This window comes from Acidimicrobiales bacterium (assembly GCA_025455885.1).
Taxonomy (GTDB): Bacteria; Actinomycetota; Acidimicrobiia; order Acidimicrobiales; family Acidimicrobilacustridaceae; genus Rhabdothermincola_A.
This window is the reverse complement of sequence record JALOLR010000011.1, coordinates 1-57671: the sequence shown is the minus strand read 5'-3', so window position 1 is coordinate 57671 and position 57671 is coordinate 1. Positions and strand designations below refer to the sequence as shown.

The following is a 57671-nucleotide window of genomic DNA, read 5'->3' as shown; positions in this document are numbered from 1 at the left end:
CCGAAGAGCCGGACGTGCCATCCCGGTCGGTCGTTCGATGCCGCCGGGAAGACGGATCCGGTGTCGGCGTGGTCCGAGGTCACCACCGCGCCGTCGGGACCGCCGCGCTCGGCGGTGGCGTCGTCCCCGTGCTCGGGGTCGTCGGGGAGGCCCGGCTCGGGGCGCGGCACGGCCACCGGCAAACCCTAGAACCCGCGGGTCGTCCGGCCCTGGTACCTCGACGGGCCCGTCGCCGCCGGTCAGCCCCGGGGCGGCGGCTTCGCGGAGGCCCGCTTGCGACCCGTGGCCTTCACCGTGCGCCCGACGGTGGAGGAGATCCCGTCGCCGGTCGTCGCCCCGGCCCGCGCCCGACCCGACGTCGTGGTCGCCTTCTTCGCCGGCTTCTTCGCGGTCTTCTTCGCGGTCTTCTTCGCCGGCTTCTTGCCCACCTCGCCGTTGGCGACCGCGTCCCGTCGCATCTGCAACAGCTCGGCCCCCCGCTCGGGGCTGAGGCTGGCCGGCTCGTCGCCGACTCGCAGCGAGGCGTTGGTCTCGCCGTCGGTGACGTAGGGGCCGAAGCGCCCGTCCTTCACCACCATCTGGGCACCGGTCACCGGGTCGGGACCGAGCTCGGCCAGCGGGGGCTTCGGGGCCGCCCGGCCCCGGCGCTTGGGCTCGGCGAAGAGCCGGAGCGCCTCGTCGAGTGTGACCGAGAAGATGTCCTCCTCGGTAGCGAGGCTCCGGCTGTCCTTGCCGTCGTCGCCCTTGGTGAGGTACGGACCGAACTTGCCGTTCTGGGCCCGGATCTCGTCGCCGTCGGGGGCGACGCCCACGACCCGGGGCATCGACAGGAGCCGCAGCGCGTCGTCGAGGGCGACCTCGTGGGGGTCCATGGCGGCGAAGAGCGACGCCCGCTTCGGCTTGCCGTCGGGTGCCTCGTCGACCTCGCCGAGCTGGACGTAGGGGCCGAACTTCCCGTTCAGCACCAACACGGCCAGGCCGGTGTCGGGGTCGGTGCCGATGACCTTGCCGCCCTTCGGCATGGACAGCAGCTCCAGCGCGCGGGCGGCGTCGAGGTCGGCGGGAGGGAGGTCGTCGGGGATGCTCGCCGTGTCCGTGCCCCGCTGGACGTACGGTCCGAACCTGCCGGGCTTGGCGATGATCGTGACACCGTTCGGGTCCTCGCCGATGGGGAACGAGTTGATGGCGGCGGCATCGATCTCCGGGAGGCGGTCGGTGACCAGGTCGCGCAGGCCGCCGTGGCGCTCGCCGTCGACGCCGACGGGGCCGAAGTAGAAGTCCTCGAGCGTGGGGACCATCTCCGCACTGCCCGCGGAGATGGCGTCGAGGACCTCCTCGAGGTCGCGGGTGAAGCCGTAGTCGACGAGCTCGGCGAAGTGCTGCTCGAGCATCGTGGTGACGGCGAAGGCCGTCCAGCTCGGCACCAGCGCCGAGCCCTTCTTCCAGACGTAGCCGCGGTTCTGGATGGTCTCCATGATCGAGGCGTACGTCGACGGCCGACCGACACCGAGCTCCTCGAGGCGGGCCACGAGGCTGGCCTCGGTGAAGCGGGCCGGTGGCTTGGTCGAGTGGCCCTCGGCGGAGAGGTCGGTGGCGTCGAGGGCGTCGCCCGGGGTGAGGGCGGGGAGCCGGCGCTCCTCGTCGTCGTCGCTGCGCCACTCCTCCACCTGCATCCAGCCCCGGTCGGTGATCACCGTGCCGGCCGCCGAGAACTCGGCGTCGCGACCGGAGGCGGTGACGGCCCCGAGGCGCACCGTGACGGTCTCGCCGACGGCGTCGTTCATCTGGCTGGCCACGGTGCGGCGCCAGATGAGCTCGTAGAGGCGGGCCAGGCCGGGCTGGCCCAGCTCACGGGCCACCTCCTCGGGGGCGCGGAAGGTGTCCCCCGCCGGACGGATGGCCTCGTGGGCCTCCTGGGCGTTGGCCACCTTCTTGGCGTGCGAGCGGGGTGACGGGGGGACCGACCCGACACCGAAGCGCTCGGTGGCCGCCGCCCGGGCCGCGGCCACCGCGGCGTCCGACAACGCCGTGGAGTCGGTCCGCATGTAGGTGATGTAGCCGTCCTGGTACAGGCTCTGGGCCATCGACATGACCTGCTTCGCCGAGATCCGCAGCGCCCGGCCGGCGGACTGCTGCAGCGTGGAGGTGATGAAGGGAGCGAAGGGACGCTTGCGGTAGGGCTTGGACTCCACGGAGCGGGTGACGAAGGCCGCCGGCTCGAGCTCGGCGGCGAGGGCACGTGCGTCGTCCTCGCCGAGCACGACGCGATCGTCCCGGGTGAGCTGCCCCTGTAACGAGAAGTCGCCGCCCGATGCCAGGCGGGTGCCGTCGAGGGCGACGAGCTTGGCTCCGAACGAGGTCGACTCGGCGGTGCCGGCGGCCGCGAAGGTGCCCTCGAGGTCCCAGTAGCCGGCGGCGACGAACGCCATGATCTCCCGTTCGCGCTCGACGACGAGACGCGTGGCCACGCTCTGCACACGCCCTGCGGAGAGGCCGGGGTTGACCTTCTTCCAGGCCACCTCCGACACGTCGTAGCCGTAGAGCCGGTCGAGGAGGCGGCGGGTCTCCTGCGCGTCGACCATGCGGTTGTCGAGCTCGCGGGGGTGCTCGAAGGCCTCCCGGATCGCGGGGGCGGTGATCTCGTGGAACACCATGCGGTGCACCGGCATGGTCTGCGGCGGCTTGAGCACCTCGAGGAGGTGCCAGGCGATGGCCTCGCCCTCGCGATCCTCATCGGTGGCGAGGTACAGCGAGTCGGCCCCCTTGAGCGCCCGGCGGAGATCGGCGATCACGCTCTTCTTGTTCTCCGGCACCACGTAGTAGGCCTTGAAGCCGTTGTCGGTGTCGATGGCGAGGCGGGCCCAGCGCTCCTTCTGGACGGCCGGCGGCAGTTCCTTGGCCCGCCGGGCGAGGTCGCGGACGTGGCCGATCGACGCCATCACCGTGGGCGCGGCGGCCACCTGGGCGTCGTCGCCCAGGAAGGCTTGGATCTTCTTCGCCTTTGCCGGCGACTCGACGATGACCAGGGGTCCTGCCATGGCGCAAAGGTTGGGAGCACGGCGCCGCTGCTGTCAATGCGCCCCCCGCAACGTCGGCCCACGGGATCCCCCTTCGGGGGATCCCGGCGATCTCGACCGAGCAGCTCCGCAGCGACGCCGAGGGACCGGAGGGCCGTCGGCGTCGGGCCTAGGCTCGTGCGATGGCCCCACGTGCGACAGAACCCGGATCGGTCGACGCCGACGACCCGGTGGTCGACGACGAGGGCCGTCGACCGTGGGGCTCCTACGTCGTGCTCGACGACGGGTCCGACGCCAAGGTCAAGCGCATCACCGTCGATCCCGGCCGTCGCCTGTCACTCCAACGCCACCACCGCAGGGCCGAGCACTGGGTCGTCGTCAGGGGCGAGGCGACCGTCACCCTCGGCGATCGAGAGCTCACCGTGGCCCCGGGGGGCAGCGTCGACATCCCCGTGGGCACGGCCCACCGGGTGGCCAACGACGGCGACGGACCGCTGGTCTTCGTCGAGGTCCAGCTCGGCGACTACTTCGGCGAGGACGACATCGTCCGTCTGGCCGACGACTACGGTCGGGCCGACTGAGACGCCGCCGGGCGTCATCGCCGTCCCACTGCAAGGGCCCTCTCGTGGACTTCGCTCTCAGCCCCCGCGCCGCCGACCTGCAGGAGCGCCTGCTGGCCTTCATGGACGAACGGGTCTACCCGGCCGAGCCCGTGTTCGCCGAGGCCATGCACGCCTCGGGCGACCCCCACTTCCACCCGCCGGTGATGGAGGAACTCAAGGCCGAGGCACGCGAGCGGGGCCTGTGGAACCTCTTCCTGCCCCGGGTGACGCCCTGGACCCCCGACCCGGTGTCGAACACCGACTACGCGCCGCTCGCCGAGATCACCGGGCGGAGCCCCCTCGGACCGGAGGCGGTCAACTCGGCGGCGCCGGACACCGGCAACATGGAGATCCTCTCGATGTTCGGCACCCCCGAGCAACAGGAGCAGTGGTTGGTCCCCCTCCTGGCGGGCGAGATCCGGTCGTGCTTCGCCATGACCGAGCCCGACGTGGCATCGAGCGACGCCCGCAACATCGAGCTGTCCATCCGACGCGAGGGCGACGAGTACGTCCTGAACGGCCGGAAGTGGTGGATCTCGGGCGCGGCCAACCCCCGTTGCCGGGTGGCGATCGTGATGGGCAAGACCGATCCGGACGCCCCGACCTACACCCAGCAGTCCATGGTGCTCGTCCCGATGGACACGCCCGGGCTGACCGTGGTCCGGGACCTGCTGGTGTTCGGCTACAACGACCGTGAGGGCCACTGCGAGCTGCACTTCGACGACGTGCGGGTGCCGATCGCCAACCTGCTCGGCGAGGAGGGCGGGGGGTTCGCACTGGCCCAGGCCCGTCTCGGCCCGGGGCGCATCCACCACTGCATGCGCTGCATCGGGATCGCGGAACGGGCCCTCGAGCTGATGTGCCGGCGGGTCGCCGACCGGGTGGCGTTCGGGAAGCGCCTCGCCGAGCAGGGCGTGATCCAGGAGTGGATCGCCGACAGCCGCATCGAGATCGAGCAGGCGAGGCTCCTCACGATGAAGGCGGCATGGCTCATGGACACGGTCGGCAACAAGGGGGCCCGCGTGGAGATCTCCGCCATCAAGGTGGTTGCCCCCAACACCGCGCTGCGGGTCGTCGACCGGGCCATCCAGGCCCACGGCGGCGGCGGCGTGTCCCAGGACTTCCCGCTCGCCGCCATGTGGGCGGGCCTGCGCACGCTGCGGTTCGCGGACGGGCCGGACGAGGTCCACCGCATGCAGCTCGCCCGGCGCGAGCTGCGCCCTCACCTCGAGGCGCCTGGGGAGCCCACCTCCGCCGACCTGGGCGTGGCCCGGTGAGCATCGCTTTCCGCCCCGGCCCGGGCCACCGACGCCGCCCGCGCTGACGGGACCACAGTGGGCGTCCTGGTCGGCAACCGGTCCCGCGAGCGCACGCGCGAGGCCGCCGGGTACGCCATCGCCGTCCTCGGCGCCTTCGGCGTCACGGCTGTGCTCTCGGTGTTCAGCTCACCCCGGGAGTTCTTCGCGGGGGCCTGGTACCTGCTCGTCGTGATCGTGGCCGCCCTGATCGGCGGCTGGAAGGCGGGAGCCCTGGCCCTCGGCGCCGCCTGCGCCGGGTTGATCTGGGGGGTCCTCCCCCCGAGGCGCGACCTGGCGCTCGAATCGAGCGCAGACGCCGCGGCCCTGGCCGCCTTCGTCGCGATGGCCGTCATCGTGATCCTGCTCGTGCGCTCCCGCGACGGCGCGCGGCGGCTCGCCGAGGAGCGCAGCTTCCGGAGCGAGCACCTCTCGCAGCTCGCGGGTGACCTGGCCCTCGCCACCGGACCGGACGAGGTGATCCAGACCTCGCTGCACTGGTGCCGAGACTCCCTCGGCGCGTCGAGGACGCTGTTGACCCTCACCAGCGGTGTCGACGGGCGAGGACCGAGAGAGGAGTGGTGGTCGGGCGGGAGCCCGGTCGACGACGTCCTGCGCCGCCGGGTCGATCTGCTGTTCGACCGAGGCGGCACGCTGCTCGACGAGGCCGGGATCATCGCCGCCCGGCTCGCGGCCCCGGCCGGGCCGGTGGGGGTCCTCGTCGCGGACCTCGGTGCCGATCGACCGCTCGACGCCGAGGACGAGGAGTCGCTCTCGATCGCCACGGCCACGATCGCCCAGGCCTACGCCCGCGCCCAGCTCCGCGACCGCGAGCGGGCCGTGGCCGAGCAGCTCCAGCAGTCGCTGCTCCCGACCCGACTCCCGACGGTCCCCGGTCTCTCGATGCGCAGCTGGTTCCACCCCGCGCTCGGCAACACCGTCGCCGGTGACTTCCTCGACGTCATCGTCGAGGGCGACCGGTGGATGGCGATCGTGGGCGACGCCTGCGGCAAGGGGGTCCGCGCCGCGTCCGCAGCCTCGGCCGCCCGCCACACGTTCCGGGCGGCGGCGCTCGACGGGAAGGACGTGGCGACCACCGCCCACCTGATCGACCGGGCGGTGGCCGCGCTGCAGGACCAGGACATGTTCTGCACCGCGGTGCTCGTCGAGGGCCGTGAGGGGGACCCGGGCCTGCGGCTGGTGGTGGCGGGCCACCCCCGGCCGGTCGTCGTCCGCAGCTCCGGCGACCTCGAGGAGGTGGGGGCGGACGGCTCGCTCCTCGGGGTCTTCGCCGACGCCAGGGTCGAGACCGTGTCGATCGACCTCGCAACAGGCGAGACGCTGGTGCTCTACACGGACGGGCTGAGCGACGTCCCCACCGGGGGCCTCGACGTCGCCTCGATGCTGCACGGCGTCGGCCCGGACGACCTCGACACTCGTCTCGCCGAGTTGCGTTCGCCCGGCGGCGCCGACGACGTCGCCGTGCTGGCCATCACCCGCCTGGCCCGGTGAGTGTTCACTCCGCGGCGCTGGTGTCGGTCCGCCCGTCGAGCTCGTCGAGCACCGTGTCGTCGGACAGCAGCCCTCCGGCCCGGTAGGCCGCCCGCCCGACCATGTGGGCGGCGACCGGCGAGGTCAGGAACTGCACCGCCACGATGAGGACGAGCGCCACGATCTCACCGGCGTCGCGCACCTGGAACAGCGCGGCGATGCTGATGAGCATCAGCCCGAGCGTCGCCGGCTTGGTGGCGGCGTGCATCCGGGCGAACACGTCGGGGAGGCGCAGCAGCCCGATGCCGGCGACCAGGCAGAGGAAGGCCCCGGCCAGCAGCAGCGCGCCCGAGACGACGTCGAGGACCATCACGCCCCTCGCTTCTCGATGAACCGGGCGACCGTCACGGTCCCCAGGAAGCCGAGGACGCCGACGATGACCATGACGATGAGGTAGATGCCGTCACCGGTGTCGTACGCGTACACCCCGGTGCCGCAGGTGAGCAGCACGAGGAGGAGGTCGGTGGCGACGATGCGGTCGGCCAGCGACGGGCCCTGGACGAGACGCAGCACGGTGAGGACCGCCCCGGCGGAGATGAGGAGGTAGGCGACGGCGGCCACGACGGTCACGAAGCGCTCTCCTCGATCCGGGCCCGGTCGGTGGCGCTCCCGAACGCGGCGACGGCCAGCTCCTCGAAGCGCCGCCCGTCGGCCCGCACCGCGTCGGCGTCGGCCAGGTCGAGGGCGTGCACGTACAGCACGACCGGCGGCTCGGCCCCCGAGGGGACGCCGGGGGTGGCCCGCCCGGCGGCGCCTCCGGGGCGGTTCGCGCCGCCGCCGCCGATCTCGACGGTGAGGGTGCCGGGGGTGAGGCTGATCGCGTTGGCGACCATGGTGGCGATGATGGGCGACCGGCTCACCAGGGGGACCGCCACGATGCCCTCCGCGATGCGCAGACGCGGCCGCAGGACGGCCACCACCACCTGCACGTTGGCGACCAGGAGCGCCCACCCGAAGATGCCGAGGAACTTCACCGCCGCCACGAGGCGCGGGGTGCCCTCGTCCTCGGCGGCGACCACGTCGGGGCCGGTGGGGAAGACCAGGTTGACGACGACGATGGCGGCGATGCCGCTGAGGAGGTTGCCGACGCTCGGCTCGCCCCAGAGGGCCACCCAGACGGCCAACAGGACGACCGAGTTGAGCACCCGCCGGAGCAACGACGTAGCGCTCATCGGCCGAGCACCGCCGAGACGTAGGCCGACGGGTCGAGGAGGTCCTCGGCGGCCCGCTGGCACAGGTCGTAGAGGGGTCCGGCGAACACCGCGATGGCCAGGGTGAGGCCCACGAGGGCGATCGTGGCCCCGTTCATGATCGCGGGGGTGCGCAGCCGGGTGGTGCCGTCGCCCATCCGCAGGGTGGGGTCCTCGGGCTGGCCCCAGAACACCCCGTTCCAGATCTTGACCATCGAGAAGAGCGTGAAGAGGCTCACCGCCAGCGCCACCCCGGCGATCGCGTACTCCTCGACACCGAACCCGGCCTCGATCAGCGAGAGCTTCCCGACGAATCCGGAGAACGGGGGGATGCCGGCGAGGCTGAGGGCGGCGAGCCCGAAGAGGGCGGCGGTCAGGGGGGCACGGCGGAGGAGTCCTCCCACCCGGCTGAGCGCGGTGGAACCGGCGCCCTCCTCCACCAGCCCGCTGGTGAGGAAGAGGCTGGTCTTCACCGGGATCTGGTGGAGGAGGAACAGGACCGCCCCGGCGAGCCCGGCCACCGTGAACAAGCCGAGCCCGAGCAGCATGTAGCCGATCTGGCTGACGATGTGGAAGGACAGGATCCGCTTCATGTCGTCCTGGGCGATGGCACCGAGCACGCCGACGACCATGGTCAGCCCGGCGAACACGAGGATCAGCAGCGACGGGCCCGACTCGGGGAAGAGCAGGGTCTGGGTGCGGATGAGGCAGTAGACGCCGACCTTGGTCAACAGCCCGGCGAAGACCGCGGTGACCGGCGACCAGGCCGTCGGGTAGGAGTCGGGCAGCCAGTTGAAGAGCGGGAACATCGCCGCCTTCACGCCGAAGACGACGAGGAGGAGCAACCCCAACGCCGTGCGGATCCCATCGGGGAGCTCGGGGATCCGGAGCGAGAGATCGGCCATGTTGACGGTGCCGGTGGCCGCGTAGACGAGCCCGATGGCCGTGAGGAAGAGCAGCGAGGCCACGAGGTTCACGACCACGTAGGTCATGCCGTGGCGGACCTGGGCCCGACGGCCACCGAGGGTGATGAGCACGTAGCTGGACGTCAACATGATCTCGAAGGCCACGTACAGGTTGAACAGGTCGCCGGTCAGGAAGCTGAGGGCCACGCCCGCGGTGAGGACGAGGTAGGTGGGATGGAACGCCGACTGGTCGTCGGCGCCGCGCTGGCCGACGGCGAACACCAGCACGGCCAGCATCGTGGCGAGTCCGACCACGAGGACGAGACACGACAGCAGATCGGCCACGAGGCTGATCCCGAACGGAGCCGACCAGCCCCCCAACGTCACCGACTGGATCCCGTCTCGCTCGACGATGACGAGCAAGGCGATCGAGATGGCGAGCGCGAGGCCGACCCCGGCGACGCTGCACGCCCGCTGGAGGGGCCGCGAGCGGGTGAACACCACGGCAAGGGCCGCGAAGAGCAGCGGCACGGCGATCGCCGCGGGGAGCAGGAACCTCATGGCTCGACCCGCTCCTGCAGCCGGTCCTCGGACAGCTTGGCGATGCGGCGGTCCTCGAGGTCGTCCTCGACCTCGTCGTCCCTGGTCAGCTGGAAGCTGCGGTAGGCCAGCGCCAGGAGGAAGACGGTGAGGCCGAAGGTGATGACGATGGCGGTCAGGATGAGCGCCTGAGGGAGAGGGTCGACCACGACCTCGTCGCCCGACACCCGGCCGATGAACGCCGCCGCCCCCGAACCCCCGCCGGCGGCGAGCAGCAACAGGTTGCAGCCATGGCTGATCAGCGCCAGCCCGAGGATCACGCGTGTCAGCGTGCGTTGCAGCACGAGGTAGACGCCGGTGCCGTACAGGACGGCCACGAGCGCGGCGACGAGGACGGTCACTGCTCGTCCTCCGACGGGGCGCCGAGCTCGGCGAGGATCACGAGCACGGTGCCGAGCACGACGAGGTAGACCCCGAAGTCGAAGAAGAACGCACTGCTCGTCTTCACCGGCCCGATGAAGGGCACGTCGACCTTCAGGAGGCGGTGCTGGAGGAAGCCCCCGTCGTTGACGAGCGAGAGGAAGGCAGTCGCTCCGGCGACCACGAGCCCGGCACCGAGGAGGGTAGTGGGGCGCACCCGGATGGAACGGCGCAGCTCGGCCGGTCCGCCCGCCACGTAGCGGACGGCGCAGGCCGCCCCGGCCACGAGGCCGCCCACGAAGCCGCCGCCGGGACCGTTGTGCCCCGCGAAGAGCAGGTACACCGACACGACGAGCAGCACGTGGAACTCGGCCCGCACGACGATGTCGAGGATGGGCGACGACGGGCGCATCGGCACCCGCCCGGCCTCGGGGTCGACGAACGCCTCGGCGGGAGGCTCGACGGGCTCGGGGTTCACCGGGCCTCCTCCGTCGCTGTCGCCGTGGGCACGCGGGCGACCTCGTCGGCGGCGTGATCACCGTCGTCCTGCGCGAACCGTCGCCGCCCGGCCCTCACGAGGCCGATCACGCCCAAGCTCGCCACCACGAGCACCGTGATCTCCCCCATGGTGTCGAAGCCGCGGAAGTCGACGATGATGACGTTGACGACGTTGAGCCCGTGCGCCTCGGGTTCGGAGCGCACCAGGAACTCCTCGCTCACCGACGCCGTGCCGGCGGCGACGTCCTCGGCGGCCCGGTCAGGGGTGAGGGTCGTGTCGCGCAGGGCTCCGGTCGTGATGAGGAACACGAACACGAACGCGGCGACGATGACGCCGATGACGGCCGGGACGAGCCTGCGACCGGGGGTCATGGTCCTGGGGAAGCCCTCCGGGAGGTGGCGCAGCACCAGGACGAAGGCGGCGATCCCCAGCGTCTCGATGAGGACCTGGGTGAGGGCGAGGTCGGGAGCGCCCTGGACGAGGAACATCCCCACCATGGCGTAGCCCACCGCCCCGAGGAGGAGGACCGCCACGAAGCGCCGACGGGTGACCGTCGCGGCCAGGGCGGCGACGACCATCACGAACCCCAGCACCAGCTGCAGGGGCGAGTCGACGAGCGCCGGCCACTCGTCGGGCCCACCGGCCGAGAGCATCGGCAGGACGGGGAGGGCCACGGCCGTGAGCAGGATCACGCCGAGGTAGACGGGCAGCGACCCGCTCTGGGTGACCCCCGTCAGGCGCTCCGCACCCCGCAGCACCCCCCGGATCACGTGCTCGTAGGCGCCGAAGGCGCTGGGGAGCGGCGGGACGGAGGCCTGCCCGCGCTCCACGGTGCGGCGGGCGATGAACAGCACCGCCCCGAGACCGATGATGAGGACCGACAGCCCGAGCGCGGCGTTGACCCCCGCCCAGAGGTGGATGGAGACGTCCGCCTCCGGGAAGCCGAGGGCCCGGACCGCCGCGCCGACCAGACCGTTCAACAGGGCAGGCACGAGCCCCAGCACCAGGCCGAGCACGCCGAGCACCACCGGCGCCGCGGCGAACGCCTTGGACGGGTGCGGGGCGTCGGCACCCGTCACCTCCCGCGGGGCGTCGTCGGCGTGGACGCCGTCGCCCTCGGCGGGGCCGAACGCCCCCCAGACGAAGCGGGCGCTGTAGGCCACGGTGAACGTCGAGCCGACGACCAGGACGACGAGCAGCACGGCGCCGGCCGGCGCGGCGTCCTCGAGGAGTCCCTTGAGGGCCAACTCCTTCGAGATGAAGCCGAGGAGGGGGGGGAGGCCCGCCATCGACGCCGCGGCGAGGGCGGCCGCGCCCGCCACCACCGGCCAGCGCCGACCGAGGCCGTCGAGGACCCGGAGGTCCCGGGTGTGGGTCTGGTGGTCGACGACCCCGACGGTCAGGAACAGCGACGCCTTGAAGGCGGCGTGGGCGACGAGCAGGACGCACCCGGCGAGGGTGGTCTCCTCGGTCCCGGCGCCGAACAGGATCATGAGCAGGCCCAGCTGACTGATCGTGCCGTAAGCGAGGACGAGCTTCAGGTCGTGCTGGCGCAGGGCGCGGTACCCGCCGAGCAGGAGCGAGCCCGCCCCGGCGCCGAGCACCATCCAGCGCCACACCCCGAGGTCGGCGAACGCGGGAGCGAGCCGGGCGACGAGGAAGACCCCTGCCTTGACCATGGTCGCGGAGTGGAGGAACGCGCTGATGGGGGTGGGGGCGGCCATGGCCCCCGGGAGCCAGCTGTGGAACGGCACCTGGGCCGACTTCGTCAGCGCTCCCACCAGGATGAGTCCCACGCCGACCGTCACCGTGGTGCCGCTCGGGGGTGAGGCCACCCAGGCGCTCAGGTCGTAGCTGCCGGCGGACTGCGCGACGAGCACGAGCCCGCCGAGCATGGCCAGCCCGCCGCCCCCGGTGACCAGCAGGGCGTGCTGCGCGGCCGAGCGCGACCCGAGCTCTTCGTCCTTCGTCCCGATCAACAGGAACGAGGTGACCGAGGTGAGCTCCCAGAAGAGGAACAGGAGCAACACGTTGTCGGACACCACCAAGCCGACCATGGCCCCGGCGAAGGCCAGGAGGCTGGTCGCCGTGCGCGTCGTGCGGGTGGTGCCGTGGAAGTAGCCGGCCGAGTAGGCGAAGACCGCCACCCCGACCACCCCGATGACCATCAGCATCAACACGCCGAAGCCGTCCAGGCGGAAGTCCATCTCGAGCCCCAGCGCCGGCACCCAGCTGAACGACTCGGTCCACGCGCCGTCGTCGCCGATCCACACCCCGGCGGCGACGGCGTAGGCCACGGTGGCCAAAGGGGCCACGGCGGCCAACCAGAAGACCCTCGACCCGAGGCTCCGACCCGCGAGGGCGACCACGACGGCCAGGAGGCCGTAGAGCAGGACGAGGGCGAGCAGGGGGGTGCCTCCTTCGGAGCGACTCGTCGATCAGCGACGCCGACCGGACCTCCCGGCACATCTGCTGACGGTCCACCCGGTTCAAAGCGGTCTACCGCGCGTGGGTCTCGCCGCTGTTTCCCGAATGTGACCAGTTGATGACGTCGGTCGGCAGACTCTAGCCAGATGCTCCGGGGCCCTCGACGGCGGGGGCGCTCGACGCAGCGTCGGCGTCGCCCGCTCCGCGCTCGGCAGCGGCCGCGGAGCGGTAGACGACCAGGCGCACCGACGTCCCCTCGGGCGAGGCGACGATCTCGGACTCGTCGGCGAGCTCTCGCATGATGGGCAGGCCGAGACCGTGCTCGAACCCCAGACGGGCGGGGTCCTCGGCGTCGGGGACCACCGGGACGCCCTCGGGGTCGAAGCCCCCACCCCGGTCGACCACCTCGACCCGGATCCGCTCCTCGTCGAGATCGCAGGTGATCACGATCCTCTCGTCGCTCTCGAGATCGGCGTGCGCCTCGACGGCGTTGGTGGTCGCCTCGGAGACGGCCACCCGGAGGTCGTCGATGCGCTCGGTGCGGAAGCGGGGCTCGACGGCGGCCGCCGCGGCCACGACCTGGCGGGCCAACGAGAGGTAGTCGGCGCGGGCCGGGATCTCGAGTCGGACCTCGCGCACGGGGCCTCAGCCCCCCGCCAGCGCCTGCGTCGCCTCGTCGACGGAGGCGTGCAGGGGAAGAATGTCCACCAGACGCGTCACCTCGAAGACCCGCGCCACCTGGGGCTCGGCGTTGGCCAGGGCGATCCGCCCGTCGCCGTCACGGGCCCGCCGCACCGCACCGAGCAGGACGCCGACGCCCGTCGAGTCGAGGAAGTCCACCCCGGCCAGGTCGATGACCAGGCGACGGCTGCCGTGCGACGCCAGGCCGATCAGCTCCTGGCGGAGCCGGGGAGCCGTGGCCACGTCGAGCTCGCCGACGACGGCGACGACGGTCACGCTCGGGTCGGTGGCGGCGGGCGTCACGGTGACGTCGAACAACACGGGCTGCTCCCAGCTGCGCTCGTGACGACCCGACGTGACCCCACGGGATGATGCTACCGACGGGGATCATCCCCTTCGCGTCCTGCTGTCCCGGGCCGAGGGCTCGTCACCCGACGGGTCGCCGCGACGTTCGCCGGACAAGTAGCCTCTGCCCGGATCGAGATCACCCGGGAGGGACTCCATGACGCTCCAGCGAACCCGCCGCCGCGTCGCGGCCGCCGTCGCCGCCGTCGTGGTGGCCGGCACCGTCGTCGTCGGGGCGGGGGGGCCCGCAGGCGCCGCGACGGCGTCCAGCGATGCCGAGCTCCGCGCCGCGTTCGGCGACCCCACCGAGACCACCATCACCCTCACCGCGGACGTGGACCTCACCAACTGCGTGGCGGGCCAGCTCTTCCGCCCCGCGGGCGCGGTACCGCTCGTGGTGGACGGCGCGGGCTTCACCATCCGCCAGACCTGCGAGTTCGAGCGGGTGATGCGCAGCGAGGGCGGCGGCCTCACGCTGCGCTCCGTGAGCGTCACCGGCGGCAATCTCCTTCCCGGTCCGTCCGACAGCGCCGGGGGCGGCATCTGGAACGGCGGCCCTCTGGTCATCGAGGACAGCACCATCACCGGGAACCGCGCCGACGGGCCGGTCGTGGCCCCCGGCACGCAGATCGGCGGCCTCGCCGGAGGGCTCTTCTCGACCGGTGACCTGACCATCTCCGCCTCCACCATCAGCCAGAACACGGCCGGCGGGGGGACGAGCATCTTCGCCGGGCTCGGCGGCGCGTTCGCCGCCAACGGCATCACGCTCGTGACCGACTCGACGATCACCGGCAACGTGGCCGAGGGAGCCGAGGAAAGCGGAGGGGGTGCGGGCGCGATCTTCGGCAACAGTCCGGTGACCCTCGTGCGCACCACCCTCTCGGAGAACCGCTCCGAGCCGGGCACCAACTCCGGCTCGGGCTACGGCGCGGCCGTGGCCATGAACGGCTCCCTCACCCTCATCGACTCCACGGTGACCGGCAACGTCGCCGAGGGACCGGCGTCGAACACCGGCGGCGTCGCGGCGGGCGACCGGCTCACCATCGTGTACTCCACGATCACGGGGAACTCCGCCGCCACGCAGGGGGCCAACGTGCGGCTGAGTGAGGGTGACGAGGTCTTCGCCTCGGTCATCAGCGATCCGCTCGGGGGCGCCCCGAACTGCGCGGCCCCGCCGGGGACCTCGCTCGGGTACAACGTCGCCAGCGACGACTCCTGCGCCCTGGACGCGTCCACGGATCAGGAGGGGGTCGACCCGCTCCTCGGGCCCCTCGCCGACAACGGCGGCCCGACCCGCACCCTGCTCCCCGGGCCCGGTAGCCCGCTGCTCGACGCCATCCCCGTCGCCGACTGCCAGGACGGACCGGTCGCCGTACCCACCGACCAGCGCGGGGTCACCCGCCCCCAGGGCCCCGGGTGCGACATCGGCGCCGTCGAGATCGCCGTGGAACCACCGGACACACCGGGTACCGGCGGCACGGGCGGCACCGGCGGCACGGGCGGCGCGGGCGGAGCGGGGCCGGCCGGGGCGGTGCTGGTGACACCCCGCTTCACGGGCTGACGCCACTCGCGCCGGCTCTCCACGAGCCCGGCCGCGGGCCCGCGGTCGTACGGATGTTCACCTAGCATGGGCGCCATGGCGCTCCCCGCCGACCCCGGCCCGGACGGGTTCCTCGCGTCGTTCGTCGACGACCCCCGCCTCGTGCACGTCGAACGCCTGCCGGCCCGACCCGCCCGCACCGCCGAGCTGTCCCGCCCCCTCCCCGCCGAGGTGCGCGACGCGCTCGGGATCGACCACTTCTGGAGCCACCAGGCCGAGGCGATCGACCTCGCCCGGGACGGCCGCTCGGTCGCCGTCGCCACGTCGACGGCGTCGGGCAAGTCGCTGTGCTTCCAGGCTCCCATCGCCGAAGCGGTGAGCCAGGGGCTGCGGTCGGGCACCGCCCTCCTGCTCTTCCCCACCAAGGCGCTGGCCCACGACCAACTGCGTTCGGTCACCGACATGGCGGTGCCCCGCCTCACCGCCGCCGCCTACGACGGGGACTGCAGCCCCGAGGAGCGAGCGTGGGCTCGCGCCCACGCCAACGTGGTGCTCACCAACCCCGAGATGCTCCACGTCGGGCTCCTGCCCCACCACGCCCGCTGGGCCACCTTCTTCATGCGGCTGCGCTACGTCGTGGTCGACGAGCTCCACACCCTCCGGGGGATCTTCGGGTCCCACGTCGCCCACCTCCTGCGGCGGCTGCGGCGCATCTGCGCCCACTACGGGTCGACGCCGACCTTCGTCTTCACGTCGGCCACCATCGGCGACCCCGGCCGGTTGGCGTCGGAACTGTGCGGTCTCCCGGTGACCGAGGTGACCGACGACGGCTCCCCCACCGGAGAACGGCTCTTCGTCCTCTGGAACCCTGCAGCCGACCAGGAACACCACGGTCGCTCCGTCTCGGCGACCCGAGACACCGCCGAGCTCATGAGCGGCCTCGTCGCCGACGGGCGTCGCACCATCGCGTTCTGCCGCAGCCGCAAGGCCACCGAGCTGGTGGCAGCCGACGTCCGGCGGCGGGTGCGCGCCGACCTGGCCGACGGCATCCGTCCGTACCGGGGCGGCTACCTCGCCAGCGAGCGTCGCGACATCGAGAAGCGGCTCTTCAGCGGCCGGCTGCGCGGCGTGGTGGCCACCACCGCCCTCGAGCTCGGGATCGACGTCGGGGGGCTCGACGCCTGCGTGCTCAACGGGTTCCCGGGCACCGTGGCATCGATGTGGCAGCAGGCCGGACGGGCCGGACGCGACACGCGCTCCTCGATCGCCGCCCTCGTGGCCGGCGACGACCAGCTCGACCAGTGGTTCGTGCACCACCCCACCGAGCTCTTCACCCGGCCACCCGAGCCGGCGGTGGTCAACCCCGCCAACCCCCACGTCCTCTTGCCCCACCTGGCCTGCGCCGCCTACGAGCTCCCGCTCACACCGGCCGACGAGGTCTGGTGGCCGGGCCTGCTCGACGACGGGGTGCGCGACCTGGTCCTCGACGACACGCTGCGGCTCCGACCACCGCACCACCGACGTGGTCCCGCCGCCGTCTGGGCCCGGCGGGGCTGGCCCTCGAGGGGCGTGGGCCTACGCAGCGCCGGCGGCGACGAGTTCCGCATCGCCACCGCCGACGGCACGCTCGTGGGCACCGTCGACGGCGGACGGGCGCTGCGGGTCGCCCATCCGGGGGCCGTCTACCTGCACCAGGGCCGGGCGTGGCGGGTGACCGACCTCGACCTCGACGACCGGGTGGCGCTCGTCGAGCCGTCCGACGGGAGCGAGTACACCCAGCCCCGCACGACCACCGACATCGCCGTGCTCGGACGCGAGCGCAGCCGGTCCATCGGCGACGTCGAGCTGACCCTCGGCCCTGTCAGGGTGAGCTCGCAGGTCGTCGGCTACCGCCGCATCGACGCCTTCACGGGCGAGCAGCTCGGCGTGCACGACCTCGACCTCCCCCCCGGCGAGCTGGTCACCCGGGCGTTCGCCTACGTCGTCCCCGACCGGGTGACGGCCGAAGCGGGGCTCACGGCCGCCACCCTTCCCGGCGCCCTCCACGCCCTCGAGCACGCCGCCATCGGCATCCTCCCCCTGTTCGCCATCTGCGACCGGTGGGACGTGGGTGGGGTGTCCACCCCGCACCTCCCCGAGACGGGGGCGGCCACGATCGTCGTCTACGACGGCTACCCCGGCGGCGCCGGCGTCGCCGAACTCGGCTACGACGCCGGTGACCGACACCTCCACGCCACCCTCGAGGTCATCGAGCGGTGCGACTGCCTCGACGGGTGCCCGTCGTGCGTCCAGTCGCCGAAGTGCGGCAACGGCAACGAGCCACTGGACAAGGCGGGGGCAGCCGCGCTGCTGCGCCGGATCCTCGGGACGGAAGGGTCGTAGCGCCGGGTCAGCGCTCCGGATGCTCGACGCGCATCACCGCCGAGGCCTCGAGGTCGACATCGGGGAGCAACGCCCCGACGAGCGGGAGGTCGGTGCGCACGGTGTGGCGCACCGTGGCCCGCACCCTCCGCCCTCCGTCGAGGAGCTCGGTGGTGACGGCCGTCCCGGGGAGGCCGCCCGCGGCGTGCGCCGCCCGCACGGCCGCGCCGGCGCGGTCGCCCGCCGACTCGGCCACCGCCGCCCCGCGTACGGCCTCCCGCGCGGCATGGACGACGAGGAGCTGGTCGCGAGCCACGAGGCCGACCTGGAGGACCAGCACGAGCACCAGGACGACGAGGGGGAGGGCCATCGCCAGCTCGACGGTCGACTGCCCGGCCGCACCCCGGAGCCGCCGACGACGGCCCTCCCGCCTCGCGGCCCTCACCGCACCTTGCCGATGATGTCGTTGACGACGGTGTCGAAGAGCTTGCCCACCGCACCGGACTTGGTGGCCCACGCCACGAGGAGCAGTGCGATGCCCGCCGCGCCGAGGAGCACGAGGGCGTACTCGGCCGTGGCCTGACCCCGGTCGCCCTCTCGGGCGGTGGGGCGATCGGCCAGGGCGAGGAACAGGGCCACGTGGGCCCGGACGACCAGTGTGGTCATGGGAAACGCCTTCCATTGTCGGAACAGCACGGGACGCCGAGCGCCGAGAGGTCACCGGAGGTGACGAGCGGAAACGGGGCACCCTCAGGGCGCCGGGACGACCGACGGGAAGGAGCCGGCGAGGAGCGGGACGACCGCGAGGAGGACGAATGCCGGGAGCACGCACATCACCAGCGGGAAGAGCAACTGCACCGGGAGCCGGCGGGCCCGCTCCTCGGCCCGACGGCGGCGCAGGAGGCGAGCGTCGACCGCCACCCGATCGAGGGCCACTGCGAGGGGCGCGCCGTAGCGTGCCGCACCGGTCAGAGCCGACGCGAGGGGTCGTGCCGCGTCACCGAGGACGTCCAACGCGGACAGAGCGTCGCCGAGTCGGACGCCGAGCCCGACCTGCCGACCCACCTCGCGGAGCGCCTCGCCCACCGGATCGGGGACGGCGGGGGTGACCACGGCGACGCTCTGGTGCACCGACAAGCCGGCGCCGGCGGCGAGGCGGAACAGGTCGACCACATCGGGCAGCACGTCGCGCACGTCCTCGTCGCGACGGGCCGGGGCACGGCGCTCGACCACCAGGAGGACCGTGGCCACGCCCACGGCCACCACGCACCCGAACCAGGGTCCGAGCACCACCGCGGTGCTCGCTCCGCCGACGAGGGCGGCACCCACCCGCAGATCGGCGGCGGGGTCGCCTCGGCGTCGTGCGAGACGACGGGCGGCCCGACCCAGACGCCGCACGGCGGCGGTGGCCGACACCACGGGCGCGCTGAGGGTCCGCTCGGAGCAGCGCCCCGCGCCCGGGGCGGCGGGTTCGACCAGTCGTCGCGACGGTGGGCGCCGAAGCCGGGCGTCGCCGCCCACCACGAGAGCGAGGACGGCGCCGGCGGTCGCCACCGCCACCGCCCACGCCGACACGCTCACGTCGCCCGCCTCACGGCGAAGTACATCCACGCCCCGCCGACGAGGTCGAGGACGAGACCCCCGACGATGCAGGCCCAGCCGAGCGGAGACCCGACCAGGAAGCCGGCGATGCGCTCGTCCGCCGACGCCGCGCCGAACGCCACGACCACCGGCGCCACCACGAGCACCGCCGCCGACGCCCGGGCCTGCGTCGAGAGCGCCGCGACCTCGCGTTCGACGGCGATCCGGTCCCGCAGGGTGTCGGCCACCCCGTCGACGACCGGGCCGCTCACGCCTCCGGTGTCCGCGGCGACGGTGAGGGCCGTCCCGGCCAACTGACGCGACGCGGTCGGGAGCGCGTCGACCCAGGCAGCCACGGCCGTCGCGAACGGCGCGCCGCGCTCCAACGCGACGACCACCGCCGTGGCCCCCGGATCTACGCCCGGCCTTCGGCGGTCGAGGTCGGCGGCGGCCGAACCGACGGCGGCTCGCAGCGAGGAGCCGGCACGCAGCTCGCGCGACACCGCCTCGAGGAGCGCGGGGACGGCCTGGTCGGCGCGGCGGGCGACGCGGGGGTCGTGGCGCCGCACCACCTGACCGAGGCGCTCCACCACGCCGACCCCCGGAGGCCGGTGGACGACGGCGGGTCCCCGCACGCCCGACGACGCCGGCAGGGTGGCGGCTCGCCGTCGAGCCCGCCAGGCCGTGGCGGCCGCCGGGGTGGACGACGCCGTCGCGAACAGCGCGGCGACGGCCACCGCGACCACGATCCCCGCGCTCACCGGTCCGACCCCACCCAGGCCGGATCGGGCGGCGACGCGGCGGCAGACCGCGGTCGACGGTCGGGCACGCGACGCAGCACACCGTCGGGGTCGGTGAGGGAGACGACCGAGAGCGCGTCGTCGAGGTCCCCGGCACCGGCCACCTCGGCCACCGCCACGACCCGGCGGGACCCGTCGGGCCGCCGGGCGACCTGCACGACGAGGTCGATCGCCGAGCGCAGCTGCTCGCGGACGGCGGCGCTGGGCAGCGCGACGTCACCCATCAGCACGAGCGTCTCGAGCCGCCGGAGGGCGTCCCCGGGGGCGTTGGCATGACAGGTGGAGAGCGACCCCTCGTGACCCGTGTTCATCGCCTGGAGCATGTCCAGCGCCTCCCCGGCGCGGACCTCCCCCACCACGATGCGGTCGGGTCGCATGCGCAACGCGTTGCGGAGCAGGTCGCGGATTCGGACCTCACCGAGCCCCTCGGCACTCGGCGGACGGGCCTCCAACCGGATGACGTGGCGGCCGGGCAGGCGCAGCTCGGCGGCGTCCTCGATGGTCACGACCCGCTCGCCGTCGGGGATCTCGGCGGCCATGGCGTTGAGGAGGGTGGTCTTGCCGGCTCCCGCCCCGCCCGACACGACCACGTTCAGGCGGCTGCGCACCGCCCAGCGCAGCACCGACACGACCCCCGGCTCGGCGACGTCGGCCAGGTCGATCCGTCGGGCTCCGAAGCGTCGGATGGTGAGGCACGGCCCGTCGACGGCGAGTGGTCGCACGACGGCGTTGACCCGCGAGCCGTCGGGAAGGCGGGCGTCGACCATCGGCGTCGCCCGATCGACGTGCAGGCCGAGGGGGGCGACGATCCGCTCGATGAGCGAACCCGTCAGAGCTTCGTCGAGGACCACCGCGCTGAGGTGCAGGCGGCCGTGGCGCTCGACCCACACCTGGCCGCCCCCGTTGACCATCACCTCGTCGACCGCCGGGTCGGCGAGGAGCGGCTCGAGAGGCCCGAGGCCGTCGACCCGGGCCCGGACCTCGTCCACCACGGCGTCGACCTGCGCACCGCCGAGGAGCGGGTCGTGTCGCCGGGCGAGGGCTCGGAGAGCGGTGCGCGGGTCGGTCGGGCCGTCCGCACGCTCCGGGGCCTCGAGCAAGACGCGGTGGAGCCGGCCGCGCAGTCCGTCGGGCCCGTCGACCCCCACCCCGGGGGCGACCCGGTCGCCGGTGTCGGTCATGCCGCGTGGCGCAGCGCCCGCTCCAGCTTGCGGGGGACACGGACCCCGAGCATGCCGGCGTCCACGGCGCGGGCCACCGCCGCCTCGACCTCCACCTCGGCGACGACAGGGACGCCCAGGAGGTCCTCGATCTCCCGGACCCCGAGGGACCGCCCCTCCTCCACGAGCACCACCACCCCCGAGGGGCGCAACGGCAGGGCGAGTGCTCGGCGCACGGAGAGGAAGCACGCCCGGGTGACGAGCAGCGACACGGTGGCGACCCCGGCCAGCAACCGGGCCACCTCCGCCGGCTCCCCGCCGGTGCCGTCGGCCCGCACGGTGCCCACGTCCACCACGACCGGACGCACGTCGCCGGCCAGGACCTCGGCGAGGACCTCGGCGCGATCAGGGCGGCCGAGGGGCCCCCGACCCCGTGGCAGGATCCGCACGTCGGACGACACGCGCTCCTCGAGGCGACCGAGGGCGTCGGCGGGTACCGCGGCGCCGGCGGCCAGCCACTCCGCCAGCCCCGGCCCCGGCGGCTCCGGTGCCCCGAGGGCAGCCGGGAGGTCGCCCCCGAGATCGACGAGCAGGGCACCGTCGTCGTTGCGGGCGGCGAGGATCCGCCCGAGCGCGGCGACGACGGTGGTGGTACCGGATCCGCCTTTGGCGGACCAGCAGGACACGAGCATGGGAACCCTCCCGGCGGGCGGGGCGCACGGCGGCGCCTCTCGACGACGACCGGGGAAGGTGCCGGCACCGTAGGAGAGGCCCCGCCCCCGGTCAAGGGGTCGACCGGGCACGATCCCGCCGAGCCTCCCCGCGGGGCGGAGACGCCAGCCGTACCCTGAGGCCCGATGCCCGCCGCGTTCTTCGACCTCGACAAGACGGTGATCGCGACGCCGTCGATGGTCGCCTTCGGGGGACCGCTGCGCCGGGCCGGGATGATCAACCGACGCCTCATGCTCCGGGCCCTGTGGAGCGGCATCGTGTTCCACTACCTCGGCGCCGACGAGGAGCGGATGCGGCGGTTCCGCGAGTCGGCGCTGCGGGTGACGAAGGGATGGGACCAGGCGCTCGTGCGGGGCCTCGTCGCCGACACGCTCATCGACGTGGTGGAGCCCATCGTCTACGACGAGGCCCTCACGCTGATGCGGCGCCACCAGTCCGCGGGCCACCGCGTCGTGCTGATCTCGGCCTCACCCGAAGAGATCGTCGTCCCACTGGGCGACTACCTCGGCGTGGACGAGACGATCGGGAGCCGGGCCCGCATCGACGCCGGCGGCCGGTACACGGGCGAGGTCGAGTACTACGCATACGGCCCGTACAAGGCCGACGCCGTCGAAGAGATCGCCCGCCGCGACGGGCTCGACCTCGCCGAGTGCTGGGCGTACTCGGACTCCGCCACGGACCTGCCGCTGCTGCGCACCGTCGGACACCCGGTCGCGGTGAACCCCGACCGGGCGCTGGCGCGTGTGGCGCGGGCCGAGGGCTGGGAGGTCCGCCAGTTCCGCAACGGCGTGCCGTTGGGCGAGCGCATCCCCCGTCCTGCGCCGGGACGCATCGCCCTGGGGGCGTCGGTCCTCGTGGGAACGATCCTCGGCGCCGCGACGGGCCGGTGGCTGCTCGGCCGTCGACGGGCGGCTCACGCGCCTGCGGCGCGCACCACGCTGGGCGTCGTACCGGGATGGGTGCGGACCGCCGTCTCGGCGGGCCCGGGAGGGGTCAGGCGTCCTGCAGCTTCTTGACCGCGAAGGCGGCGAGAGCGAGCACGACCAGGACCACGAGGAGCTTCTTCATGCGGTGAGCATACGACGCACCCCGGCACGGGGCGAGCGGGCACGGGTAGCGTCACCCGTGGAGGTGTCTGCTGGCCTGGTGGCAGCCCCCGCCTTCAAAGCGGGTGGTGCAGGCGATCCCTGCACGGCGGGTTCGATTCCCGTCCACCTCCGCCACCGCCCCCGGCGGCGTCCGGCCGAGGGGTCCGCGTCCCGAGGTCACCGTCGGCCTCTGCGGGCCCTCGACGAGGTCTCGGGCAGGGAGGAGACTTCCCTAGAGTTGCCGGGCGGCCCCACCGATCGGCCGCGCCCCACCCGCCGCCGACCCGTCCGGTCGCGCTCACCACACCGAGGTCCGCCATGCCGCACGAAGTCCGGGGCGTCGTCGCCCGCGAGAAGGGCGCACCGGTCACGATCGAGACGATCGTGGTCCCCGACCCGGGCCCCGGCGAGGCGCTCGTGCGAGTGCAGGCCTGCGGGGTGTGCCACACCGATCTGCACTACAAGCTCGGTGCCATCGGCGAGGAGTTCCCCTACCTCCTCGGCCACGAGGCGGCCGGCATCGTCGAGGCGGTCGGCCCCGACGTCACCGGGGTCTCGCCCGGCGATTTCGTGATCCTCAACTGGCGGGCCGTCTGCGGCACCTGCCGCTCGTGTCGACGAGGACGCCCGCAGTACTGCTTCGCCACGCACAACGCCACCCGGAAGATGACCCTCGCCGACGGCACCGAGCTGAGCCCGGCGCTCGGCATCGGCGCCTTCGCCGAGAAGACGCTGGTGGCTGCCGGCCAATGCACACCCGTCGATCCGGCCGCCCGACCGGAAGCGGCGGGACTGCTGGGGTGCGGGGTGATGGCAGGGCTGGGCGCCGCGATGTTCACCGGCGAGATCGGACCCGGCGACTCGGTGGCCGTCTTCGGCTGCGGCGGGGTCGGCGACGCCGCCGTCGCCGGGGCCCGCCTCGCCGGGGCCACCACCGTGATCGCCGTCGACCTCGACGCCCGGAAGCTCGAGCTGGCCACGGAGTTCGGCGCCACCCACACCGTCGACGCGTCGACCACCGACCCCGTCGAGGCCATCCAGGCGCTCACCGGGGGCAACGGCGCCGACGTGTGCATCGAGGCGGTCGGCAACCCGAAGGTCTTCGAGCAGGCCTTCTACGCCCGCGACCTCGCCGGCACCGTCGTCCAGGTCGGTGTCCCCGACCCGGAGATGCGCCTCGAGCTGCCGATGATCGACTTCTTCGGGCGGGGCGGGCGCCTGAAGCCGAGCTGGTACGGCGACTGCCTGCCGTCGCGCGACTTCCCGATGCTCATCGACCTCTACCTCCAGGGCCGCCTCGACCTCGACCGCTTCGTCAGCGAGACGATCCCGCTCGACGCCGTCGAGGCGGCGTTCCACCGGATGGAGGCGGGCGAGGTCCTGCGCTCGGTCGTCGTCGTGGCGGACCCGTCATGATCGACCGCGTCGTCACCTCCGGCACCTTCACCCTCGACGGTCAGAGCTTCGACGTCGACAACAACATCTGGGTGGTCGGCGACGACGCCGAGGTCATCGTGATCGACGCCGCCCACGAAGCGGCCCCGGTCGTCGCCGCGGTGGGCGGTCGACGCGTCGTCGGCATCCTCGCCACGCACGGTCACAACGACCACATCAACGTCGCCGCGGAGCTGGCCGACGAGCTCGGGGCGCCGATCTCGATCCACGCCGACGACCTGATGCTCTGGGAGGTCGTCAACCCGGATCGACCGCCCGACGCGCTGCTGCACGACGGGGACCGGGTCCGCGCCGGCGACGTCGAGCTCGAGGTCCTCCACACCCCCGGCCACTCCCCCGGGGGCTGTTGCTTCCTCGATCGGGAGGGCGGCGTGGTGTTCAGCGGCGACACCCTCTTCCAGGGCGGCCCCGGGGCCACCGGCCGCTCCTACAGCGACCGGGACACGATCGTGGCGTCCATCCGCAGCCGACTGTTCACGCTGCCGCCGTCGACGGTGGTGCACACCGGGCACGGCGACTCGACCACCATCGGGGCCGAGCAGGCCGGCTTCTCGGACTGACCGAGTCCCTGGGACCAGGTCAGGGTGTGCGCTCGATGCGCACGACCCGGCAGGTGAAGTCACCGGGGGCCACGACCCCGGACTCCGCCGTCCAGTCGACGGTGCGCTCCGCGGCGACGTCGTCGACCCGCACGGTGGTGGCGGCGAGCTCCTCCCCGACATCGGTCCCGGAGCCGGCGAGGAACGTCGCCGAGATCACGTAGTTCACCGGCTCACTGGTGTAGTTCGTGACGCTGCCCATCGAGACGATCCGACCGGCGGCGTCGCGCTCGCACCGGCCGAGGCGCAGGTCGCGCTGGGGCGGATGATCGAGGTCCTGGCTGGAGGTGGCGATGCCGTACTCGGCCTCGATCTCGGCGAGCCGTTCGGCCTGCTCGGAAGCCGACCCCTCCCCGCCGATGACGCCGGCGAGGGTCAGGCTCACGACGACGAGCACCGTGAAGACCGCCAGGGCCCCCACGACGAGGATCGAGGCCAGGCAGCCCCCGATGCGGCGGGGCCCGACGTCGTCGTGCACGACCTCGGCCGACGGATCGGTCATCGTCGCAGCGTGGTTCGGGCGTCCCTCAGACGGCGAGGAGGTCGCGGGCGCCCGTGTCGGACGACGGGTGCCGCAGCTTCGACATCGCCCGCGCCTCGATCTGCCGGATCCGCTCGCGGGTGAGGTTGAAGTGCTCCCCGACCTCCTCGAGCGTGCGAGGCTCGCCGCGGTCGAGGCCGAAGCGCAGCTTCAGGATCTCGCGCTCGCGCTCGTCGAGCGGCGACAGCAACCGGGAGATCTCCTCGGGCAGCAGTGCCGTGGCCGCCACCTCGAAGGGGGACTCGGCCGACCGGTCCTCGACGACGTCACCGAGCTCGGCGTCGCCGTCCTCGCGCAGCGGCTCGGACAGCGACAGCGGCTCGGCGGCGAAGCGCAGCGCCTCGGTGACCTTGTCCTCGGGCATCTCCACCTCGGCGGAGAGCTCGGCGAGCGTGGCCGGACGCCCGAGCTTGAGCTCGAGGCGGGCCCGGGCCTTCTGCAGGCGGGCCAGCGTGTCACCGGCGTGGACCGGGAGGCGGATGGTGCGCCCGGTGTTGGCGATGCCGCGGGTGATCGCCTGGCGGATCCACCAGGTGGCGTAGGTGGAGAACTTGAAGCCCTTGCGCCAGTCGAACTTCTCGACGGCGTGCATCAGGCCGAGGTTGCCTTCCTGGATGAGGTCGAGCAGTGGCAGGCCCGACGCCTGGTACTTCTTGGCGATCGAGACGACCAGGCGGAGGTTGGACTGCACGAACGTGCGCTCGGCCTCCTCGCCCTGGCGGATCGTGCGGCGCAGCTCGCGTTTGCGGGCGGCGGTGAGGTCGCCCCCGCCCTCGAACTCGACGCGTCCGGCCGCTCCGGCCTCGATGGCCTGGGCCAGGCGGACCTCGTCGTCCTTGGTGAGCAGCGGGTACTGGCCGATGTCGGTGAGGTAGAGACGGACGAGGTCCTCCTCGTCGCGTTCGACTCGCTCCTTGGGCACTGCACACCTCGGTGATTCGCAAAAGTCGAAGCGGTGCCGACGACCACCGTGGGCACGGCCACAGGGTCCGACAACTGCGTGGGCGCCCCCACAATACCGGCCCGGTCAAGACCCCCCACCCTGGGGGTTCGCGACCGCCGACTGCGCTGCATCGCCGCCGGACCACCCTCAGCGGTCAGCTCGGCCGGACCCCGAGGCTCCCGTCACCGACGATCCCGCCCGCGACGACCACGGCGCGCTCGAGCGGGCCCACCGCCGCGGCCACTCGCGACACCGCGTCGGGCCCGGTGGCCAGCGCCTGGAGCAACCGCTCACCCTCGACGAGGTCACCGGTGAGATCGGCGACGGCGATGCCGAGCAGCCGGCGCGCGGCCGCCTCCCGGTGGGGAGTCGCCCAGCCCAGGTGGGCGACGTACGCGGCCACCAGGCGGGGGGCGAGCAGGCGGTACGCCACCGCCAGCTTCTCGACGGTGCGCGTCGGCCCGTCGGCCGCCTGCCGGGCCCGGTCACCCAGATCGTCCAGCCCCTCGGGGGCGACGACGAGCCCGGTGCCCGGTGCACCGGGCAGGAGCTCGAACCAGCGCTCGGCCCGCCAGGCGGCGTGCTCGGCCTGCTCGGCCACCAGCGCCGCGACGTCGTGCTCGGGGATCTCGGGCGCCCACCCGCCGAGCAACGCGAAGAGCTCCTGCTCCGCCCAGCAGTAACGCCCGAGTCGTTCGACGGTCGCCGTCGCACTCGTCGCCCCCTCGGGCGCCGCAGCCGCCCAGGACGGGCCGGGGACGGGGGACGGCGGGGGCTCCATGACGCCGACGCTAGCGGCGTCGGCTGCTCAGCCTTCGTAACGGTTGGTGATGGGGAGCCGGCGGTCCTTGCCGAAGCCCTTGGTGGTGACCCGGGGCCCGGGCGGCGACTGGCGCCGCTTGAACTCCGCCCGGTCGACGAGGCGGACGACCTGATCGACGAGGGCCGGGTCGCCACCCGCGGCGATGATCTCGTCGGGGCTCCGGTCCTGTTCGACGTAGGCCGCGAGGATCGGGTCGAGCACCTCGTAGGCAGGGAGGCTCTGGTCGTCGCGCTGGTCGGGCCGGAGCTCGGCCGACGGGGGCTTCTCGATGGTGCTCGCCGGGATCAGGTCCCGACCGGCGGCGGCATTCCGGTACCGGCAGAGCCGATACACCGCGAGCTTGCCGACGTCCTTGATGACCGCGAAGCCACCGGCGGAGTCGCCGTAGAGGGTGGAGTAGCCGACCGCGGCCTCGCTCTTGTTGCCGGTGTTCAACAACAACCAGCCGAAAGCGTTGGAGAAGCCCATGAGGACGACGGCCCGCACCCTGCTCTGGAGGTTCTCCTCGGTGAGACCGAGGGGATGATCGACGAACGAGGGCTCGAGCATGCCCATCAACGCCACGTGCGCCGGCTCGATGGGCACCACCCGGTGCTCGATGCCGAGGTGCTCCGCGAGCGCGACTGCATCGGCGACGGAGTGCTCGCTCGAGTACCGGCTCGGCATGAGGACGCCGTGCACCCGATCCGCCCCGAGCGCGTCGACGGCGATCGTGGCGACCAGGGCGGAGTCGATCCCGCCGGACAGCCCGATGACCACGTCGGAGAAGCCGTTCTTGACCACGAAGTCGCGGGTGCCGAGCACCAGGGCCTCCCAGAGCTCGGCGTCGGGGGAGAGCGGCGGGGCCACCACCCCAGGCCGGGGTGCGTGGACGGGATCGGAAGGGGCGCGACGGGCGGGTCGGGCGTCGACGACCGGGAGTCGTCGATCTCGGGCCGCGGTCCCGAGATCGACGTCGACGACGAGCAGGGCCTCGCGGAACTGCGGGGCCCGGGCGACCACCGACCCATCGGGGCCCACCACCATCGAGTCACCGTCGAAGACGAGCTCGTCCTGCCCGCCCACCTGGTTGACGTAGACGATGGGGACCCCCGCCTCCACCGCTCGGGCTGCGAGGGTCTGCTCGCGCGCCACCCGCTTGCCGAGGTGGAACGGCGAGGCGTTGATGTTGACCACCAGGTCGGCGCCGCCGCGTCCGAGCTCGGCCACCGGCCCGTCGGCAACCCACGCGTCCTCGCAGATCGACACACCCACCGTGCGACCACCGATGTCGTGGAGGACGAGGGGGTCCGAACCCGGCACGAAGTACCGCTGCTCGTCGAAGACCGAGTAGTTGGGGAGGCGACGCTTCCGGTAGACGCCGGCGAGCCGGCCCTCGGTGCAGACGGCGGCGGCGTTGTACCTCGCCGGCAGCTCCTCGGTCCCCTCGGGCACCGGGCCGGTACGACCCCCCCGGTCGACGTCGACGAACCCGACCACGGTGACGCAGGACCCCGACGCAGCCACCACCGCGTCGAGGATCTCGAGGTTGTGGGCCACGAAGCTCCTGCGGAGCAGGAGGTCCTCCGGTGGGTAGCCGGTCACGGCGAGCTCCGCGAGGGCGAGAACCTCGCACCCCGATCGCTCGGCCTCCGCCATGGCCGCGAGGATCCGCTCGAGGTTCCCCCCGAGGTCGCCGACGACCGGGTTGATCTGGGCGAGCCCGACGCGAACGGAGGCCATGGATCGACACTACGGGCGGATCCGGTCCCTGAACACCCGACCGGGCGCACCACTAGCCTCCTGCGACGTGAGTCGGCCGCTGCCCTCCCAGCTCGAGGACCTCGTGGAACGGAGCGCCGCCCCGGCGCCGGTGGACATCGCCCTCACCAACCTCCGAGACGACACCTCGATCGCCGATTCCCTCGACGCCCTCGACGACCACGCCGCCGAGGCTCTCGTGGCCGTGCTGGCGGCCAGTCGGTCGCTCACCCGGGTGATCGAGGCCGATCCCCACACGGCGCTGGCCACCCTGGCCAAGCTCGACGACCGCCACCCGGTCGACGATCGCGACGTGGCCTCCCTGGTGCGATGGCGCAACACCGAGTTCCTCCGCATCGCGGCCCGCGACCTCGTCGGCACGGATCCACTGGAGACGGTCGGCCTGCGCCTGGCCGAGCTCGGCGCCCAGTGCCTGGCGTCGGCCTGCGCCCTCGCCGAGGCGAACGACAAGGAAGGCCCGGAGGGCGTCCGCCTCGCCGTCGTGGGCATGGGCAAGCTGGGAGGTGCCGAGCTCAACTATTCGAGCGACATCGACGTGGTGTTCGCCGGCGAGGGCCCGCGCGACCGCCTCGAGCGGCGGGCCCGGGCGGTCATGGAGATCGCGGGGCGCTGCTTCCGGGTCGACGCCAACCTCCGCCCCGAGGGCCGCGACGGCCCGCTGGTGCGCAGCATCGACTCCTACGAGGCCTACTGGGACCGCTGGGCCGAGCCCTGGGAGTTCCAGGCCCTCCTGAAGGCCCGTCCCGTCGCCGGCGACGACGGCCTGGGGCGACGATGGCTCGACGCCGCGCAGCGCTGGCTGTGGTCGCGCCCCGTCGACGCCGACACGCTCCGGTCCGTCCGGGCCATGAAGCAGCGCACCGAGTCCGAGGTGGTGCGCAAGGGCATCGCCGGCCGTGAGCTCAAGCGGGGCCCCGGCGGCATCCGCGACATCGAGTTCACGGTGCAGCTCCTCCAGCTCGTGCACGGCCACCTCGATCCCGAGCTGCGGGGCGCCTCCACCCTCCCGATGCTCGCCGAGCTCAAGGGCGCGGGCTACGTCGATGCCGACGACGCCGACGAGATGGCCGAGGCCTACCGCCTGCTGCGCACCGTCGAGCACCGTGTGCAGTTGGTCGACGAACAACAGGTGCACTCGGTTCCCGATGATCCGGTGGCACTCGACCGCCTGGCCCGGGTGATGGGTCTGCGCGACCGACCCGACGCCGGCGCCGGTGAGCAGCTCGCCCGCTCGCTGCGGCGCACGAAACTCGGCGTCAGGGCCATCCACGAGCGGGTCTACTTCCGCCCGCTCCTCGAGGTCTTCGCCGAGGCGGCGCCCGGCGACGCCGCGTTGTCGCCCGAGGCGGCCGTGGCGCGGCTCACGGCGTTCGGGTTCATCGATGCCAAGCGCACGCAGGCCGCGGTCCGCGAGCTCACCCGGGGGCTCAACCGGTCGAGCCGCCTCATGCAGCAGCTGCTGCCGCTCCTCCTCGACTGGCTGTCACAGGCGCCCGACCCCGACCTCGGCCTGTTGTTGGTCCGCAACCTCCTCGACAACGACCGCCGCAGCCGAACCCTCGCCGAGTCGTTCCGCGACTCCCCGGCCACCGCTCGCAACCTCTGCACGCTCGCGGGCACGAGTCGGCTGCTCGGCGACATCCTCCAACGCAACCCGGACCTCGTCTCGCGCCTCGACCAGCCCGACCGTCTCCTCACGCGACCCCGTGAGGCGCTCCTGACGTCCGCCGACAAGGCCGTGCAGTGGCGGGAGCAGCGCGACGACCGCCAGGAGACCCTCCAACGCTGGAACCAGCGGCACATGTTCGGCGTGGCCGCCCGCGACCTGCTCGGCTACGCCGACGTCCGCCGCGTCGGCGCCGATCTGACCCTGCTCGCGGAGGCGACGCTCGAGAGCGCGCTCACCGCGCTCGAGCCGACGATCGGGTTCGCCGTCCTGGGCCTCGGTCGCTTCGGCGGGGCGGAGCTGGCCTACGCCAGCGACCTCGATGTGATCTTCGTGCACGACGGCGAGGGTGCGGCGGGCGCCGACGAGGCGCGTCGCCTCGCCTCGGGTCTCGTGCGCTTCATCGGCGGGTCCACGCCCGCGGCGCGGATCTACGCCATCGACGCCGACCTCCGGCCGGAGGGTCGCAGCGGGCCCCTCTCACGGAGCCTGGCGGCGTTCGACGCGTACTGGCGGGAGAGCGCGCTCACCTGGGAGCGCCAGGCCATGAGCAGGGCGCGGGTCGTGGCCGGCGACGTCCCGCTCGGCGACGAGCTGCTGACCCGCATCGCCCCGTACGTCTGGCGCGACGGCCTCTCGCCGGAGGAGACCCGGGAGATCCGCCGCATGAAGGCGAGGATCGAGGCGGAACGGATCCCCCCGGGGGAGGACCCCGAGTTCCACCTGAAGCTCGGGCGGGGCTCGCTCTCCGACATCGAGTTCACCGCGCAGCTCCTCCAGCTCCGCCACGGCGTGGCCGCCCCCGGGACCCTGGCCGCGCTGCGAGCCCTCGAGGCGGCCGCCGTCCTCTCCGAGGACGATGCCTCGACCCTCGCGGAGGCCTACGAGTTCTGCGAGCAGGTCCGCAACCGCTGGTTCCTCGTCAACTCCGGTCCCGGCGACTCCCTCCCGTCGGGATCAGAGGAGCTGCTGTGGCTGGCCCGCTCCCTCGACACCACTCCCGGGCGGCTACGGGACCGGTACCGACGGGTCACCCGCCGGGCCCGCAAGGTCGTGGAACGGGTCTTCTACGAGCTCCCCGACCAACGGTCCTGACCGGCGTCAGGCGGCGGGAGCCTGGGCGGCGGCCGCCAGCCGGGCCTGTACCCGTCGGTACTCGTCGATCTCGTCGCGCTGGTTGAACCCGACGTCGGAGGCGAACTGGCGCACGTAGGCGTTGGAGCCGTCGGCCGCCGCGAACTCGGCCATCTCCACCCCGGCCTCGTGGTGGGCGATCATCAACTCGAGGAACAGGTCGTTCACCTGCTCGGGGGAAGCGCCGCGCAGCTCCTCGAGCTGCTCCTCGGTGGCCAGGCCGGGCATCTCCGCGGCCGGCATCGGCGCCATCCCCATCCATCCCATCGCCAGCTGCTCGGGATCCGTGCGCCTGGTCAGGCCTCCCCGGCCCAGCACCGACTCCATGACCCCGAGCTCCCAGCGCTGCGAGATGATCACCTCCTGGGCCAGACGGCGGACCTGCGGGTCCGACGCACGGTCGGTGGCGATGATCGACATCTCCACCGCCTGGTCGTGGTGGTCGACCATGTCGATCAGGAAGCCCTCGTCGACGGTGGAGAGCTCGTTGGGACTGGGTTCGGCGAAGGCCCGGATCGCATAGCCGACCGCTCCGGCCAGGAACACGAGGGCGACGACGGCGAGGATCCACTGGCCCGTGCTCCGCGGCGTGAGCGATTCGGCGAGTCCGGGGCCTTCCATGCCCGGGACGTTACCGGTCGCTCCGCCCCCGCCCGGGCGCACCCGCCCGGGAACCGCGAAGGTGGCGGGCGGTAGCGTCGGAGGCGACCAGGCGACGGGAGGCACATGGACGCCGAACGGATCAGGGCCGAACTCGACCACCCGGTGGTCGACGCCGACGGCCACACCATCGAGTACCTGCCGCTCCTGCGGGACCTGGTGGCCGACGAAGGCGGAGGTTCGGTCGCCGACCGCTTCGACGCCCTGGTCGGTTCGGCCGCCGTCCGACGGTCGCTCGACGTCGACACCCGACGGGCCCACGCGGTCGCCCGGACCGGCTGGTGGGCACTGCCGTCCCGGAACACCCTCGACCGGGCGACGGCCATGCTGCCCGGTCTGCTCTACGAGCGCCTCGACACCTTGGGGATCGACGTCGCCGTCCTCTACCCGACCGTCGGTCTGACGGTGATGGCGATCGACGACGACGAGCTGCGTCGGGCCGTGGCGCGAGCGTGCAACCGCTTCTACGCCCAGGCCTACGGGCCCTACGGCGACCGGTTGCGACCGGTGGGCGTCATCCCGACCTACGACCCCGACGAGGCGGTCGCCGAGCTCGAGTACGCGACCGGGGCACTCGGCCTGCGGGGTTTCCTCTTCGGGGGGCTGGTGCTGCGGCCCACACCGGGCCGGGAGCCCTCGGATCGCTCCGCCCGGTGGGCCGACGGCCTCGGGCTCGACAGCGCCCACGACTACGACCCGCTGTGGCGGCGCTGCTCGGAGCTGGCCGTCTCGCCCACCTTCCACTCGACCGGGATCGGCTTCGGCAGCCGCACGTCGCCGACCAACTACGTCGCCAACCACATCGGCAACTTCGCCGCCGGCGGCGAGGCCGTCTGTCGATCGTTGTTCTTCGGGGGCGCGATGCACCGCTTCCCGGAGCTGAGATGGGCCTTCCTCGAAGGTGGGGTGGCCTGGGCCTGCAACCTGCTCGCCGACACCGTCGGGCACTTCGAGAAGCGCAACCGTGACGCGCTGGCCCACTACGACCCTGCGGCGCTCGACCGCGAGGAGCTGGCCGCCCTGGTGCGGCGCTACGGCGACGCGTCGTTCACCGAGCGCGTCGACCGGCTGGGCGAGACCCTGACGTTCCTCTCCGACCCGGACGAGGACGACGCCACCCTCGACGAGTGGGCGACCAGCGGGGTGACGTCCGTCGCCGACATCGTGGCGACGTTCACCGAGCGGTGCTTCTTCGGCTGCGAGGCCGACGACCCGATGAACGCGCTGGCCTTCGACGAACGGGTGAACCCCGGCGGCAGCCGGTTGCGGGCCATGTTCGCCTCCGACATCGGGCACTGGGACGTGCCGGACTTCCGGGGCGTCCTGCCCGAGGCGTGGGAGCTCGTCGAGGGCGGCCTCGTCGACCGCGAGCAGTTCGCCGACTTCATGTTCGGGAACGTCGTCCGGCTGTTCACCGCCACGAACCCCGACTTCTTCGCCGGCACCGCCGTGGAGGCCGAGGCGAAGGCGATGGCCGCCGGCTGACGCTCAGCCACCGGAAGATGGGTCAGAGCGCCCCCTCGAGCTCGAGCAGCGCGACCTTCACCTCGGGTCCCCCGAGGTAGCCGCCGAGGTAGTTGCCGAGCGCCCCGCCGGAGCGCACGACGCGGTGGCACGGGACCACGATGGGCACGGGATTCGTGGCACAGGCCGTCCCGACGGCCCGCGCCGCCCGGGGGCTCGACGTGGTGCGGGCCAGCTCGCCGTAGGAGACGACCGTGCCGTACGGGACGTCGAGGAGGTGCGTGAGCACCTCGGCCCGGAAGCCGCTCGCCAGGCGCAGGTCGACGGCGACGTCGAAGCGGCGACGCGCTCCCTCGAAGTACTCGTCGAGCTCCCGGGCCACCTCGTCGGTGCGGGTGGCCGACCGGAGGATCCTGGGGCTGACGGCCTCGGCCAGGTGGGTGAGCACGAGGTCGTGGTCCTCGAGGTCGAACGCCACGCGCACGAGGCCGGACGGGGACGTGACGACGAGCAGGTCGCCGACCGGGCTCTCGACGACCCGGTACGCGAGGTCGAGCACGCCCGCCCGGTCCGCCTCGTCGGAGAGCCGGCGGCGCAGGACATCCAGGTCGTCCCCGCCGAGCGCCGCGGCGAGGTGATCGGCGACGTCGGGATCGTGGGGAACCGGGTTCACGGTGGTCCTCCCGGGTAGGCGGCGCGGAGCGCGGCGATGCCATCGGCGGCGCAGCGGCGCGCAGCCGCCTGGGTACCACCGAGCAGTTCGGCGACGTCGGCGTAGGACAGGTCGGCCAGGTACCGGTAGGCGATGGCGGCCCGTTGCTTCGGGGGGAGGGCGGCCAGCGCGTCGAGCAACCCGTCGTCAGCGGCCGGCACACCGTCGACGGACACTTCGGGGAGGGTGGCCATCGGCACCGCGCCACGCGCCCGTCGGCGCACCTGGTCGATCGCCTTGCGGTGGGCGATGGTGACCAACCACGCCCGCACGTCGCTCCCTGGGCGCAGCTCGGGGTAGGCCCGCAGCGCGGCGACGAAGGTCTCGGCCCACGCGTCCTCGGCGGCGGCCCGGTCGGCACCGAGCACGGCGCGGCACACCCGGAGCACGACGGCGCCGTGATCGGTCACGACCTGCTCGAACGGTTGCACGCCCACACTCTGCCAACGCCCGTGGGCACGGTGCTGTGAGGTGACGGCCCCGAACCGGGCCCCGTCTCGTCCTCGCCCGGACGCGGGCGGCCTCGCGACCGTTCGGCGGGACGCGCCCACCGTTCGGCGGGTGCTCCGCAGGTCGGCCGCCGGGGACGGCAACCGACCTACGGAGACGACCGACCCGATCTAGATGTCGTAGATCTGATTCAGAACCCATCTGACCTGCGGTTTCACTGCCCAATTTGAGAACGAGTCCGCGAGGAGTCCGCGGAATCCGCTGATCCCGACCGCAGCACCTTGTCGACGGCCACGCGGGCGCGGTCCTCCGACGACGGCATGAGGTGTGTGTAGACGCGGAGCGTGAAGCCCGGATCGGAGTGGCCGAGGTAGTCCGCAAGCGCGCGGATCGACTCACCAGCATCGAGGAGCACCGATGCGTAGAAGTGCCGCAGCGCTTGCATCCCGTTCTCGCGGGTCGGCTCAACGCCGGCAGCTCGGAGTGCCGGCTTCCAGATGTGATGATTGAAGTACGTGCGCACCAGTGGCTTGCGCTCACGGGTCACGAACACGAGCCCCGAGGCCCCGGCGGGGAACCGCCGCACCTGCTCGGAGATGGCCTCAGCCACAGCATCGGGGAGAGGAACCTCACGGGTTTTGCCGCCCTTCGGCGGTGCGATCACCGGCCGCGACTTCACGAGCTTCACCTGCTGACGCACAAGCACCCTGCGACGGAGGAAGTCGACGTCCTCGACCCGAAGGCCGAACACCTCGCCCTGGCGTAGCCCACAGCCCGCGGCAACGAGTGGGACGGACCGGTAGCGGTCGGGGTGCGTCTCGACCACGGCCGCGACCTGCTCGGCAGTCCATGGCACGATGCGCCGCTGCTCGACCTTCGGCGCTCGAACGGACCGAGAGTCGCATGGGTTGCGGGCCAGCAGGCCGTCGTCCACCGCTGCGGACAGGATGGTCGAGAAGTTGGCCAGAAGCACCCGCACGTGCGTCGGCGCGCACTTCGCCTGACGGCACCCGTAGCCTGAGCCCGACGGCCTCGTGAGTGGATACATCGAACGTCTGCGCTGCCAGCCACTGCTCGGCGAAAGCAGAGAATCGGAGCTGACCGGCTTTCGGGTCGACGTAGGTACCCCGCACGAGGTCCGAGGTGACTTGGTCGAGCCACTGCTGGGCGTCAGCCTTTCGGTCGAAGTGCCGAGCGTGCTCTTTTCCCTCGGGATCCCGATAGCGAGCCCGCCACTGGCCTCCGGGTCGCTTCTGAATGCTCGCCACCGGGCACCTCCCATGCTCCTCCCCGCGTCAGGAGGGATCGGATCGTATCGACGGCCAGTGACAGGCACAACGAATCTTCTTTGCGCCGGATGCTTCCTCTCCAGCAGCCTGACCAGTCTCAACCACCGTCAGACGAAGCTGCAGCAGACACGAGCGGCAAACTGCGTGGGAGGTCCGATTTCACCGCGTGGATCGCATCCTTGCCTTCGGGATCAACCGCCGACCTACTTCCGTGCCAACAACACTGTCGCCTCTCGCCCGAGCACGTCGTGGCTGCGAGGCGTCTCGACCAGTCGACGGCCCCGCTCCGACTACGACTACGACTGCGACTGCGACTGCGACTGCGACTGCGACTGCGACTGCGACTGCGACTGCGAGGACAGCTAACGCGCGACGCGTCATCGCAGCACGTGGTCCCTCAACCCTGCGAGTAGGTGTTGCCAGTCCTCGGAGGCTCGGTAGTCATCTTCTAGGGCCAACCGCACGGACTCGCCGGCAGCCACGGCATAGACCTGGTTGGCGGTGTCCGGATGCAGCAGGTACTCGAAGTCGAACGAGCCTTCGAAGCCGAACCAACCGATATCGGCGCCCTGAGACAGTGCGAAGACGAGGCAATCGGTGACGACCGTGCCGAGGTCGGGGGGGAAGTCCGTCCACACCAAGTCGTATTCATAAAGATGGCGGCCTCGGAGGATGCCGGCGTCGTCGTCAAGCTCGTACGACCTGACACGGACGGGTGGGCAGTCGAGGCTGAGGTCGAGCGGCGGAGTAGCCGAATGAGGAGTGACGACGAACATCGACAGAGTGACATCGGTTCCCGACCACGCCAGTGCCGCTCGGAGTCGTTCCATCACAGACCCCACTGAGCGACCTGGCTCGCATCTGGGACGACAGCGGAGATGACACGCCCTTGGTAGGGGCCTTCTTTCGCCACGAACACGACGACTTGACGCCCCCCTGCTTGGCCGGCGAACGCTCTCGTAGCGGTATCACCCAGTCGCCAGTTGAACGTCGCTGATGGATTCCTCAGGATCGGAGATGTGAGGTCCTGGAAGGTCGCTGCCCGGGAGGCGAGGCTCCCTGCGTTGGGGATGAGCCCCTCGTCCATGAGATGGCGCATCGCGTGGCCCCCGCCCGATCGCATGCCCTGGTAGGCACTGCCGACTGCGTCATCGGCGAACCCGATTGCTGATTGTGGGGCAACTCCGGTGGCGGCGCGGGCGGCATAGGCGCCGAGTCCGCCGGCGGCGCCGCCGACTGCGGTGTTGGCGATGGCCCATCCCCAGCTCCACCGGTTTGTGCCGGCGTTGGCGGCGGCGTAGCTGCCGAACCCGACCGCGGCGCCGACGGCGACGCCACAGATGACGCTGGCGCCGCACATCGCGGCGCCGGCGAAACCGGCCGCGAACACTGCGAACTGCCCGGCGACGCGCAGGGCGTTCTCCCACAGGTCGGCGGGGGCGAGGCCGGTTGGGTCGATTGCGTTGAGCGGGGTCCCCCCGGCGTACCCGTAGGGGTCACCGGTGAAGCCGACCAGCGGGTCACGTGACAGGAACTGGGCGGTATCGGGGTCGTAGTAGCGGGCCCGTAGGTACTGCAGCCCTGTTTCGGGGTCGGTGTAGGACCCAGCGAACCCGAATCGGGTCAAGGTGCCCGAAGACGCTTCCAGTTCCCCGTAGGGCAGGTAGGTCGCAGCGCCGGTCTGGTTCCCGGCGCTGTCGGTGACGAGACGCACCGATCCGAGTTGGTCGTGGTGCAGGTACGACACCGTGGACCCGGCGATCTGTTGCACCGGCGCGAGCCCCGGCCCGTACACGTAGCGGGTTGTGACACCGGCGGTCGTCTCCGCGATCAGCTGGGGTACCGAGGTCGACTTGTCCCAGTCGAACGAGGTCACCACCCCCGCCGGTGACGTCTTCGACACCCGCAGGTTGTCGGCGTCATAGGCGTAGGTCCAGGTGGCGGTATCCGCGTAGAACCCTTGGACGTCGAGAGTCACGTCGGTTGACCCGTTGAAGTTCGACACTGTCAGCTTGCCGTCGGCGCTGAGCGGCACGACCGCGAGGTTGGCGACAGTGGCGGTGGTGTAGGCGAGCGTGGAACCTGACGGGGCGGCGGTGCCGGCCCGGTGGACCGTCAACCACGCGGCGAACCCGCTCGGAGCGACCGCCGTGACGTTCACGAGCACCGCGCTGACCCCGCTGGTGGGGATACCGCCTTGCCCGGTGATCTGAACGGTGCGGGCCTGACCGGCACTGAGTCGGGTGCATCCCGGCGCGTCGCACACCCCGACCCGCGACGGCGGCGGGCGGGTGTCGAGCACCCGGGTCGGGGTGACGACGTTGAACGCCTGGTTCGACGCGCTGGGCGCGGACACCCACCCGACTACGTCGAAGACCACGTCGGTACCTGCGAACAGGCTTGCCACCGACACCTGCCCGTTCGCAGCGACCGGCACGAACGACAACGCGGAGACCACCTGCCCGGCGCTGTAGGAGACATTGATCGTCCCTGGCTGGGGCGCGCCGGCCGCCCACGCCGTCAACAACCCGGCCCCGGTGCCGTTCACGGCGGTGATGTTCACCACAACCTGCTGCACCCCTGTGACTGGGACACCACCACGCCCGCTGACCTGGACCGTCCTGGACCCGAACGCCGGGACGGTCGTGCACTGCGGTGTCGTCGTTGGGCACAACCCGGTTCGGGTGCTTGTGCGGGTGTCGAGGATCCGGGTCGGGTTGATCGCGGTGAGCTCCCCGCCGGCTTGCCCGGTCGGGGTGGCGTACCAGCCGACCACATCAACGATCACGTCAGTCTGGGTTTGTGCCCAGATGTTGATCGTGCCTGTCGACGACAGCGCCGTAATCGTCAGGTTCGTGATCGTCGCCCCGGTGAGGTAGTTCACGTTCGAGGTGTTCGGCCGCGACCCCGGACCCCACACCGTCAAGAACCCACCACCGGTCGACCCGATCGATGTGACATTCACCGCCACCGCCGCCACGCCTGACGTCGGGATCCCACCCTGCCCGCTCACCCGCACCGCCCGGGTCCCACCTGAGGGGACCGTCGTGCACTGAGCGGTCGTGGTCGGACACAGCCCTGCGCGTTGGGGTGCCGGGCGGGTGTCGAGGACCCGGGCCGGCGTTGCGAGCGCGGTGTACTGCCCGCCCGACCCACCCTGAGCCGGCACCGACGCCGAAGTCAACCGATTGGCTTGGTCGTAGCCGAATGACGTTCCGACGCCAGCCGTCGGGGTTTCGGTGATCCGGTTCCCGCGCTGGTCGTAGGTGAATCCCGTTGCGCTTGACGGTGGAGTCGAGCACCCCGAACCGGCCGTCGCTGCCACCCAGCAGAGCTGGCCGCCCACGTTGGCTGCCTGGAATCGACCTTGGAGGCCGGTCACGTTGTTGGCGGCGTCATAGGTGAACGGCGTCGCGTTACGGGATCCGAGCTGATTCAGCCCGGTGTAGGTGAAGCTCGAGTTCGTGCCCGGCAATGAGGTGAGGTTCTCGCCGGTGACCCGCCCGAGGCTGTCTCCTCGGGTGAACGTGGCGCCGGCAAGGATCGTGGTGCCCTTGCGGTATGTCGCCGACGTCATCCGACCGGCGTTGTCGTAGCCGAACGTGTCAGCGTTGACCGACGACGGGAACGTGGTGGTGGTGTGGTTGGCGTCGGCGTCGTAGCCAAAGGTCGTGGAGCGCCCGGTGCCGTCTTTGACCTCGACGAAACGCCCCGCGTCGTCATAGACCCGTTCGACCAGCGGCCCGGTCGGACCTTGCAGCTTTTCGAGGTTGCCGGCGAGGTCGTAGCGGTAGGTCGTCGTTCGGCCCGCAGCTGTCGACGACTCCAGACGGCCGAGGGAGTCCCACGACCACGACGTGACGACCCCGCCGGTCTCGGTTACTGCCGAACGGCGCCCGGCCGGGTCGTAGTCGACCGAGGTGACGTCACGGGTGCCCGGGTCGGAGTAGTCGATCGCCTTCAGCTGGTTGACGTCGTCCAACTGGTTCGCGTCGTTGTAGGTGTAGGTCACGCAACCGACCTTTGTTACGGCCGCGCAGTTCCCACCCGGGTCCTCCCTCGACTCGAGGTTCCCCGACTTGTCGTAGACATACCTCGTCACCTGGCCCAGAGGGTTCGTCTGGGTGATCAGCCGATCGAGCGCGTTGTACGCGAAGACGGTCTCCTGGCTGGCAGCATCGATCTGCTTGCGGAGCATCCCGTCGTCGAAGTACTCGTTGCGAACCAGCGACCCACCTGGGCGTGTGATGGTGATCAACTGGTCGTTGGCGTCGAACGCGTAGCCGGTTGTGGCACCCAAGGCGTCGGTGACCGAAATCAGGTTGCGGTTCTTGTCGTAGACGTTTGTCACCGACCCGCCCTCTGGGCCCGCGACGGTCGCGACATCGCCGTGAGCCGTGTAGGTGTAGGTGGTCGTGAAGTTCGCGGCGTTCGCGCCGGCGACGTTCCCCCGAGGACTGACCGACGTCAACAACCACCCCTGGTTGTTGAACGTCGATGTCGTCTTGAACAAAAGCGGGTCGGTGACCTGATCGCGGTAACCCAAGGCGTCATACCGGTAGGTCCACACCTTGCCGCGCGGGTCCACCATCGAGGTGACATCACCCCGGTGGGCGGGATCATCGCGACGGAACTGAACCGTCTCCGCGACTGCCGGGGAGGAGCCCACCAGCGGCGTCGACCGCGACAGGAGATTCGCGTTGGCGTCATAGGTGAACGTCGTCACCACCCCAGCGCTATCAGTGACCGTCAACGGCTGATTGAAACCGTTGAACGTCGCTGACGTGGTCCGGTTCAGCGGATCCTTCGTAGTAGTCCGATTGCCTCTGGTGTCATAGGTCGCCGTCCAGATCTTCCCCCTCGGGTCGGTGACCTTCGTGATCCCCAGGGTCCTCAGGTCGTACTCGAACAGCCACGACGCCGCATCGGGCGTGCCGAAGCCCTTCGTCGCCTTCGTCCGCAACCCGTTGGTGTAGTAGTCCACCGAGACGTCACCGGTGGGGTCGGTGACCTTCGTCTCCCCCGCCACGGAGTAATCGAACACCGTGGCCTTGCCGAGACGATCCGTCTGCAACGTCACCCGACCCGACGTGTCATAGAGGTTCGACAGAACCGGCGGGTTCGCGACCCCCTCACGGTTGGGATCACGAACCGTCGACAACCGACCGCTCGTGTCGTAGGAGTACACCCACTTCCCGCCAGCCACGTCGGTCACACCGGTCAGTCGCAATAAGGCGTCGTAGGAGTAGAGGACCTCCCGGCCTGGTGAGCCAGGCCCCACCACCTTCGTGATCCGATCACCTGACCACGTGAACGTCATCACCCGGCCGGCGGCATCTGTGACCGTCGCCAACTTCCCCGACGTCGGGTTGTATCCCAGCGTCGTCGTTTCGCCATTGAGATCCCTGATCGAAATCAACCGCCCCGACGAATCGAACTGGAAGACCTCCCGCTCGTTGCGGGTGAAGGTCCAGGTGCCGTTCGTCTCCTGTACCAACCTCGCCGTGAACCTGTCGGGGGAGCGCCACACGCCGTTCGTCAGCCCGAAGGGAACCCGTGAGCCTCCTTCTTGAATGACGGTCGCGTTGCCGGCAGGTAGGTCCAACACCAAGGCCATTCCGTAGCTGAACGACCAGCCGGGGCCGAACGAACTGACTCGGGTTGCGTCCAGGGAGTTGTAGGCCCGGGCGAGCGCCAGACCAGGACCACGCCCAGGTACCGCCAGATCCGACTGAGCGAGATGGAAGTTCCCAGTCGCCGTGTTGACCGGGTCGGCTTCCGCGCCCTGCGCGCTGTTCCCGTTCGGCATCGCCGGATTGGATCCGAGCGTCTCCAACGGGTCCGGCGAACACTGCTTCCCACCGGGTACCGACAAACCGAAGTTCCAGTCGTACCGAAAAGCGAATAGCGCCTGGTCGCCTGAGAAGACGACGTTCACCAGCTGGCTTGGACCGCTGTTCACCCATTGCGCGGAGACCGGAGTCGAACCCCCAGCCGGGGTATCGCCAGACACTCCGAAGGGACTGAGTGACCACGGCATCGGGGCACCGAACAAGGACTCGAGGTTTCGGACGGTTCCGCTGACGGTGACAGTCCCCCCCGCCGGAACCCAGAACGTCCCCGACAACTCCCCCGTGACCACTGAGTTGTCGAAAGATCCGCGCAGACCCCCGCCGGAACAAATCGTCCCGAGCGGTTCCGCGACGGCTGGGCGATCTTGCCCACTCGGCGCCACGACCAACAGCGACGCCACCAGAACAACGACAAGGACCTTCGCCACCGACCGAAGCACCATCTCGGGTCCCCCTCCGAACTGGACGTGTGCAGCGCCGGCTCGACCCCTCAAGCGAGGCGCCTTTCCAGAAACGTAAACCCGGCTGAGTCGACGGGCAAGGGCCAACTTGGGCCTGCCACACAGACATGCGTCGGGCAGCGCGTCTTCGATTGATCCCCCAGACCCGAGCGCTCACCGCGAGTCTCCGCGCGACGGTCCGGTGGGTTGGCAGTGGGGTTAGGGGGTGGGCGTTCTCACCCCTGAGTCCTGTTCGGTCTCCCGATTCTGGATGTTGGGCGACCGGTCCGGGTTTCGGGGTGGGTCTGTCTAGAGACGGATCACTTCCGTCACCGTCCTCCCCGACGGCCGGACCCGAGCTCCAGGAGACCTCCTTGATGGACATCGACACTCTGCCTGACATGTTGCGGGTCGACGAGGCCGCGGCGGTGCTGCGGATCAGTCGCAGCCGGGCCTACGACGAAGTCGCCGCCTTCCAGCGCACCGGCGGTGTCGAGGGCTTGCCCTCGATCCGCATCGGCCGGACTTTGCGGGTCCCGAAGCGGGCGTTGTTGGCGTGGATCGACGCGCAGCTCGGCGGACCGAATGCCGCGTGAGCGCCGCCGGCTCGTGATCGACCTCGACACGGCAGCGGCGATCCGCGCTCAGGTCGGGCCGACCGGCTGGCTGGTACTCGAAGCGATCGCCGCACACGCACCTCCCGGTCAGGGCGTGGTCGAGGTGCGATGCAGCTCGCGGTCGGTCGCCGGGATGCTCGGTGTGTCGAAGGACTCGGTGGCTCGCGCGTTCCGATGCTTGACCGGCGCAGGGTTCGTCGAGCGCGTCGATCATCGCAACGAACGCTCGGGTCGGTTCTCGTCGACGACGTACCGGGTCGATCTGGCCGCGGCGGGCATCACGGTCGTGACCGTGTCGCACGACGACGACCCGGGACCGGTCCCAACGGGGCCACCGCGCACCAACCAGCGCCCTCCCGGCGACCAGCTCAGCCTCCTGACCTAGCGCGACCCCCTCCCTCGACACCGCCGTGGCGCCCCGCCCTCGAGCGACCTCGCTCCTCGGTGCCAGCGACACGACGGGACCCCAGGAACAAGCCACGAACTTGCACCCCGATGCCGGGACCATCGCGGTCCCGCGTCGCCGCATCCGGGCATGGCGTTGTGCGCCACGGCCGGGACCGACTTGAAAGGAGCACACCTCGTGCTCTCCCTCGGCAAGATCCAGCTCTCCGGTGAGAGCTACTACCTCGACGCCGTCGCCGACGGCATCGACGAGTACTACCGAGGTGTCGGCGAAGCACCAGGTCGATGGGTCGGCACCGCCAGCCAAAACCTGGACCTCGACGGCGAAGTCGACGCGACCGACCTGCACGCCGTCTGGGCCGGCGAGAACCCGGCCACCGCAGAGCGGTTGGGGCGGTTCACGAACCGCAAGATCGCCGGGTTCGACCTCACCTTCCGCGCCCCGAAGTCCGTGTCGCTGCTCGCCGGGCTCGGCGATCCCGACACCGCCCAAGTCGTCCGCGAGTCACACGAAGCAGCGGTCGACGCCGCGTTCGGATACATCGAACGCGAAGCCGCCCGGTCCCGTACCGGCAAGAACGGTGTCCACCAGATCGAGGTGAACGGGCTCGTCGCAGCCGCGTTCCGCCACCGCACCAGCCGCGCCGGCGACCCCCATCTTCACACCCATGTGCTGGTGGCGAACATGGCCGAAGGCGCCGACGGCAAGTGGCGAACGCTCGACGGCCGGTGGCTGTACCTGCACAGCTCGACTGCCGGGTACCTCTACGAAGCGCAGTTGCGTCGTGAGCTCACCGTTGGTCTCGGTGTCGAATGGGGGCCGATCAAGGACGGGATCGCTGATGTCGTCGGGATCGACGCCGACGTGCGGGGGCATTTCTCTGATCGTCGCAAGGAGATCGAGGAGCATCTCGATGAGGTCGGGTTCCGCACCGCTCGCGCCGCCCAAGTCGCAACGCTTGCGACACGCACGGCGAAGAAGGCGACCCTCGACGAAGGGTCGATGCGCAATGTGTGGGAGATCAAGGCCGCCGAGATCGGCTGGGACCCCGCGGATCTCGCCCTGGCTCTCGATCGGGTCCCGCGGGCCAGCGTTGAGGCCGACTTCGACGACCTGGCTGAGGACCTGATGAGCGCGGACGGCCTGACGAAGCAGGCGTCGTCGTTCGACCGACGCGATCTGCTCCGGGCGATCTGCAACCGGCTCCCCGCCGGCGCAACCGTCGCCGACATCGACGGCATCGCCAACCAAGTCCTCGACCGAACCGAAGTCGTCCGCCTCGTCGAGGCGAACGGGCCCGGACTGTTGTCGTCGAACGTGATCCGCCGAACCGACGGCACGATCGTCGCCGCCGCCGGGATCGGCGACGCCCGCTGGTCAACCGCAGAGCTGATCGGGATCGAACGCCACGTCGTCGCCCGCGCCACCGCCCGCACCGGCGAACGCACCTGCGTCGTCGACGGCCACGTCCTGGCGGAGGTGATGGCGCGGCGCCCCACCCTCGCCGCAGAGCAGACCGAGATGGTCGCCCGGCTGTGCATGAGCGGCAACGGGATTGACGTCGTGTGCGCCGCCGCGGGGACCGGGAAGACCTACACCCTCGACGCCGCCCGCGAAGCCTGGGAGACCAGCGGCCACCGCGTCATCGGCGCCGCGTTGGCCGGGATCGCCGCCCAGGAGCTCCAGTCCAGCGCCGCCATCGAGTCCACCACGCTGGCCATGTTGCAGATCAACCTCGACGCTCACCGCGTCCGCCTCGACGACCGCACCGTGATCGTGATCGACGAAGCCGGCATGGCCGGGACCCGCAACCTCGCCCCCATCCTCAACGCCGCCGACCAGGCCGGCGCCAAAGTCGTGCTCGTCGGCGACCCCCACCAGCTACCCGAGATCGACGCCGGCGGCGTCCTCACCGGCCTCGCCCAACGACTCGACCCCATCGAGCTGACCGAGAACCGGCGCCAGCGCGCCCAATGGGAACGCGACGCCCTAGACGAGCTTCGCTGCGGTGACATCGACACCGCCTTCGCCGCCTACCGGGCCAACAACCGCATCGTGTCCGCGCCCACGGCGATCGACGTTCGCCGCACGATGGTCGCCGACTGGTGGTCGCACCGCCTCGCCGGCGACACCGTCGCCATGACCGCGTACCGCCGCGACGACGTCGACGACCTCAACGGCCGCGCCCGCGCCTACCTCACCCGATCCGGCGCCGTGTCAGGCCCCGAACTGGTCCTCGACGACCGCCCCTACCAAGCCGGAGACCAGATCGTCTGCCTCCGCAATAGCCGCCGCCTCGGCGTCCACCACGGCACCCGCGCCACCATCCACGCCGTCAACGCCGAACGGGGAACGCTCACCATCGAGGTGGGCCGCCGGCGTGTGCTGCTGCCGAGGGACTACCTCGACCAACGGCACATCGCCCACGGGTACGCAACCACCATCCACAAGACCCAGGGCGCCACCGTCGACCGCGGGCTCGTGCTTGGCACCGACGAACTGTTCCGCGAACGCGGCTACGTCGCCCTCAGCCGCGGCCGCATCTCCAACCACCTCTACCTCATCGGCGCCCACGAGATCGACGACTCCACCGGCCACGGCCCGCCACCTCTCGCCGACGATCCGGGCGAGGTCGTGCAGGCGGCGCTGCACCGCCAAGGCGAGAAGCGGCTCGCCATCGACACCGGCGAACCCCTCGCCTTCTGGGCGATCGAGGATCTCGTGACCGAACGCCACCGCCTCACAGCCGTGCTCGCCGCCTGCCCACCCGATCGAAGCCATGACATCGCGGCGCTCACCACTCGACGCGATCAGGCCCAGGCCGAGATCGAGCCGCTCGTCTACCGGTACAACGAGCTGGCCGACCGGAAGCTCAAGGGCCCCGGCACCCGCAGCGAGATGCGCGACCTCCGTGACGAGACCGGCGACCTATCCCGAGGCCTCGACCGTCTCACCACGGAACTCGCCGACGCCCACTGCGCGATGCGTGAGCGCGAGGAGTTCCAGACCGATCACGCGCACGACACCGGCTTCCTCAACGCCATCGACCACGAACTCGCCCAGCAACTGCACAGCCGAGTGCGGCAGATCGCCGCCGACCCAACCGACTACCACCTCCACATCCTCGGCCCCGTCCCCGCCTACCCCGACCACCAAGCCACCTGGCTGCGCGGCGCCACCATCCTCGAACGCCACCGCCTCGGCCTCGACCGCGACTCAGGCCGATGTGAGCGCTCATCCCTCCTTGGCGGCCCAAGGGAGATGGCCGAAACCAAGGCCCGGCTCGAGACCATGACTATCCCCCAGGAGCAGGAGTCGGTCGCCCGCAGCCCGGAGCCCGAGCTCGGGCTGGATGTCTGACTCTGAGGCAGTCCCACAAGGGGTCTTCAGGAAGGTTGGAGTACCCCCTACTCGGGGGCAGCTCGTTCAGTACCGGCAGTCCGCGAATAGTCCGCGGAATCCTGAGAACAGGGGCCGATTTGCCGGTACGCACTAGTACGCCCCGGACAGCCATTTCCGCAGGTCAGAGGCCCTAGATGACCCCTGACCTGCGGAACAACCAAACCCTCGACCTAGATGTCGTAGTACATGGCGAACTCGTACGGATGCGGACGCAGGCGGATGGCGTCGATCTCGTTCTTGCGCTTGTACTCGACCCACGTCTCGATGAGGTCGTCGGTGAACACGCCGCCGGCCTTCAGGAAGTCGTTGTCGGCCTCCAGCGCGTCGAGCGCCTGCTCGAGGGTGGCGGGCACCTGGGGCACCAGCGCCAGCTCCTCGGGCGGGAGGTCGTAGAGGTCCTTGTCGACCGGCGTGGGCGGCTCGATCCGGTTCGCCACGCCGTCGAGGCCGGCCAGCATCATCGCCGAGAAGGCCAGGTACGGGTTGGCGGTCGAGTCGGGGCAGCGGAACTCGACACGCTTGGCCTTGGGGCTCTGCGAGGCGAGCGGGATGCGACACGACGCCGACCGGTTGCGCTGGCTGTACACGAGGTTCACCGGCGCCTCGTACCCGGGCACCAGGCGCTTGAAGCTGTTGGTGGTGGGGTTGGTGAAGGCGATGACGGCGTGGGCGTGGTGCAACAGGCCGCCGATGTACCAGCGGGCGGTGTCGGACAGGCCCGCGTAGCCGGCCTCGTCGAAGAACAGCGGCTCGCCGCCCTTCCAGAGCGACTGGTGGGTGTGCATGCCCGAGCCGTTGTCCTCGAAGATCGGCTTCGGCATGAAGGTCAGCGACTTGCCGGCCTGCCAGGCCACGCCCTTGAGGATGTACTTGAACGTCATGAGCTGATCGGCCATCGCCAGCAGCGTGTTGAACTTGATGCCGATCTCGCCCTGACCGCCGGAGGCCACCTCGTGGTGGTGCAGCTCGGTCTCGATGCCGACCTCGTGGAGGGCGACCGCCATGTCGGAACGCATGTCCTGGTAGTGGTCCATCGGCGGAACGGGGAAGTAGCCCTGCTTCGTGCGGGGCTTGTAGGAGAGGTTGCCGCCGGGCTCCTCGGAGCCGGTGTTCCAGATGCCCTCGATCGAGTCGACCATGTAGAACGAACCGTTCGGCTGGGTGTCGAAGCGGACGTCGTCGAAGATGAAGAACTCCGACTCGGGACCGAAGTAGGCGGTGTCGGCGATGCCCGTGCTCTTCAGGTAGGCCTCGGCCTTCTGGGCGACGTAGCGGGGGTCGCGGGTGTAGCTCTCACCGGTGACCGGGTCGGCCACGTAGCAGTGGATGACCATCGTCTTGCGCTTCATGAAGGGGTCCATGTACGCCGTGTTCGGGTCGGTGATCAGGACCATGTCGGATTCCTGGATCTCCTGGAACCCCCGCACGGACGAACCGTCGAAGCCGTGGCCGTCGGTGAAGTGGTCCTCACTCAGCACATGGGCCGGGATGGTGACGTGCTGCATGATCCCGGGCAGATCCGAGAAGCGGAGGTCGACGAACTCACAACCTTCGTCCTCGACCAGTGCCAGCACTTCTTCGGGGGTGCGTTCCTGCACGATTCCTCCTGAGGGGTGCGGGCCGGTGCCGCACGTGGGTTGAGATCATCCGTTCGACGGACATCGTCGACCGGGGTCGTGAGCGGCGCGCATGATTGCGGGACGCCCTGGGCCGGCAGCAGCCTGGCATCGGGCCTTTTCCCTGCTGTTGCCTGTTTGTGAACGCTAGATGAACCGGCCAGGGAGGGGCGAGGCGGCCCTGTCGGCGGTCCCGGGCCTGTGCGAGGATCCCGCCATGGAACGTCAGCAGGACTACGTGCTGCGCACCGTCGAGGAGCGTGGCGTCCGCCTCATCCGCCTCTGGTTCACCGACGTGCTCGGCCAGCTCAAGTCCGTCGCCATCTCCCCCGCCGAGCTCGAGAACGCCTTCGAGGAGGGGATGCACTTCGACGGATCGGCCATCGACGGCTTCAGCCGGGTCCAGGAGAGCGACGTGCTCGCCCGGCCCGATCCGAACACCTTCGAGCTCCTCCCCTGGGGCGACGAGCTCGACGTCTCGGGCCGGATGTTCTGCGACATCCTGAGCCACGACGGGACGCCGTTCGAGGGCGACCCCCGCCACGTGCTCAAGCGGAACCTCGACCGCGCCCACGACCGCGGCTTCTCGTTCATGACGGCGCCGGAGATGGAGTTCTTCTACTTCGCCGACGGGGACCCCAACGGGCCGCTCGAGCCCCTCGACACCGGGTCGTACTTCGACCTCACCACGGCCGACATGGCCAGCGATCTGCGCAAGCGGACCCTGCTGGTGCTCGAGAACATGGGCATCCCGGTCGAGTACTCGTTCCACGAGGACGCCCCCAGCCAGCACGAGATCGACCTGCGCTACACCGACGCCCTCACCATGGCCGACAACGTGATGACGTTCCGGCTGGTGGTGCGCGAGATCGCCCTCGAGCAGAAGGCCTACGCCACGTTCATGCCCAAGCCGGTCGCCGGCCTGCAGGGCTCGGGGATGCACACCCACCTCTCGCTCTTCGAGGGTGACGAGAACGCCTTCCACGAGCCCGGCGACCAGTACGGGCTGTCGAAGGTCGGCCGGGGCTTCATCGCCGGGCTGTTGCACCACGCCCCCGAGATCACCGCCATCACGAACCAGCTGGTGAACTCCTACAAGCGCCTCATCGCCGGCTACGAGGCACCGGTGTACGTCACCTGGGCCCGCAACAACCGGTCGGCCCTGGTGCGCATCCCCGTCACCAAGCGGGGCAAGCAGTCCTCCACCCGCATCGAGTACCGGGCGCCCGACCCCTCCTGCAACCCCTACCTCGCCTACTCGGTCATCCTGGCCGCCGGGCTGAAGGGCATCGAGGAGGGCTACGAGCTGCCCCCCGAGTCGCTGGCCAACGTGTTCGAGATGACCGACGCCGAGCGGGCCGCCGAGGGCATCCGACCCCTCCCGCAGTCGCTCTCCGACGCCCTCGACGCGATGGAGCGCTCCGAGCTCGTCGCCGAGGCCCTCGGCGAGCACATCTTCGAGTGGTTCCTGCGCAACAAGCGCTCGGAGTGGTTCGACTACAAGTCCCAGGTCACCCAGTTCGAGCTCGATCGCTACCTCCCCAACTGGTGACCGATGGAACCGATCCTCCTGTTCCCCGACCCCGCGCCGCCTGAGCTCGCCCAGGCCCTCGACCTCGCCGGCTACCCGTGGAAGGCCGTCGCCGACGAGACCGCCGCCGTTCGCCTCGAGCCCGAGGACGGCTGGGCGGGGGCGGTGGTCGCCGCCCACGGCGACGCCGAGCGGGCGTTCGCGCTGTGCCGGTCACTGCGCAAGCGCGACGTGCCGCTCGAGCCGGTCCTCCTCCTGATCGGCGGCGCGCAGCTCCCGGACCTCGAGCTGCGCGACGACCTCTTCGACGACTTCTGCCTGGCCCCGTTCCACCCCCGTGAGCTCGAGGCCCGCCTCAAGCACCTGTTCTGGCGCACCGGGCAGGGCACGCGCCCCGAGCTCGTCGAGTACGGCGAGCTCGTGCTGAACCTCGAGACGTACCAGGCGGCGATCGGGGGCAAGCCCCTCGACCTGACCTACATGGAGTACGAGCTGTTGAAGTTCCTCTCCTCGCACCCCGGCAAGGTGTTCACCCGCGAGACGCTCCTGAGCCGGGTGTGGGGCTACGAGTACTACGGCGGGGCGCGGACGGTCGACGTCCACATCCGCCGACTGCGCGCCAAGCTCGGCGAGCACCACGCCGGGCTGATCCAGACCGTGCGCAGCGTCGGGTACCGCTTCGGTCAGTCCCGCTGGAGCCTCTGACCACAACGACGGACGGGCCGCCCGTGGGCGACCCGTCCGGTCGTGAACACTGCTGTCGAGAGGGGATCAGATCGGACGGACGTCCTGTGCCTGATCGCCCTTGGGGCCGCTGGTCACCTCGAACTCGACGGCCTGGCCCTCCTCGAGCGAGCGGTACCCCGAACCCTGGATCGCGCTGTAGTGCACGAACACGTCGGGACCACCCTCACGGGAGATGAAGCCGTAACCCTTCTCGGCGTTGAACCACTTGACGGTACCGGAGGCCACTCCGACACCCCTTTCTGTCCTGCGGGGTCGGAACACCTTCCCTGCACCTCATGATGGTGCGAGACGCTAGCCCCTCATCGGGCCAGCGTCGATGGTCTCTTCGCGAACGGTCGTGGACCGCCGGGTGACCGCCGGGTGAACGGTGCGGCGACGGCGCGGGGCGCGTCAGGCCTCGCGGCTGAGGGCGAGCTCCTCGGTGCCCTCGAAGGCGTCGTCGACCTCGGTCTTCGTGACCCAGCCGAGGAGGGCGGCGACTCCGCTCATGGTGATGAGGAAGCCCACCGGGATCACGACCAGCAGGACGATGACGATCAGGACGACGCTCACAGCCCGAGATGCTACCCACCGCGGGTGCGGCCGGGCGAGGGGGACCTCAACCCTCCCGCGGGGCGTACGCCCAGGCCTCGATCTCGACGAGGGCGACCATCGGGAGCTCGGCGACGGCGACGGCGGAGCGCGCCGGGCGGTGATCGCCGAACGCTGCGGTGTAGGCCTCGTTCATGAGCCCGTAGTCGCGCATGTGGCGGAGGAAGACGGTGGTCTTCACCACGTCGCCGAGCGACGCACCCTCGGACTCGAGCAGGGACACGAGGTTGGCCACCGCCTGGGCGGTCTCGGCCTGCACTCCGCCCGACACCATCTGGCCGTCGACCTGGCCGACCTGCCCCGACACGACGAGGAGGTCGCCGGCGCGCACGATCGGGGTGTAGGGGCCGACGGGGGTGCTCACCGGCTCAGCTTGGCACGGGCCAGACCGGCGGGCAGCCGCGGGCCACCCATGCCGCCGCGGCCACTGCAGCGAACACCGCGTCCGAACCGTTCACCGCCTCACCGTCCGAGGGCACGAGCTCGACCTCCACGTGCGGCGTGGCCGCGGCGGACAGGATGCCGAACGACCTGACGGTCAGGTCGAGCACCTTGCCGTCCTCGACGGCGAGCGCCTCGCTCGTCACCCACCCGAAGCCCATGTGGGCCGCCCCGATCACGTAGGAGCGCAGCACGATCGGGTCGAGCACCTCACCGCACTCGACGCGGACCCGGATCACCCCGTCGCCGCCCACCGCCGCGTCGGCCTGCGCGCCGCCGGGGGCCCGCACCGTCACGCGGCGCGACGGCACCCCGTCGACCGGGTCGCGTCGGGCCTCCAGGGCGGCGAGGAGGACGGCCGCCTCGGCCCAGCCGGCGGCCCGGAGGTCGACCGAGGTGGGTGGGCCCGGGACGTCGACCTGTTCCACGACCAGACCCGGTGCGACCGAGCGGATCGCCTCGGCCACCCCGTCGGTGCGCACCACCCGGATCACGCCGGTCCCGTCGGAGCGGACCCCGGCCGCGATCGGCGGTCGCTTCGGCCCGATTCGCACCGTGTCCTCCCGCGAGAGGAGCACCCGGACCGGTCGGCCGTGGCGGTCGGCCAGACGACGGGCCACCTCGGACACCGGCGAGGCCCGCTTCGCCCCGAACGCGCCCCCGTTGGCGAGCGGGGTGGCCGGCTCGCCACCGGGGACGCACCACGAGGCGTCCGTCTCGAGGTAGCCGGGCTCGACCCAGCCGGTCCGCAGCGTCAGGTCCCACGCCCCCGGTGGGACGTCGAGCGGCGGCGCGGCGGCGCGGCTCCCGCGCCGTCCCTGCACCTTGCCGGCGGCGGCCCGGGCCTCGGCCAGCGTCTCGCCGAGCGCCCAGCCACCGGCGCCGTCGGGGACGGCGACGAGGGCGCCCTCGGGGGCCTCGTCGTCGGCGAACCCGCCCCGTCCCAGCACGACGTCGGGCCCCACCCGCTGCACGGCGCCTCCCTCCAGAGCGGCGCGCCGCTCGGCCGAGGCCAGGTCGCGCTCCCGGTCGAGCTCGGAGGCGGCGGCCGACGCGCCACCGACGGCCAGCCCCCACGCCTCGACGATCGTCTGCCAACCGGTGCAGCGGCACAGGTGGGCGGCGAGCGCCCGTTCGACCTGGGCTCGATCGACGGACGCCGGTTCGGATCTGGCCCGCAACCCCTCGAGGCGGCAGATGATGCCGGGGGTGCAGAACCCGCACTGGCTGGCACCGGTGGCCAGGAAGGCGTCCGCCCATCGACGCCGATCCTCGTCGTCGAGGCCGTCGACGGTGGTCACGACCCGGCCTGCGACCCGCCGGGCCGGGGTCACGCACGCCACCCTCGGCGCGCCGTCGACGAGGACCGTGCAGCACCCGCACTGCCCCTGCGGGCTGCAGCCGTCCTTGACGCTCGTGATCCCGAGGCGCTCCCGCAGCACCGCCAACAACGACGAACCGTCATCGGGCACCGTCACCGCCACGCCGTCGACCACGAGCTCGAGTCCCGGCCCGTCGACGGTGCCGGCGGAGTGGTGGAGGCCCATCGTCGGCAGGATAGGTTCGCCCCCCTATGGCGTCCGATCCGGTCCCCGCTCGTGCCCCTCGGGCCCCCGCCGGGCGAGCGGAGCGCAGTGCCCCGAGCCGGCGCTCCTTCCTGGCCAGGTCGTCGATGAGCGCAGGGCTCCTGGCTCTCGGGGGCCCGGCGTTGCTGGCGGCGTGCAGCTCGTCGGGCGGATCAGGGGAGAGCGGGTCGGTGGGGCTGACCCCTCAGGGCTCCCAGCTCGTCGGCCTGTTCAACTACCAGGGCAACTACCTCGTGAGCCGGACCCCGCAGCGAGCGGTGTTCACCATCGCCAGCCCGGAGGGCCCGCCCGCCCTCGAGGGGCCCGAGCGACTGACCGCCACCCTCTCCCGGGAGGGGGTCGAGAAGGGCGAGTTCGAGCTGACCCGTTTCGCGGCCGGCACCCCGATCGGGTACTACCCGCTCTTCACCACGTTCGACCAGCCGGGGATCTGGGGGCTGACGACAGTCCTCGACGGCGAGGAGTCGACGCAGAACTTCCAGGTGCAGGAGCCGTCCCAGGTGGCGCTGATCCAGCCCGGCCAGGCGATGGTCCCCGTCACGACCCCCACGTTCGACGACGCCCGGGGGGTCACGCCCATCTGCACGCGCGACCCGCAGTGCCCGCTCCACGAGCGCAGCCTGGCCGCCGTGCTGGCCGAGCAGCGGCCGGTGGCCCTGCTGATCAGCACTCCGCTCTACTGCGCGACCGCGGTGTGCGGGCCCGTGCTCGACATGGTGATGGCCGAGGCCGCCGCCCGACCGGACCTCGCGGTGGTCCACGCCGAGGTGTACCTCGACCCCGCGGCCGGCAGCGACCCCGGCGCCGGCGGAACCTCCCCCGCCGTCGAGCAGTTCGGCCTGACCTTCGAGCCGAGCCTCTTCGTCGCCCGCGCCGACGGCACGGTCACCGCCCGGCTCGACAACGTCTTCGACACCGTCGAGCTGGCGCAGGCCCTCGACGGCGCCACCGCCTGACCCCGGACGCGCCACGACCGCCCGGAGGCGGTCGTGGGAGGTCGGGAAGGGACGTCAGCTGAAGGACTGACCGCACCCGCAGGTCTTCTGGGCGTTGGGGTTGTCGATGGCGAACCCGGCGCCCTGGAGGCCGTCCTTGTAGTCGAGGGTGGCCCCGGTGAGCAGCTGGGCGCTGGAGGGGTCGACCACGACGGGCACGCCGCTGTCGTCGAGCACCATGTCCTCGGCGTCCTTCTCGGTGTCGAAGAACATCTCGTAGCTGAAGCCGCTGCACCCACCGGGACGAACGGCGACGCGCAACATCAGCCCGTCCTGGCCTTCCTGGTCGATGAGCTCCTTCACCTTGAGCGATGCGGTGTCGGTGAGCGTGATCACGTGATGTCCTCCCGGAGGCTGCGGTGGATGGAAATGGTATCGGTGGTGGTCGGCGGTGCGTTCATCGGTGGGTCATCGGGCGACGAGCTCGACCTGGCAGGGGGTCCGGTCGACGAGAGGGTGGAAGCGAGCGACCCCGCTGCCGTCCCACGCGGTGACGAAGCCCTCGACCAGTCCGTTGTGCAGCGAGCAGACGAGCTCCGGGTGCATCTCCGCGAGGTCACGGAACGGACAGTGGGCGAACCCCATCGTGGCCCCGCCGGGGTGGTCGAGCGTCTCGGGGTCGAAGCCGAGGCGGGCCTGCTCGACGACGAGGGCGTCGAGGCAGTCGCTGCCCTCGGGCCACCGGGCGGCGTCGGCCTCGCCCTGGCGACGACCGGCGTCGGCGAGGTCCTCGCCGTCGAGGCCCCCGGCGGCGGCGGCGTCGAGCAGCGTCCGGGCGAGCATCGGCCACGGCGACGGCTCGAGGCCGAGGGCGGGGGCGTCGGGGCTGAGCGAGTAGCGGTGCTGCGGCCGACCCACCGAGCCGCGGGCCTCGGCGTCGACGGTGAGCAGGCCCACGTCGCGCATCCGCTCGAGGTGCGGTCGGACCGTGTTGACGTGCAGGCCGAGGATGTCGGCGATCTCGCTGGTGGCCAGCGGGAGGGGCGAGCGGGCGACCTCCAGGTAGATGGCGTAGCGGGTGTTGTCGCCGAGGGCCTTGAGGACGTCGAGGCGCGGCGGGCCCTCGTCGCTGCGGGCCGCCCCGTCGCCACGCCGGTCGCCTCCGGGCGCGGGGCCGGAGGCGTCCGCTTCGGGGGGATCTGGGTCGACCGTCGCCACGACGTCGAGTTTACACGGCCCGAGCCGGTAGAATCACCTCGTGGCTCCGCTCCCCACCCCCGACGACGTCCTCGCCACCCTGCGCGGGGTGATCGACCCCGAGCTCGGTACCGACATCGTCGAGCTGGGCATGGCCCGGGGAGCGACCGTCGAGCCCGACGGTCGCGTCGTCGTGCAGATCGTGCTCACCACCTCGGGGTGCCCGTTGCGCGCCCAGCTCCAGACGGAGATCAAGGGACGGATCAACGACCTCCCGGGGGTCACCTCCGTGAAGATCGACTGGGGCGAGATGACCGCCGAGCAGAAGTCGGCCGCCATGGCCAAAGCCCGCTGGAACGTCCGGGAGAGCGCCCCGGCGACGGCGGTCCCCGCCACCACGAGGGTGCTGGCGATCGCGTCGGGGAAGGGGGGCGTGGGCAAGTCGTCCGTGTCGGCCAACCTGGCCGCCGGCCTCGCCGCCCGGGGGTTCGTCGTCGGCGTGCTCGACGCCGACATCTGGGGCTTCTCGATGCCGCGGATGCTGGGGCTCGACGGCCGACTCACCGCCGAGGCCGGCGAGGGCGGCTCCACGCGCATCCTCCCCGAGCGTCTCGAGGTCGGCGCCGGACGCCTCGAGGTCGTGTCGATGGGCCTGCTGGTCGACGACGAGACCGACGCGCTCATGTGGCGCGGTCTCATCCTGAACCGGGCGGTGCAGCACTTCCTCGAGGACGTGGCCTGGCCCGAGGACCTCCAGTACCTCGTGATCGACATGCCGCCGGGCACCGGCGACGTGCAGATGGGTCTGGCCAGGATGCTGCCCCAGGCCGAGATGGTGGTGGTCACCACACCGGCGTTGGCCGCGCAGAAGGTGGCCAGTCGGGCGGTGACGATGGCCAGGAAGAGCTACCTGCGGGTGCTCGGTGTCATCGAGAACATGAGCGCCTTCGAGTGCGAGCACGGCACCTCGTACCCGCTGTTCGGATCGGGGGGCGGCGCCGCCCTCGCCGCGGAGGCCGACGTCCCCCTCATCGGGGCCATCCCCCTCGAGCCCACCGTCTCGGCCGGCGGCGACGAGGGACGCCCGGTCGCCCTGCGCGACGGCGCCGCCGCCGCGGCGTTCGCCACGATCCTCGACCGCCTCGTCGACGATCTCGCGCCCCCGGTCGACATGGGCGGCTGCTCGGCCCGGCTGCTGGCCGCGGCGGTCGCCGCACTCGACGCCGCCGACGCCCCCTGAGCAGGCGCCCTACGGTGGCGCGGGTGTCGTTCCGCTCGCCGCGCCCCGGTCGGAGCCCTACGGCGGGGATCGTCGCGACGGTCCTGGTCATGGTCCTCTCGGGCTGCGCCCCCGACGCCGGTCAGGAGGTGCGCTCCGAGGCATCGCCGACCACCGTCGCGCCGGCCGGGGCGCGGGGCGCGGTCGAACCGGTGTGGGGGTTCACCTCCGGCCTCCTGCGCGCCGTCGCCGACCGGGACGTCGACGCCAACGCCGTGATCGCCCCGGTGCCGGTCGCCGTCGGACTCGCCCAGGCGGCCGCCGGCGCCGGCGGTGAGACCCTCCGCCAGCTGGACCGCGCCCTCGGCCGCGACGCCGCGTACGACGCCGGACTCGGCACCATCTGGCAGGTGCTCCCGGACCGGTCCGGCGGCCGCGAAGACCCCGACACCGGCCGACGCGGCCGGGTCTCGGTGGAGCTCGCGTCCTCGCTGTGGGCCCAGCGGAACACCCGCTTCGAGGACCCGTGGCTGGACGGGCTCGCCCGAACCTGGGACAGCGGGGTCCGCGAGACCGACTTCCGGTCCGACCCGAACCGCGCCACCGGGGCGGTGAACGAATGGGCGGCCGACGCCACCGACGACAACATCACCGAGCTCCTGCGGCGGGGGGCGCTCGACGAGCTGACCCGCTTCCTCGCGCCGAGCGCGGCGTACCTCAAGGCACCCTGGGCGACACCGTTCGCACCCAGCGACACCCGGCTCTCACCCTTCCGGCGCCTCGACGGCACCGAGGTCGCCGTGCCCATGATGCGCCGGATCGACGCCACCGGGACTTCCTGGACCGAGGCGCCCGGATGG

The 57671-nt window shown here is 71.7% G+C and carries 51 protein-coding genes, 1 tRNA gene and 1 pseudogene (1 of these 53 running past the window's edge); 19 read left to right on the top strand and 34 right to left on the bottom strand.

The features are described 5' to 3' along the window. Together MUE36_10825 and topA are read right to left on the bottom strand one after the other, a co-directional pair. Positions 1 to 176 carry the 5' portion of an MFS transporter gene (locus MUE36_10825; GenBank protein MCU0311421.1) on the bottom strand. The gene continues 1384 nt to the left of window position 1, outside the view, so 176 of the gene's 1560 nt are visible here — the first part of the coding sequence; the start codon lies at positions 174 to 176; its stop codon lies beyond the left edge, outside the window. Between the two features lie 63 nt (positions 177 to 239). Continuing rightward, positions 240 to 3038 carry a type I DNA topoisomerase gene (gene topA, locus MUE36_10820; GenBank protein MCU0311420.1) on the bottom strand — a complete coding sequence of 933 codons (2799 nt, stop codon included), beginning with the start codon at positions 3036 to 3038 and terminating at the stop codon, positions 240 to 242. 161 nt (positions 3039 to 3199) lie between these two features. Between topA and MUE36_10815 the strand changes: the two genes are divergently transcribed. From MUE36_10815 to MUE36_10805, 3 genes are read left to right on the top strand one after another with little or no spacing between them, the layout of a single operon-like run. Beyond that, positions 3200 to 3598 (top strand): phosphomannose isomerase type II C-terminal cupin domain, encoded by a 399-nt coding sequence (locus MUE36_10815; GenBank protein MCU0311419.1) that lies wholly within the window; start codon positions 3200 to 3202, stop codon positions 3596 to 3598. 44 nt (positions 3599 to 3642) lie between these two features. After that, on the top strand, positions 3643 to 4896 hold the full coding sequence (locus MUE36_10810; GenBank protein ID MCU0311418.1) for an acyl-CoA dehydrogenase family protein: 1254 nt from the start codon (positions 3643 to 3645) through the stop codon (positions 4894 to 4896). Positions 4897 to 4953: 57 nt separating this feature from the next. Continuing rightward, positions 4954 to 6426, top strand: a complete 1473-nt coding sequence (locus MUE36_10805) for a SpoIIE family protein phosphatase (protein ID MCU0311417.1) — start codon at positions 4954 to 4956, stop codon at positions 6424 to 6426. Positions 6427 to 6430: 4 nt separating this feature from the next. Here the strand turns inward: MUE36_10805 and mnhG are convergent, their stop codons facing one another. The 9 genes from mnhG to MUE36_10760 all read right to left on the bottom strand — a co-directional run bounded on the left by mnhG (position 6431) and on the right by MUE36_10760 (position 13448). Continuing rightward, on the bottom strand, positions 6431 to 6775 hold the full coding sequence (gene mnhG, locus MUE36_10800; GenBank protein MCU0311416.1) for a monovalent cation/H(+) antiporter subunit G: 345 nt from the start codon (positions 6773 to 6775) through the stop codon (positions 6431 to 6433). Next, a complete protein-coding gene (locus MUE36_10795) occupies positions 6775 to 7035 on the bottom strand; it encodes a monovalent cation/H+ antiporter complex subunit F (protein ID MCU0311415.1) in 261 nt (86 codons plus the stop codon). The genes mnhG and MUE36_10795 overlap by 1 nt, the downstream gene beginning before the upstream one ends. Further along, positions 7032 to 7637 carry a Na+/H+ antiporter subunit E gene (locus MUE36_10790; protein ID MCU0311414.1) on the bottom strand — a complete coding sequence of 202 codons (606 nt, stop codon included), beginning with the start codon at positions 7635 to 7637 and terminating at the stop codon, positions 7032 to 7034. Before MUE36_10790 ends, MUE36_10795 begins: the two co-directional genes overlap by 4 nt. Beyond that, complete coding sequence (locus MUE36_10785) at positions 7634 to 9121, bottom strand: Na+/H+ antiporter subunit D (protein MCU0311413.1); 1488 nt, start codon at positions 9119 to 9121, stop codon at positions 7634 to 7636. Before MUE36_10785 ends, MUE36_10790 begins: the two co-directional genes overlap by 4 nt. Beyond that, a complete protein-coding gene (locus MUE36_10780) occupies positions 9118 to 9501 on the bottom strand; it encodes a Na(+)/H(+) antiporter subunit C (protein MCU0311412.1) in 384 nt (127 codons plus the stop codon). The genes MUE36_10785 and MUE36_10780 overlap by 4 nt, the downstream gene beginning before the upstream one ends. Further along, entirely contained in the window at positions 9498 to 9998 is a 501-nt protein-coding gene (locus MUE36_10775; GenBank protein MCU0311411.1) for a hypothetical protein, read from the bottom strand. The genes MUE36_10780 and MUE36_10775 overlap by 4 nt, the downstream gene beginning before the upstream one ends. Further along, complete coding sequence (locus MUE36_10770; protein MCU0311410.1) at positions 9995 to 12334, bottom strand: DUF4040 domain-containing protein; 2340 nt, start codon at positions 12332 to 12334, stop codon at positions 9995 to 9997. Before MUE36_10770 ends, MUE36_10775 begins: the two co-directional genes overlap by 4 nt. A gap of 250 nt (positions 12335 to 12584) precedes the next feature. Continuing rightward, on the bottom strand, positions 12585 to 13085 hold the full coding sequence (locus MUE36_10765) for an ATP-binding protein (protein ID MCU0311409.1): 501 nt from the start codon (positions 13083 to 13085) through the stop codon (positions 12585 to 12587). A gap of 6 nt (positions 13086 to 13091) precedes the next feature. After that, complete coding sequence (locus MUE36_10760; GenBank protein MCU0311408.1) at positions 13092 to 13448, bottom strand: STAS domain-containing protein; 357 nt, start codon at positions 13446 to 13448, stop codon at positions 13092 to 13094. Positions 13449 to 13629: 181 nt separating this feature from the next. On the opposite strand from MUE36_10760, the gene MUE36_10755 reads away from it, so the two are divergent. Continuing rightward, complete coding sequence (locus tag MUE36_10755) at positions 13630 to 15033, top strand: hypothetical protein (protein ID MCU0311407.1); 1404 nt, start codon at positions 13630 to 13632, stop codon at positions 15031 to 15033. A 75-nt stretch (positions 15034 to 15108) separates the two neighbouring features. Next, entirely contained in the window at positions 15109 to 17394 is a 2286-nt protein-coding gene (locus tag MUE36_10750) for a DEAD/DEAH box helicase (GenBank protein MCU0311406.1), read from the top strand. Between the two features lie 7 nt (positions 17395 to 17401). On the opposite strand, the gene MUE36_10745 is transcribed toward MUE36_10750, so the two are convergent. From MUE36_10745 to MUE36_10720, 6 genes are all read right to left on the bottom strand, one after another. Further along, complete coding sequence (locus MUE36_10745; GenBank protein ID MCU0311405.1) at positions 17402 to 17743, bottom strand: pilus assembly protein; 342 nt, start codon at positions 17741 to 17743, stop codon at positions 17402 to 17404. A gap of 71 nt (positions 17744 to 17814) precedes the next feature. After that, positions 17815 to 18039, bottom strand: coding sequence for a DUF4244 domain-containing protein (locus MUE36_10740; protein ID MCU0311404.1), 225 nt, complete (start codon positions 18037 to 18039; stop codon positions 17815 to 17817). Positions 18040 to 18123: 84 nt separating this feature from the next. Beyond that, complete coding sequence (locus tag MUE36_10735) at positions 18124 to 18954, bottom strand: type II secretion system F family protein (GenBank protein MCU0311403.1); 831 nt, start codon at positions 18952 to 18954, stop codon at positions 18124 to 18126. Then, a complete protein-coding gene (locus MUE36_10730; protein MCU0311402.1) occupies positions 18951 to 19715 on the bottom strand; it encodes a type II secretion system F family protein in 765 nt (254 codons plus the stop codon). Before MUE36_10730 ends, MUE36_10735 begins: the two co-directional genes overlap by 4 nt. Next, entirely contained in the window at positions 19712 to 20935 is a 1224-nt protein-coding gene (locus MUE36_10725) for a CpaF family protein (protein ID MCU0311401.1), read from the bottom strand. The genes MUE36_10730 and MUE36_10725 overlap by 4 nt, the downstream gene beginning before the upstream one ends. Beyond that, positions 20932 to 21606 carry a hypothetical protein gene (locus tag MUE36_10720; GenBank protein MCU0311400.1) on the bottom strand — a complete coding sequence of 225 codons (675 nt, stop codon included), beginning with the start codon at positions 21604 to 21606 and terminating at the stop codon, positions 20932 to 20934. The genes MUE36_10725 and MUE36_10720 overlap by 4 nt, the downstream gene beginning before the upstream one ends. A 165-nt stretch (positions 21607 to 21771) precedes the next feature. On the opposite strand from MUE36_10720, the gene MUE36_10715 reads away from it, so the two are divergent. The 4 genes from MUE36_10715 to MUE36_10700 all read left to right on the top strand — a co-directional run bounded on the left by MUE36_10715 (position 21772) and on the right by MUE36_10700 (position 24749). Beyond that, positions 21772 to 22662: an HAD-IB family hydrolase gene (locus MUE36_10715; protein ID MCU0311399.1), complete on the top strand. Its 891-nt coding sequence runs from the start codon at positions 21772 to 21774 to the stop codon at positions 22660 to 22662. 111 nt (positions 22663 to 22773) lie between these two features. After that, a tRNA-Sec gene (locus tag MUE36_10710) sits at positions 22774 to 22869 on the top strand. Positions 22870 to 23052: 183 nt separating this feature from the next. Further along, positions 23053 to 24150, top strand: coding sequence for an S-(hydroxymethyl)mycothiol dehydrogenase (locus MUE36_10705; protein MCU0311398.1), 1098 nt, complete (start codon positions 23053 to 23055; stop codon positions 24148 to 24150). Beyond that, on the top strand, positions 24147 to 24749 hold the full coding sequence (locus tag MUE36_10700; protein MCU0311397.1) for an MBL fold metallo-hydrolase: 603 nt from the start codon (positions 24147 to 24149) through the stop codon (positions 24747 to 24749). Before MUE36_10705 ends, MUE36_10700 begins: the two co-directional genes overlap by 4 nt. Before the next feature lie 19 nt (positions 24750 to 24768). Here the strand turns inward: MUE36_10700 and MUE36_10695 are convergent, their stop codons facing one another. The 4 genes from MUE36_10695 to MUE36_10680 form a co-directional block, all read right to left on the bottom strand. Beyond that, positions 24769 to 25290: a hypothetical protein gene (locus MUE36_10695; GenBank protein ID MCU0311396.1), complete on the bottom strand. Its 522-nt coding sequence runs from the start codon at positions 25288 to 25290 to the stop codon at positions 24769 to 24771. Between the two features lie 25 nt (positions 25291 to 25315). Beyond that, the gene (locus tag MUE36_10690) at positions 25316 to 26251 is read right to left on the bottom strand and encodes a sigma-70 family RNA polymerase sigma factor (protein MCU0311395.1); all 936 of its coding nucleotides are present in this window, start codon (positions 26249 to 26251) and stop codon (positions 25316 to 25318) included. Positions 26252 to 26426: 175 nt separating this feature from the next. After that, positions 26427 to 27053 carry a hypothetical protein gene (locus MUE36_10685; protein MCU0311394.1) on the bottom strand — a complete coding sequence of 209 codons (627 nt, stop codon included), beginning with the start codon at positions 27051 to 27053 and terminating at the stop codon, positions 26427 to 26429. A gap of 27 nt (positions 27054 to 27080) precedes the next feature. Beyond that, positions 27081 to 28817, bottom strand: a complete 1737-nt coding sequence (locus MUE36_10680) for an NAD+ synthase (protein ID MCU0311393.1) — start codon at positions 28815 to 28817, stop codon at positions 27081 to 27083. A 67-nt stretch (positions 28818 to 28884) separates the two neighbouring features. Here MUE36_10680 and MUE36_10675 point away from each other — a divergent pair, with 67 nt between their 5' ends. After that, a complete protein-coding gene (locus tag MUE36_10675; GenBank protein ID MCU0311392.1) occupies positions 28885 to 31617 on the top strand; it encodes a bifunctional [glutamine synthetase] adenylyltransferase/[glutamine synthetase]-adenylyl-L-tyrosine phosphorylase in 2733 nt (910 codons plus the stop codon). A 6-nt stretch (positions 31618 to 31623) separates the two neighbouring features. On the opposite strand, the gene MUE36_10670 is transcribed toward MUE36_10675, so the two are convergent. Then, complete coding sequence (locus MUE36_10670) at positions 31624 to 32277, bottom strand: DUF305 domain-containing protein (protein MCU0311391.1); 654 nt, start codon at positions 32275 to 32277, stop codon at positions 31624 to 31626. A gap of 105 nt (positions 32278 to 32382) precedes the next feature. Between MUE36_10670 and MUE36_10665 the strand changes: the two genes are divergently transcribed. Then, positions 32383 to 33801 carry an amidohydrolase family protein gene (locus MUE36_10665; GenBank protein MCU0311390.1) on the top strand — a complete coding sequence of 473 codons (1419 nt, stop codon included), beginning with the start codon at positions 32383 to 32385 and terminating at the stop codon, positions 33799 to 33801. A 22-nt stretch (positions 33802 to 33823) separates the two neighbouring features. Here the strand turns inward: MUE36_10665 and MUE36_10660 are convergent, their stop codons facing one another. The 5 genes from MUE36_10660 to MUE36_10640 form a co-directional block, all read right to left on the bottom strand. Then, positions 33824 to 34453, bottom strand: coding sequence for a methylated-DNA--[protein]-cysteine S-methyltransferase (locus MUE36_10660; protein ID MCU0311389.1), 630 nt, complete (start codon positions 34451 to 34453; stop codon positions 33824 to 33826). Next, a complete protein-coding gene (locus MUE36_10655; GenBank protein ID MCU0311388.1) occupies positions 34450 to 34923 on the bottom strand; it encodes a sigma-70 family RNA polymerase sigma factor in 474 nt (157 codons plus the stop codon). Before MUE36_10655 ends, MUE36_10660 begins: the two co-directional genes overlap by 4 nt. Positions 34924 to 35156: 233 nt before the next feature. After that, positions 35157 to 35915, bottom strand: coding sequence for a site-specific integrase (locus tag MUE36_10650; GenBank protein ID MCU0311387.1), 759 nt, complete (start codon positions 35913 to 35915; stop codon positions 35157 to 35159). A 693-nt stretch (positions 35916 to 36608) separates the two neighbouring features. After that, positions 36609 to 37061 carry a hypothetical protein gene (locus tag MUE36_10645; GenBank protein MCU0311386.1) on the bottom strand — a complete coding sequence of 151 codons (453 nt, stop codon included), beginning with the start codon at positions 37059 to 37061 and terminating at the stop codon, positions 36609 to 36611. Further along, positions 37061 to 42169 carry a DUF6531 domain-containing protein gene (locus MUE36_10640; GenBank protein ID MCU0311385.1) on the bottom strand — a complete coding sequence of 1703 codons (5109 nt, stop codon included), beginning with the start codon at positions 42167 to 42169 and terminating at the stop codon, positions 37061 to 37063. Before MUE36_10640 ends, MUE36_10645 begins: the two co-directional genes overlap by 1 nt. Before the next feature lie 731 nt (positions 42170 to 42900). On the opposite strand from MUE36_10640, the gene MUE36_10635 reads away from it, so the two are divergent. The 3 genes from MUE36_10635 (at position 42901) to MUE36_10625 (ending at position 46906) form a co-directional block, all read left to right on the top strand. Continuing rightward, on the top strand, positions 42901 to 43119 hold the full coding sequence (locus MUE36_10635) for a helix-turn-helix domain-containing protein (protein MCU0311384.1): 219 nt from the start codon (positions 42901 to 42903) through the stop codon (positions 43117 to 43119). A 13-nt stretch (positions 43120 to 43132) separates the two neighbouring features. After that, entirely contained in the window at positions 43133 to 43525 is a 393-nt protein-coding gene (locus tag MUE36_10630; protein MCU0311383.1) for a hypothetical protein, read from the top strand. A 198-nt stretch (positions 43526 to 43723) separates the two neighbouring features. Beyond that, complete coding sequence (locus MUE36_10625) at positions 43724 to 46906, top strand: relaxase domain-containing protein (GenBank protein ID MCU0311382.1); 3183 nt, start codon at positions 43724 to 43726, stop codon at positions 46904 to 46906. 212 nt (positions 46907 to 47118) lie between these two features. Here the strand turns inward: MUE36_10625 and glnA are convergent, their stop codons facing one another. Further along, a complete protein-coding gene (glnA, locus tag MUE36_10620; GenBank protein ID MCU0311381.1) occupies positions 47119 to 48546 on the bottom strand; it encodes a type I glutamate--ammonia ligase in 1428 nt (475 codons plus the stop codon). Between the two features lie 235 nt (positions 48547 to 48781). Between glnA and MUE36_10615 the strand changes: the two genes are divergently transcribed. Together MUE36_10615 and MUE36_10610 are read left to right on the top strand one after the other, a co-directional pair. Further along, a complete protein-coding gene (locus MUE36_10615; GenBank protein ID MCU0311380.1) occupies positions 48782 to 50116 on the top strand; it encodes a glutamine synthetase family protein in 1335 nt (444 codons plus the stop codon). Positions 50117 to 50506: 390 nt separating this feature from the next. Further along, positions 50507 to 50776: pseudogene (locus tag MUE36_10610) on the top strand (winged helix-turn-helix domain-containing protein). 90 nt (positions 50777 to 50866) lie between these two features. On the opposite strand, the gene MUE36_10605 reads toward MUE36_10610, so the two are convergent. The 4 genes from MUE36_10605 to MUE36_10590 form a co-directional block, all read right to left on the bottom strand. Then, a complete protein-coding gene (locus MUE36_10605) occupies positions 50867 to 51067 on the bottom strand; it encodes a cold-shock protein (GenBank protein ID MCU0311379.1) in 201 nt (66 codons plus the stop codon). A 165-nt stretch (positions 51068 to 51232) separates the two neighbouring features. After that, the gene (locus MUE36_10600; GenBank protein ID MCU0311378.1) at positions 51233 to 51394 is read right to left on the bottom strand and encodes a hypothetical protein; all 162 of its coding nucleotides are present in this window, start codon (positions 51392 to 51394) and stop codon (positions 51233 to 51235) included. A 46-nt stretch (positions 51395 to 51440) separates the two neighbouring features. After that, the gene (locus MUE36_10595) at positions 51441 to 51797 is read right to left on the bottom strand and encodes a RidA family protein (GenBank protein MCU0311377.1); all 357 of its coding nucleotides are present in this window, start codon (positions 51795 to 51797) and stop codon (positions 51441 to 51443) included. Between the two features lie 4 nt (positions 51798 to 51801). Continuing rightward, positions 51802 to 53421 (bottom strand): 2Fe-2S iron-sulfur cluster-binding protein, encoded by a 1620-nt coding sequence (locus MUE36_10590; protein MCU0311376.1) that lies wholly within the window; start codon positions 53419 to 53421, stop codon positions 51802 to 51804. Between the two features lie 125 nt (positions 53422 to 53546). Between MUE36_10590 and MUE36_10585 the strand changes: the two genes are divergently transcribed. Next, entirely contained in the window at positions 53547 to 54416 is an 870-nt protein-coding gene (locus MUE36_10585) for a hypothetical protein (GenBank protein ID MCU0311375.1), read from the top strand. 54 nt (positions 54417 to 54470) lie between these two features. Here the strand turns inward: MUE36_10585 and erpA are convergent, their stop codons facing one another. Together erpA and MUE36_10575 are read right to left on the bottom strand one after the other, a co-directional pair. Next, positions 54471 to 54791 (bottom strand): iron-sulfur cluster insertion protein ErpA, encoded by a 321-nt coding sequence (erpA, locus tag MUE36_10580; GenBank protein MCU0311374.1) that lies wholly within the window; start codon positions 54789 to 54791, stop codon positions 54471 to 54473. Between the two features lie 72 nt (positions 54792 to 54863). Beyond that, positions 54864 to 55613, bottom strand: a complete 750-nt coding sequence (locus MUE36_10575) for a helix-turn-helix domain-containing protein (protein ID MCU0311373.1) — start codon at positions 55611 to 55613, stop codon at positions 54864 to 54866. A gap of 40 nt (positions 55614 to 55653) precedes the next feature. Here MUE36_10575 and MUE36_10570 point away from each other — a divergent pair, with 40 nt between their 5' ends. Then, the gene (locus tag MUE36_10570; GenBank protein ID MCU0311372.1) at positions 55654 to 56832 is read left to right on the top strand and encodes an Mrp/NBP35 family ATP-binding protein; all 1179 of its coding nucleotides are present in this window, start codon (positions 55654 to 55656) and stop codon (positions 56830 to 56832) included. Between the two features lie 23 nt (positions 56833 to 56855). Continuing rightward, a partial coding sequence (locus MUE36_10565; GenBank protein MCU0311371.1) for a hypothetical protein occupies positions 56856 to 57671 on the top strand: 816 nt, incomplete at its 3' end.

Bases quoted from the DNA above. Each gene is read 5' to 3' on its own strand.
- MUE36_10585 (MCU0311375.1), top strand. From the start codon at position 53,547: ATGAGCGCAGGGCTCCTGGCTCTCGGGGGCCCGGCGTTGCTGGCGGCG.
- MUE36_10590 (MCU0311376.1), bottom strand. From the start codon at position 53,421: ATGGGCCTCCACCACTCCGCCGGCACCGTCGACGGGCCGGGACTCGAG.
- MUE36_10750 (MCU0311406.1), top strand. From the start codon at position 15,109: ATGGCGCTCCCCGCCGACCCCGGCCCGGACGGGTTCCTCGCGTCGTTC.
- MUE36_10695 (MCU0311396.1), bottom strand. From the start codon at position 25,290: ATGACCGATCCGTCGGCCGAGGTCGTGCACGACGACGTCGGGCCCCGC.
- MUE36_10715 (MCU0311399.1), top strand. From the start codon at position 21,772: ATGCCCGCCGCGTTCTTCGACCTCGACAAGACGGTGATCGCGACGCCG.
- MUE36_10755 (MCU0311407.1), top strand. From the start codon at position 13,630: ATGACGCTCCAGCGAACCCGCCGCCGCGTCGCGGCCGCCGTCGCCGCC.
- MUE36_10720 (MCU0311400.1), bottom strand. From the start codon at position 21,606: ATGCTCGTGTCCTGCTGGTCCGCCAAAGGCGGATCCGGTACCACCACC.
- MUE36_10645 (MCU0311386.1), bottom strand. From the start codon at position 37,061: ATGGAACGACTCCGAGCGGCACTGGCGTGGTCGGGAACCGATGTCACT.
- MUE36_10670 (MCU0311391.1), bottom strand. From the start codon at position 32,277: ATGGAAGGCCCCGGACTCGCCGAATCGCTCACGCCGCGGAGCACGGGC.
- topA (MCU0311420.1), bottom strand. From the start codon at position 3,038: ATGGCAGGACCCCTGGTCATCGTCGAGTCGCCGGCAAAGGCGAAGAAG.
- MUE36_10665 (MCU0311390.1), top strand. From the start codon at position 32,383: ATGGACGCCGAACGGATCAGGGCCGAACTCGACCACCCGGTGGTCGAC.
- MUE36_10740 (MCU0311404.1), bottom strand. From the start codon at position 18,039: ATGACCACACTGGTCGTCCGGGCCCACGTGGCCCTGTTCCTCGCCCTG.
- MUE36_10785 (MCU0311413.1), bottom strand. From the start codon at position 9,121: ATGAGGTTCCTGCTCCCCGCGGCGATCGCCGTGCCGCTGCTCTTCGCG.
- MUE36_10685 (MCU0311394.1), bottom strand. From the start codon at position 27,053: ATGGAGCCCCCGCCGTCCCCCGTCCCCGGCCCGTCCTGGGCGGCTGCG.
- MUE36_10705 (MCU0311398.1), top strand. From the start codon at position 23,053: ATGCCGCACGAAGTCCGGGGCGTCGTCGCCCGCGAGAAGGGCGCACCG.
- MUE36_10680 (MCU0311393.1), bottom strand. From the start codon at position 28,817: ATGGCCTCCGTTCGCGTCGGGCTCGCCCAGATCAACCCGGTCGTCGGC.
- MUE36_10790 (MCU0311414.1), bottom strand. From the start codon at position 7,637: ATGAGCGCTACGTCGTTGCTCCGGCGGGTGCTCAACTCGGTCGTCCTG.
- MUE36_10635 (MCU0311384.1), top strand. From the start codon at position 42,901: ATGGACATCGACACTCTGCCTGACATGTTGCGGGTCGACGAGGCCGCG.
- MUE36_10700 (MCU0311397.1), top strand. From the start codon at position 24,147: ATGATCGACCGCGTCGTCACCTCCGGCACCTTCACCCTCGACGGTCAG.
- MUE36_10745 (MCU0311405.1), bottom strand. From the start codon at position 17,743: ATGGCCCTCCCCCTCGTCGTCCTGGTGCTCGTGCTGGTCCTCCAGGTC.
- MUE36_10815 (MCU0311419.1), top strand. From the start codon at position 3,200: ATGGCCCCACGTGCGACAGAACCCGGATCGGTCGACGCCGACGACCCG.
- MUE36_10725 (MCU0311401.1), bottom strand. From the start codon at position 20,935: ATGACCGACACCGGCGACCGGGTCGCCCCCGGGGTGGGGGTCGACGGG.
- mnhG (MCU0311416.1), bottom strand. From the start codon at position 6,775: ATGGTCCTCGACGTCGTCTCGGGCGCGCTGCTGCTGGCCGGGGCCTTC.
- MUE36_10615 (MCU0311380.1), top strand. From the start codon at position 48,782: ATGGAACGTCAGCAGGACTACGTGCTGCGCACCGTCGAGGAGCGTGGC.